Annotated in this window: 49 protein-coding genes (1 of these 49 only partly in view); 25 read left to right on the top strand and 24 right to left on the bottom strand. The window is 61.5% G+C overall.

What is annotated here, in order from left to right:
• Positions 1 to 262 precede the first annotated feature (262 nt).
• From N8H71_RS21275 to choX, 5 genes are all read right to left on the bottom strand, one after another.
• The gene (locus tag N8H71_RS21275) at positions 263 to 1,426 is read right to left on the bottom strand and encodes a gamma-butyrobetaine dioxygenase (protein ID WP_262195571.1); all 1,164 of its coding nucleotides are present in this window, start codon (positions 1,424 to 1,426) and stop codon (positions 263 to 265) included.
• 24 nt (positions 1,427 to 1,450) lie between these two features.
• A complete protein-coding gene (locus tag N8H71_RS21270) occupies positions 1,451 to 1,927 on the bottom strand; it encodes a thioesterase family protein (RefSeq protein ID WP_262195570.1) in 477 nt (158 codons plus the stop codon).
• 129 nt (positions 1,928 to 2,056) lie between these two features.
• Complete coding sequence (locus N8H71_RS21265; protein ID WP_007959763.1) at positions 2,057 to 3,022, bottom strand: L-carnitine dehydrogenase; 966 nt, start codon at positions 3,020 to 3,022, stop codon at positions 2,057 to 2,059.
• A gap of 141 nt (positions 3,023 to 3,163) precedes the next feature.
• Positions 3,164 to 4,051 (bottom strand): 3-keto-5-aminohexanoate cleavage protein, encoded by an 888-nt coding sequence (locus tag N8H71_RS21260; RefSeq protein WP_262195569.1) that lies wholly within the window; start codon positions 4,049 to 4,051, stop codon positions 3,164 to 3,166.
• 75 nt (positions 4,052 to 4,126) lie between these two features.
• The gene (gene choX / locus N8H71_RS21255; protein ID WP_007959767.1) at positions 4,127 to 5,071 is read right to left on the bottom strand and encodes a choline ABC transporter substrate-binding protein; all 945 of its coding nucleotides are present in this window, start codon (positions 5,069 to 5,071) and stop codon (positions 4,127 to 4,129) included.
• 192 nt (positions 5,072 to 5,263) lie between these two features.
• Between choX and N8H71_RS21250 the strand changes: the two genes are divergently transcribed.
• Positions 5,264 to 6,208, top strand: a complete 945-nt coding sequence (locus N8H71_RS21250; RefSeq protein ID WP_085688589.1) for a GlxA family transcriptional regulator — start codon at positions 5,264 to 5,266, stop codon at positions 6,206 to 6,208.
• A gap of 140 nt (positions 6,209 to 6,348) precedes the next feature.
• On the opposite strand, the gene N8H71_RS21245 is transcribed toward N8H71_RS21250, so the two are convergent.
• From N8H71_RS21245 to N8H71_RS21230, 4 genes are all read right to left on the bottom strand, one after another.
• Positions 6,349 to 6,765: a DUF3010 family protein gene (locus N8H71_RS21245; protein ID WP_262195568.1), complete on the bottom strand. Its 417-nt coding sequence runs from the start codon at positions 6,763 to 6,765 to the stop codon at positions 6,349 to 6,351.
• A gap of 32 nt (positions 6,766 to 6,797) precedes the next feature.
• Entirely contained in the window at positions 6,798 to 7,121 is a 324-nt protein-coding gene (locus N8H71_RS21240) for a helix-turn-helix domain-containing protein (RefSeq protein ID WP_262195567.1), read from the bottom strand.
• Complete coding sequence (locus N8H71_RS21235) at positions 7,105 to 7,359, bottom strand: type II toxin-antitoxin system RelE family toxin (protein WP_262195566.1); 255 nt, start codon at positions 7,357 to 7,359, stop codon at positions 7,105 to 7,107. The genes N8H71_RS21240 and N8H71_RS21235 overlap by 17 nt, the downstream gene beginning before the upstream one ends.
• A 212-nt stretch (positions 7,360 to 7,571) precedes the next feature.
• Positions 7,572 to 7,973, bottom strand: a complete 402-nt coding sequence (locus N8H71_RS21230; RefSeq protein ID WP_262195565.1) for a lysozyme inhibitor LprI family protein — start codon at positions 7,971 to 7,973, stop codon at positions 7,572 to 7,574.
• Between the two features lie 234 nt (positions 7,974 to 8,207).
• Here N8H71_RS21230 and N8H71_RS21225 point away from each other — a divergent pair, with 234 nt between their 5' ends.
• From N8H71_RS21225 to N8H71_RS21185, 9 genes are all read left to right on the top strand, one after another.
• On the top strand, positions 8,208 to 9,185 hold the full coding sequence (locus N8H71_RS21225; protein WP_262195564.1) for a dipeptidase: 978 nt from the start codon (positions 8,208 to 8,210) through the stop codon (positions 9,183 to 9,185).
• A gap of 77 nt (positions 9,186 to 9,262) precedes the next feature.
• Entirely contained in the window at positions 9,263 to 9,793 is a 531-nt protein-coding gene (locus N8H71_RS21220; RefSeq protein WP_007959778.1) for a DUF5943 domain-containing protein, read from the top strand.
• A 15-nt stretch (positions 9,794 to 9,808) separates the two neighbouring features.
• Positions 9,809 to 11,869, top strand: coding sequence for a dimethylglycine demethylation protein DgcA (dgcA, locus tag N8H71_RS21215; protein ID WP_085688582.1), 2,061 nt, complete (start codon positions 9,809 to 9,811; stop codon positions 11,867 to 11,869).
• Positions 11,870 to 12,024: 155 nt separating this feature from the next.
• Positions 12,025 to 13,974 carry a dimethylglycine demethylation protein DgcB gene (gene dgcB / locus N8H71_RS21210; RefSeq protein WP_085697778.1) on the top strand — a complete coding sequence of 650 codons (1,950 nt, stop codon included), beginning with the start codon at positions 12,025 to 12,027 and terminating at the stop codon, positions 13,972 to 13,974.
• Entirely contained in the window at positions 13,974 to 15,194 is a 1,221-nt protein-coding gene (locus N8H71_RS21205) for an electron transfer flavoprotein subunit alpha/FixB family protein (protein ID WP_262195563.1), read from the top strand. The genes dgcB and N8H71_RS21205 overlap by 1 nt, the downstream gene beginning before the upstream one ends.
• A 9-nt stretch (positions 15,195 to 15,203) precedes the next feature.
• Positions 15,204 to 15,974 (top strand): electron transfer flavoprotein subunit beta, encoded by a 771-nt coding sequence (locus N8H71_RS21200; RefSeq protein WP_102716762.1) that lies wholly within the window; start codon positions 15,204 to 15,206, stop codon positions 15,972 to 15,974.
• 1,089 nt (positions 15,975 to 17,063) lie between these two features.
• Positions 17,064 to 20,516, top strand: coding sequence for a GMC oxidoreductase (locus N8H71_RS21195; protein ID WP_262195562.1), 3,453 nt, complete (start codon positions 17,064 to 17,066; stop codon positions 20,514 to 20,516).
• Positions 20,517 to 20,680: 164 nt separating this feature from the next.
• Complete coding sequence (locus N8H71_RS21190) at positions 20,681 to 22,549, top strand: hypothetical protein (RefSeq protein ID WP_262195561.1); 1,869 nt, start codon at positions 20,681 to 20,683, stop codon at positions 22,547 to 22,549.
• Between the two features lie 25 nt (positions 22,550 to 22,574).
• A complete protein-coding gene (locus tag N8H71_RS21185; RefSeq protein WP_207984170.1) occupies positions 22,575 to 23,819 on the top strand; it encodes a metallophosphoesterase family protein in 1,245 nt (414 codons plus the stop codon).
• A gap of 110 nt (positions 23,820 to 23,929) precedes the next feature.
• Here the strand turns inward: N8H71_RS21185 and gbcA are convergent, their stop codons facing one another.
• Positions 23,930 to 25,222 carry a glycine-betaine demethylase subunit GbcA gene (gene gbcA, locus N8H71_RS21180; protein WP_179693452.1) on the bottom strand — a complete coding sequence of 431 codons (1,293 nt, stop codon included), beginning with the start codon at positions 25,220 to 25,222 and terminating at the stop codon, positions 23,930 to 23,932.
• 281 nt (positions 25,223 to 25,503) lie between these two features.
• On the opposite strand from gbcA, the gene gbcB reads away from it, so the two are divergent.
• Positions 25,504 to 26,604, top strand: coding sequence for a glycine-betaine demethylase subunit GbcB (gene gbcB / locus N8H71_RS21175; RefSeq protein WP_007959796.1), 1,101 nt, complete (start codon positions 25,504 to 25,506; stop codon positions 26,602 to 26,604).
• 119 nt (positions 26,605 to 26,723) lie between these two features.
• Here the strand turns inward: gbcB and N8H71_RS21170 are convergent, their stop codons facing one another.
• Entirely contained in the window at positions 26,724 to 27,548 is an 825-nt protein-coding gene (locus N8H71_RS21170) for an SDR family oxidoreductase (protein WP_262195560.1), read from the bottom strand.
• 212 nt (positions 27,549 to 27,760) lie between these two features.
• Positions 27,761 to 28,801, bottom strand: a complete 1,041-nt coding sequence (locus N8H71_RS21165) for a low specificity L-threonine aldolase (protein ID WP_114885981.1) — start codon at positions 28,799 to 28,801, stop codon at positions 27,761 to 27,763.
• 128 nt (positions 28,802 to 28,929) lie between these two features.
• On the opposite strand from N8H71_RS21165, the gene N8H71_RS21160 reads away from it, so the two are divergent.
• The 8 genes from N8H71_RS21160 (at position 28,930) to fdhA (ending at position 38,981) form a co-directional block, all read left to right on the top strand.
• Positions 28,930 to 29,640, top strand: coding sequence for a conjugal transfer protein TraX (locus N8H71_RS21160; RefSeq protein ID WP_262195559.1), 711 nt, complete (start codon positions 28,930 to 28,932; stop codon positions 29,638 to 29,640).
• 282 nt (positions 29,641 to 29,922) lie between these two features.
• Entirely contained in the window at positions 29,923 to 31,176 is a 1,254-nt protein-coding gene (gene glyA, locus N8H71_RS21155; RefSeq protein ID WP_007959804.1) for a serine hydroxymethyltransferase, read from the top strand.
• 20 nt (positions 31,177 to 31,196) lie between these two features.
• On the top strand, positions 31,197 to 32,447 hold the full coding sequence (locus N8H71_RS21150; protein WP_003206307.1) for a sarcosine oxidase subunit beta: 1,251 nt from the start codon (positions 31,197 to 31,199) through the stop codon (positions 32,445 to 32,447).
• 14 nt (positions 32,448 to 32,461) lie between these two features.
• Positions 32,462 to 32,791 (top strand): sarcosine oxidase subunit delta, encoded by a 330-nt coding sequence (locus N8H71_RS21145; protein ID WP_262195558.1) that lies wholly within the window; start codon positions 32,462 to 32,464, stop codon positions 32,789 to 32,791.
• On the top strand, positions 32,788 to 35,805 hold the full coding sequence (locus N8H71_RS21140) for a sarcosine oxidase subunit alpha (protein ID WP_085608922.1): 3,018 nt from the start codon (positions 32,788 to 32,790) through the stop codon (positions 35,803 to 35,805). Before N8H71_RS21145 ends, N8H71_RS21140 begins: the two co-directional genes overlap by 4 nt.
• A 144-nt stretch (positions 35,806 to 35,949) precedes the next feature.
• On the top strand, positions 35,950 to 36,582 hold the full coding sequence (locus tag N8H71_RS21135) for a sarcosine oxidase subunit gamma (protein WP_262195557.1): 633 nt from the start codon (positions 35,950 to 35,952) through the stop codon (positions 36,580 to 36,582).
• A 139-nt stretch (positions 36,583 to 36,721) separates the two neighbouring features.
• A complete protein-coding gene (purU, locus tag N8H71_RS21130; protein WP_007959808.1) occupies positions 36,722 to 37,579 on the top strand; it encodes a formyltetrahydrofolate deformylase in 858 nt (285 codons plus the stop codon).
• A gap of 202 nt (positions 37,580 to 37,781) precedes the next feature.
• Complete coding sequence (fdhA, locus tag N8H71_RS21125) at positions 37,782 to 38,981, top strand: formaldehyde dehydrogenase, glutathione-independent (protein ID WP_011336270.1); 1,200 nt, start codon at positions 37,782 to 37,784, stop codon at positions 38,979 to 38,981.
• Positions 38,982 to 39,059: 78 nt separating this feature from the next.
• Here the strand turns inward: fdhA and N8H71_RS21120 are convergent, their stop codons facing one another.
• Complete coding sequence (locus tag N8H71_RS21120) at positions 39,060 to 39,452, bottom strand: hypothetical protein (RefSeq protein ID WP_262195556.1); 393 nt, start codon at positions 39,450 to 39,452, stop codon at positions 39,060 to 39,062.
• A gap of 264 nt (positions 39,453 to 39,716) precedes the next feature.
• Here N8H71_RS21120 and N8H71_RS21115 point away from each other — a divergent pair, with 264 nt between their 5' ends.
• Positions 39,717 to 40,274, top strand: a complete 558-nt coding sequence (locus N8H71_RS21115) for a DUF2780 domain-containing protein (RefSeq protein WP_262195555.1) — start codon at positions 39,717 to 39,719, stop codon at positions 40,272 to 40,274.
• 1 nt (position 40,275) lies between these two features.
• On the opposite strand, the gene N8H71_RS21110 is transcribed toward N8H71_RS21115, so the two are convergent.
• A complete protein-coding gene (locus N8H71_RS21110) occupies positions 40,276 to 41,163 on the bottom strand; it encodes an acyltransferase (protein WP_085746626.1) in 888 nt (295 codons plus the stop codon).
• Positions 41,164 to 41,337: 174 nt separating this feature from the next.
• Here N8H71_RS21110 and N8H71_RS21105 point away from each other — a divergent pair, with 174 nt between their 5' ends.
• From N8H71_RS21105 to creC, 3 genes are all read left to right on the top strand, one after another.
• Positions 41,338 to 41,841 carry an ATP-dependent zinc protease family protein gene (locus N8H71_RS21105; RefSeq protein ID WP_007959815.1) on the top strand — a complete coding sequence of 168 codons (504 nt, stop codon included), beginning with the start codon at positions 41,338 to 41,340 and terminating at the stop codon, positions 41,839 to 41,841.
• Positions 41,842 to 42,073: 232 nt separating this feature from the next.
• Positions 42,074 to 42,754 (top strand): two-component system response regulator CreB, encoded by a 681-nt coding sequence (gene creB, locus N8H71_RS21100; RefSeq protein ID WP_085746625.1) that lies wholly within the window; start codon positions 42,074 to 42,076, stop codon positions 42,752 to 42,754.
• Positions 42,754 to 44,172: a two-component system sensor histidine kinase CreC gene (creC, locus tag N8H71_RS21095; RefSeq protein ID WP_262195554.1), complete on the top strand. Its 1,419-nt coding sequence runs from the start codon at positions 42,754 to 42,756 to the stop codon at positions 44,170 to 44,172. The genes creB and creC overlap by 1 nt, the downstream gene beginning before the upstream one ends.
• Before the next feature lie 23 nt (positions 44,173 to 44,195).
• Here the strand turns inward: creC and N8H71_RS21090 are convergent, their stop codons facing one another.
• Complete coding sequence (locus N8H71_RS21090) at positions 44,196 to 45,206, bottom strand: acyltransferase family protein (RefSeq protein ID WP_262195553.1); 1,011 nt, start codon at positions 45,204 to 45,206, stop codon at positions 44,196 to 44,198.
• A gap of 165 nt (positions 45,207 to 45,371) precedes the next feature.
• Between N8H71_RS21090 and creD the strand changes: the two genes are divergently transcribed.
• Positions 45,372 to 46,742, top strand: coding sequence for a cell envelope integrity protein CreD (gene creD, locus N8H71_RS21085; protein ID WP_262195552.1), 1,371 nt, complete (start codon positions 45,372 to 45,374; stop codon positions 46,740 to 46,742).
• Positions 46,743 to 46,944: 202 nt separating this feature from the next.
• Here creD and N8H71_RS21080 read toward each other — a convergent pair whose 3' ends face one another.
• The 8 genes from N8H71_RS21080 to N8H71_RS21045 all read right to left on the bottom strand — a co-directional run bounded on the left by N8H71_RS21080 (position 46,945) and on the right by N8H71_RS21045 (position 55,992).
• Positions 46,945 to 47,574: a glutathione S-transferase gene (locus tag N8H71_RS21080; protein WP_262195551.1), complete on the bottom strand. Its 630-nt coding sequence runs from the start codon at positions 47,572 to 47,574 to the stop codon at positions 46,945 to 46,947.
• Positions 47,575 to 47,734: 160 nt separating this feature from the next.
• Positions 47,735 to 47,914: a hypothetical protein gene (locus N8H71_RS21075; RefSeq protein WP_262195549.1), complete on the bottom strand. Its 180-nt coding sequence runs from the start codon at positions 47,912 to 47,914 to the stop codon at positions 47,735 to 47,737.
• Complete coding sequence (locus N8H71_RS21070) at positions 47,911 to 49,041, bottom strand: PepSY-associated TM helix domain-containing protein (RefSeq protein WP_262195548.1); 1,131 nt, start codon at positions 49,039 to 49,041, stop codon at positions 47,911 to 47,913. The genes N8H71_RS21075 and N8H71_RS21070 overlap by 4 nt, the downstream gene beginning before the upstream one ends.
• A 74-nt stretch (positions 49,042 to 49,115) precedes the next feature.
• Positions 49,116 to 51,554: a TonB-dependent siderophore receptor gene (locus N8H71_RS21065; protein WP_262195547.1), complete on the bottom strand. Its 2,439-nt coding sequence runs from the start codon at positions 51,552 to 51,554 to the stop codon at positions 49,116 to 49,118.
• A 197-nt stretch (positions 51,555 to 51,751) separates the two neighbouring features.
• The gene (locus N8H71_RS21060; protein ID WP_262195545.1) at positions 51,752 to 52,723 is read right to left on the bottom strand and encodes a FecR domain-containing protein; all 972 of its coding nucleotides are present in this window, start codon (positions 52,721 to 52,723) and stop codon (positions 51,752 to 51,754) included.
• The gene (locus tag N8H71_RS21055) at positions 52,720 to 53,238 is read right to left on the bottom strand and encodes an RNA polymerase sigma factor (RefSeq protein WP_045121909.1); all 519 of its coding nucleotides are present in this window, start codon (positions 53,236 to 53,238) and stop codon (positions 52,720 to 52,722) included. The genes N8H71_RS21060 and N8H71_RS21055 overlap by 4 nt, the downstream gene beginning before the upstream one ends.
• A 109-nt stretch (positions 53,239 to 53,347) precedes the next feature.
• Entirely contained in the window at positions 53,348 to 54,055 is a 708-nt protein-coding gene (locus N8H71_RS21050; protein WP_262195543.1) for a 3'-5' exonuclease, read from the bottom strand.
• The gene (locus N8H71_RS21045; protein WP_262195542.1) at positions 54,052 to 55,992 is read right to left on the bottom strand and encodes a putative nucleotidyltransferase substrate binding domain-containing protein; all 1,941 of its coding nucleotides are present in this window, start codon (positions 55,990 to 55,992) and stop codon (positions 54,052 to 54,054) included. The genes N8H71_RS21050 and N8H71_RS21045 overlap by 4 nt, the downstream gene beginning before the upstream one ends.
• Positions 55,993 to 56,245: 253 nt before the next feature.
• On the opposite strand from N8H71_RS21045, the gene N8H71_RS21040 reads away from it, so the two are divergent.
• Positions 56,246 to 56,704 (top strand): response regulator, encoded by a 459-nt coding sequence (locus tag N8H71_RS21040; protein ID WP_262195540.1) that lies wholly within the window; start codon positions 56,246 to 56,248, stop codon positions 56,702 to 56,704.
• Between the two features lie 70 nt (positions 56,705 to 56,774).
• On the opposite strand, the gene N8H71_RS21035 is transcribed toward N8H71_RS21040, so the two are convergent.
• Positions 56,775 to 57,671: the end of a malate synthase G gene (locus tag N8H71_RS21035; protein ID WP_262195539.1), read on the bottom strand. Its footprint extends 1,281 nt past the window's final position; only the last 897 of its 2,178 coding nucleotides appear in the window; the start codon falls outside the window, past its right edge — the gene reads right to left on this strand; it ends in the stop codon at positions 56,775 to 56,777.

Genomic DNA, 57,671 nt, shown 5'->3' with positions numbered 1-57,671 from the left:
TATGAGCATGTCGTTTTCGGCTAACTTGCCGGCCAGGGGAGTGGGCACACTGGCTTCAGCTCGCTTCACGAAGGTTTGGTCACCCTCGCCACGGCAGCTCCTCAACAGTACCCTCGCCCCGATCCTGTCACGGCTTGTATCGGGGCTTTTTTTGCCTGTTTGCCAGGTAAATCGAGGTGCATTCATCGCCAGCAGGCTGGCTCCCACGTTGAAATGCGCTCTTTGTGGGAGCCAGCCTGCTGGCGATAAACGATGATGCGGTCTAGCGCTGCAACACCAGAATTCGCGACAGCAATTCGTCCCGGTCGATATAGCAGCCCTGAAAATGCCGGGCCCCGGTGGACGGGTCGAATGCATTGCGCGCATGCAGGGTGCGGCGGTTGTCGAAGCACCACAGCTCGCCCGGATTGAGCCGCTGCATCAGCCGGAAACGCGGCTCGCGGGTCATGGCGATGAAGCGTCGGTAAGCGCGATACAGCAGCGGCATCTGTTCCACGGACGTGTCGAACGCGCCGCGCAGAAAGTTGGCCATGCGGATTTCTGCGACACGGCCCAACGCATCCAGGGCGATGACCGGCGCCAGGCAGCGATAGTCGCTGTGGCGGTCCTTGTTGCGAAACTCCACCGGGATCTCGCATAGCGCCTGGAATGACGCGGGGTATTCCTGACGCAACGCTTCGGCAATCGCAAAACCGTCGACGAAAATGCTTTCGCCACCCTCGGCGTCGTTCACCAGGCAATGCAGAAATTGCAGCCCGGGTTGCAGCTCGCGGGTCGGCAGGTCCGTGTGCAACGGCAGGTTGAAAGCGGTGTAGGCATTGCTGTCGGCGTCTGCCTTGGATTGCACGTTGAAAAGCACGCCGAAGTTGCTCTCGCGGATGAACGAAATTCGCTGGGCGATCAGCTTCAGCGAGCCGGGCTCGGTGGGTACGCCGCGCACCTGGGTCAGGCCGATATCGCGTACCGCCAGCAACCATTGCAGCAGTGCGGCGTTGTCGTTCATCAGGGCTGAATAGTCGAACACTGGCAACTGCAAATCGCTGCGCCACAAAAAGGGTTTCGGCTTGGCAGCGAGGCGTTCGGAGCGGGATTCGTCGTCGTAGGCGTGGGCCCGCAGCCAGCCTGCATCGAAGCGGCTGAGGTGGCCGTCCTGCCAGTCGATGCGCAGGCAGCCATCGGTGTCGATATGCGCGGCGGAGGGCGACAGATCCTGCGCCGCATCGACGATCTCGAACACCTGCTCGCGGGTGACGCTGTAGACGCAGTGCGGACACGGGCAGTTGTCCCGCAACCACACATGGTGAAACGGGCTGACACGCCCGTCGGCCCATTCGATCAGGACGCGATCCGCCAGGTTCTGCACGCCGTTCAGCGCGCTGATCAACGGATAAGTACGGAAATCGGCAACTGCGGCGGCGGTGTGCATGGCGGCTCCTTGCGATGGATGAATTTACCGGGCTGGGGGCAGGGCGATGACCCGGCCGATGTAAGCAGGCGCGGGCAGATCGGCCTGCTCGGCAACAATGGCTTGCAGGCGGCCCAGGGTGTCCGGGGTAAACGGCGCGGAGCGCGGCCCGGCGAGGTCGACGTGCAGCAGCATCTGTTCGTTGCCGGCCAGTTCCTTGTCACCGCCGGCCAGATGCAGGCTGTGATAGAGGTGCAGGCGTTTCTGGTCATGGCCGATGATCTGCGTGCGCACTTCGACTTCGGCGTCGAGTTTTACCTCGTGCAGGTAGTTGAGGTGCAGTTCGAGGGTGAACAGCGAGTGGCCGCTGGCTTCGCGGTTGTTGCTGTCCATGCCGAGGTGATCCATCAGGGCGTCGGTGGCGTAGCTGAAGATCAGCAGGTAGAAGGCGTCGCGCAGGTGGCCGTTGTAGTCGACCCAGTCGGGGATGATTCTGGTTTGGTAGGTGGTGAGGGTGGGCATGGTATCTGTTCCGACATTGATGTTGTCTGGGCTGCCGTCTTCGCGAGCAAGCTCGCTCCCACAGTTGAAATGCAGTCCCCTGTGGGAGCGAGCTTGCTCGCGAAGAGGCCGGAATTGCTGGCGCGAGGATTACTCGCTGAAACTCATCCCATGCTTCTCTTTGGTGGTCTTCACCGCCTCAAGCACCGCCAGCAAGCAATCATCACGATAGCGCTCCAGCGCCGAAATACTGTGCCGGCCCAGTTGATCGCTGGTGCCGTCCACCACATCGTCGATCAACTTGTCGGTCAGTTCCGGTGCCGGCAGGTACGTCCACGGCAACTGCAACGCCGGGCCGAACTGCGACATGAAGTGGCGCATGCCGGCATCGCCACCGGCCAGGGTGTAAGTCAAGAACGTGCCCATGAACGACCAGCGCAGCCCCGCGCCAAAGCGGATCGCATCGTCGATTTCACCGGTGGTCGCCACGCCGTCGTTGACCAGATGCAGCGCCTCACGCCACAGCGCTTCGAGCAGGCGGTCGGCGATGAATCCCGGCACTTCCTTGCGCACATGCAGCGGGCGCATGCCGAGGGATTCGTAGACTTTCATCGCTGCTTGAACCGCTTCCGGCGCGGTGTTTTTGCCGCCGACCACTTCCACCAATGGCAGCAGGTAAACCGGGTTGAACGGGTGACCGACCACGCAGCGTTCCGGGTGGGTCGAGCTCTCGTAGAACTCGCTCGGCAACAGACCCGAGGTGCTGGAACCGATCAACGCATTCGGCTTGGCCGCTGCACTGATTTTGCTGTGCAGCTCCAGTTTCAGTTCGAGGCGTTCCGGGGCGCTTTCCTGGATGAAATCCGCATCGCGCACGCACTCTTCAATGGTCGCCACAAAGCGCAGGCGATCCTGCGAGGCGCCCGGCGCCAGACCGTTTTTCTCCAGCGCGCCCCAGGCATTGGCCACGCGTTTGCGCAGCGCCGCTTCGGCACCCGGCGCCGGATCCCAGGCCACCACGTCGAGGCCGTGGGCGAGGGCACGGGCGACCCAGCCGCTGCCGATGACGCCGCTGCCCAGTGCTGCGAAGGTTTTGATTTCGGTGATAAAGCTCATGGTGATTTCCTAGGAAAATTCGGTGATTCCCTGTGGGAGCGAGCTTGCTCGCGAATGCGGCGGCACTGCTGATGAAGATGCTTCGGATGTACCGGCCTCTTCGCGAGCAGGCTCGCTCCCACAGGGTTTGATGTGTGGCCGTCAGCCGCGCTGGGTCAGGCCCATTTTCTTGCGACCTTCAGCCGGGGTCAGCACGCGGGCGCCGAGGCGGCTGAGGATTTCGGTGGCGCGTTCGACCAGTTGGCCGTTGGTCGCCAGCACGCCTTTGTCCAGCCACAGGTTGTCTTCCAGGCCGACCCGTACGTTGCCGCCGAGCAGCACCGCTTGTGCGGCCATCGGCATTTGCATCCGGCCGATGCCGAACCCGGCCCACACCGCGTCGGCGGGCAGGTTGTCGACCATGGCTTTCATGGTGGTGGTGTCGGCCGGCGCGCCCCACGGGATGCCCAGGCACAGCTGGAACAGCGGATTGTCGAGCAGGCCTTCCTTGATCATCTGTTTGGCGAACCACAGGTGACCGGTGTCGAAAATCTCCATCTCCGCTTTCACGCCCAGCTCGGTGATGCGCTTGGCGCCGGCGCGCAACTGTGCCGGGGTGGAAACATAAATGGTGTCGCCGTCGCCGAAGTTCAGGGTGCCGCAATCCAGCGTGCAGATTTCCGGCAGCAGTTCTTCGACGTGGGCCAGGCGTGTCAGCGGGCCGACCAGATCGGTGTTGGGGCCGAACTCCATCGGGTTCTCACCCGGGCCGATTTCCAGGTCGCCGCCCATGCCGGCAGTGAGGTTGACGATGATGTCGACGTCGGCTTCGCGGATGCGCTCCATGACTTCGCGGTACAGCGCCACGTCACGGCTGAACTTGCCGGTCTGCGGGTCACGAACGTGGCAGTGCACGACCGTGGCGCCGGCCTTGGCCGCTTCTACTGCGGCAGCGGCGATCTGTTTAGGAGTGACCGGCACGTGAGGGCTCTTGGCGGTCGTGTCGCCAGCACCGGTGAGTGCGCAGGTGATGATGACGTCGTGGTTCATGGTGCGTTTTCCTTCAGGCGTGATGGGTCTGTTCGCAGCCCGTGGCGGGCTGCGAAGTGGTTCGTTCGTTGCGGTTTATTTGCTGGTGAGCTGGAGGTTTTCAGCCGCCGGTTTGCCATCGAAAGTGGTGACGCCTTCGAGCCAGCGCTGTTTGTCCTGCGGGTGATCCTTGAGCCATTGTTTGGCCGATTCGAAAGCATCCTTGTGATCGAGCAGCGGCTGCATCATCCGGCTCTCGTCTTCGGCGGTGAACGTCAGGTTGCTCAGCAGGCGGCTGACGTTCGGGCATTGTTCGGCGTATTTCGGCGCGGTGACGGTCCACACGGTGGCCATGCCTTCGTTCGGGCCGAGGGCGTCGTCGCTGCCGGTCAGATAGGTCATCTGTACGTTGACGTTCATCGGGTGCGGCGCCCAGCCGAAGAACACCACGGCTTCCTTGCGGCGCACGGCGCGATCGACGGCGGCGAGCATGCCGGCCTCGCTCGACTCCACGAGCTGGAACTTGCCGAGGCCGAACTGGTTCTTGGCGATCATCGCCTTGATCTGGGTGTTGGCGCCCGAGCCTGGCTCGATGCCGTAGATCTTGCCACCCAGTTCTTTCTCGAACTTGGCGATGTCGGCGAAGGTTTTCAAACCCTTGTCCGCCAGATAGGTCGGCACGGCGAGAGTGGCGCGGGCGTCCTTGAGGCTTGGCGCTTCAAGCACCTTGACCTGATTGGCGTCGACAAACGGGGTGATGGTCTGAGTCATCAGCGGGTTCCAGTAGCCGAGGAACAGATCCAGGCGCTGGTCGCGGATGCCGGCGAAGACGATTTGCTGAGAGGCGCTGGTCTGTTTGGTGCTGTAGCCGAGGCCGTCGAGCAGAACCTGAGCCATCGCACTGGTGGCGATCACGTCGGTCCAGTTCACCACGCCCATGCGCACGTTCTGACACGATGCGGAATCGGCCGCCATGACACTGGCGCTTAAAAACGCGGTACCGCTGAGTGCGAGAACACAGCTGCTGATCAGTCGTTTCATGTCGGGTTCCTCGGCAGGTCGTTATTGTGGGTTCCGGTGTCTGTCGCGCCGGTGATGCCAAATTACGCAGCTGCACGCCCTTGAAAGCGCACTGCGGCGACCAGCTCTTGCACTGCAGCGACCTGTGCTCTTGAATGCCGCCGACAACTGGCGTATCAACGTTGCACGCTACCCGCTGACCGAGTGCGCGCCATGTCCCAGGATTTCTACTTTCTGTTGATGCCGGGTTTTTCCGCCATCGGTTTCATCTCCGCGATCGAACCGCTGCGGGTGGCCAACCGCTTTCGCGGCGAGCTGTACCGCTGGCACGTCTTGAGTGCCGATGGCGGGGCGGTGCTGGCGAGCAACGGGATGTCGGTCAACGCCGATGCGGCGCTGGAGCCGCTGAAGAAAGGTGCGACGTTGTTGGTGGTCGCCGGCTTCGAACCACTGAAGTTCGCCACCCCGGCGCTGGAGCACTGGCTGCGTCGACTGGACAACGAAGGCGTGACCCTCGGCGCCATCGACACCGGCAGCTTCGTCCTCGCCGAGGCGGGCCTGCTCGATGGCCATCGTCTGACCCTGCACTGGGAAGCCATCGACGCCTTCAAGGAATCTTATCCACAGCTCAGCGTCACCCAGGAGCTGTTCGAGATCGACCGCCGACGCATCACTTCTGCCGGCGGCACCGCGTCCATCGACCTGATGCTCGACCTGATCGCCCAGGCCCACGGCCCGCAACTGGCGATTCAGGTCAGCGAGCAGTTTGTATTGGGGCGGATTCGTCCACGCAAAGACCACCAGCGCATGGAAGTCGCCACGCGCTACGGCATCAGCAACAAGAAGCTGGTGCATGTGATCGGCGAAATGGAACAGCACAGCGAACCACCGCTGACCACCCTGGAACTGGCGGAGTCGATCAAGGTGACGCGGCGGCAACTGGAGCGGTTGTTCCGTCTGCACCTGAACGACACGCCGAGCAATTTCTATCTGCGCTTAAGACTGGAAAAGGCCCGGCAGCTGTTGCGCCAGACCGACATGAGCGTGCTGGAAGTCAGCATCGCCTGCGGGTTTGAATCACCGTCGTATTTCACCCGCAGCTACCGGGCGAAGTTTGCCCGGTGTCCGCGGGAAGATCGGCGTACTGCTCAGGCTTGATTTTGAGGCCAGAAAAAGAACCTGTGGGGGAGCGAGCTTGCTCGCGAATGCGGCGGGTCATACATCAAATATGTCGACTGATACTCCCTCTTCGCGAGCAAGCTCGCTCCCACAGTGGTTTGTGTTGGCTGGATAAATTCCTACTTCTTCAATAGCGCCGCGCAGGCGGTTTTGTAAGCCTCATGCTGATATTTGTTCAGCGTCCCCGGCAACTCAAAGTTGTGCTTCTTGGCCTGGGCATTGATCGTCTGCGGCGACAGCAGCGTCACCTCGCAACCGTCCAGCAACTGAAACACGCCCTCGATCTTGAACGTGGTCGGCCCGCCGGCAAACTCGCCCTTCTTGCTGCGCTTCTTGATCGCGATGCGATCAATGGAGTTCTCGCGCACGAACGACGCCACCTGAGCCGCGAACAGCTTCACGTTGGCCGCCTCGTCGTCATCATCCAGCGCGATTTTCTTGGTGCTCAGAGCGACATGGCTCAGCACCGAACCGTCGAGGGACGCCACGGCGATGATTGCTTCACTGCCTTTGATTTCGATACCGCAGATGTTCATGTGAATCCCTTGATTAGCTGAAGAGGTGCAGCTTACAGCTCAAGCTGGTTGGCGGTGATACCAAACGCCGCTGCAATCTTCTCGCGAGTAGCCTTGCGCGGCTTTGCAACGGTTTCCTGCTGGGCGAAGGCCGGCTGCGAAATGCCCATGCGTTTCGCCACTTCTTCCTGAGTCAGGTTGAGATGTTCGCGCCAGGCCCTGATCGGAGTTGCCCCGTCGACAATGCGACTGACCACCTCATGGGGAATCAGGTCAGGCGCCATTTTCTGCGCGACATATTGCGCGTACGGAATGACTACGAAAGCGGGTTTTCCCTCGGAATCATTGATGATTTGGATGTCAGTAAGTGCGTTCATCGCGTTTTTTTACCTCTTGGATACTGACCACTTTGATCGCGCCATCCCAGTCGAACATGACTCGGTAACTACCGACGCGCAGCCGATAGGCGTAGTCATGACCAACCAGTGCTTTCACATTGCCCACATCAGGCATATCAGCGAGCACCGTGATGGCATCTCTGACCTGACACTGATGAGCGGAATGCAATTTCAGGAGTTGCTTAACGGCCTTTCGAGTCCAGTGGATGCTGTTCATGGCAGAGTATAAGTCTTTTATAAGATTTGCGAATCTTTGCTTATATTCTTCAGGTGGCCAATAAACAAAACTTGACGCTATGTTTCATGGAAAGCCCCGAGAACAGAGGCTTCAGAGAGGATTTGTGGGGCAGATCTGAACGCTTTGTGGGAAAAGGTTCTTTTGCATCAGAAAGCTGAAAATACTTCCAGCTCTCTCCGGTGAATAAGCGATTACTCCTGCCCAATCGACTCCAAAAACTCCGACCGCTCGTCACTCATCCGCGCCACGCAGTCATTCTGCGCAATCTTGAACGCCTTGCTGCCGTCCGTCGCCGGGAAGGCTTCCACGGCGCAGTCGGCGTCGCGGGTTTTCAGCCATTGTTGCTGAGCGGCCTTGATTTTGGCGGTGATGTCGGCCAGTTGCGCCGAGTTCTTGCCGTAGGTGGTCTGCATGCGCTCGTTGAGGCTGGCGTAGTTGTCCTTGAGCAGGTCCTCGGCGGTGGTGCGGCTGTAGGTCGAGCATTCCAGGGTCTGGATGTCGTTTTCCACCGCGTCGCACGGGTTGTTGTCGGACTCTTCGGCGGCGTGTACGCCGGTCGCAATCAGGGCCAGGGCCAGGAAGATCGATTTCATTGATGTCGCCGCTCTAATCCAGTGGTGTTTCCGGGATGCGGCAGATTCTGGCTCAAGCTCGCGGGCTTGAACAGGTGGCCGGTCGGACCGGTTGGCGACCCTTTGTCGCGGATTGACGCTTTCGGCAATTCCCCTGTCGTTTTTGCACCCGGCTGGTCGCGCACCGAGGCATATGCTGGCCCCAAAGCGCCGGCAGACGATTCGGCGCATGAATCGCCAATAAGGGGACGCCTGATGAGCCCAGCCGAATTACACGCCGACAGCATCGTTATCGACGGTCTGATCATTGCCAAATGGAACCGCGAGCTGTTCGAAGACATGCGCAAGGGCGGTCTGACGGCGGCCAACTGCACCGTGTCGGTGTGGGAGGGCTTTCAGGCCACGGTCAACAACATCGCCGCCAGCCAGAAACTGATTCGTGAAAACAGCGATCTGGTGATCCCCGTCCGCACCACCACCGACATCCGCAAGGCCAAGGAGCAGGGCAAGACCGGCATCCTCTTCGGCTTCCAGAACGCCCATGCGTTCGAAGACCAGATCGGCTATGTCGAGGTGTTCAAGCAGCTCGGCGTCGGCATCGTGCAGATGTGCTACAACACCCAGAACCTGGTGGGCACCGGTTGCTACGAACGTGACGGCGGCCTGTCGGGTTTCGGTCGCGAAATCGTCGCCGAGATGAACCGTGTCGGCGTCATGTGCGACCTGTCCCACGTCGGTTCCAAGACCTCCGAGGAAGTTATCCTCGAATCGAAAAAACCGGTCTGCTATTCCCACTGCCTGCCGTCGGGGCTGAAAGAGCACCCGCGCAACAAGTCCGATGAAGAGCTGAAATTCATCGCCGACCACGGCGGTTTCGTCGGCGTGACCATGTTCGCGCCGTTCCTCGCCAAGGGCATCGATTCGACCATCGACGACTACGCCGAAGCCATCGAATACACCATGAACATCGTCGGCGAAGACGCCATCGGCATCGGCACCGACTTCACCCAGGGTCACGGTCAGGACTTCTTCGAATACCTGACCCACGACAAGGGCTATGCCCGCCGTCTGACCAACTTCGGCAAGATCATCAACCCGCTGGGCATCCGCACCGTCGGCGAGTTCCCGAACCTGACCGAAACCCTGCTCAAGCGCGGCCACTCCGAACGAGTCGTGCGCAAGATCATGGGTGAAAACTGGGTGAACGTCCTGAAAGACGTCTGGGGCGAGTAAGCCGCCGCTTCCCGAATACTTTCCCCCGGCCGTCCGCGTCGGGGGCAACACCAAAATTTTTCTGGAGTTAAGTTTCCATGGCCAAGATCGCCCCGCAATTGCCAATCGAAGTCGACAGCGAGACCGGTGTCTGGACCTCCGACGCTCTGCCGATGCTGTACGTGCCACGGCATTTCTTCGTCAACAACCACATGGGCATCGAGGAAGTGCTGGGCGCCGACGCCTATGCCGAAATCCTCTACAAGGCCGGCTATAAATCCGCCTGGCACTGGTGTGAAAAAGAAGCCGAGTGCCACGGCCTGGAAGGCGTCGCGGTGTTCGAGCACTACATGAAGCGCCTGTCGCAGCGCGGCTGGGGCCTGTTCAAGATCCAGGACATCGACCTCGACAAAGGCACCTGCAGCGTCAAGCTCGAGCACTCGGCGTTCGTCTACGTCTACGGCAAGGTCGGGCGCAAAGTCGATTACATGTTCACCGGCTGGTTTGCCGGTGCCATGGACCAGATCCTCGCCGCTCGCGGCAGCAAGATCCGCACCGTGGCCGAGCAGGTTTACGGTGGCTCCGAAGAAGGCCACGACGACGGCCTGTTCACCGTCAAGCCGTTGTAAGTCGAGGAACCCGCCATGGCTTTCGAAGCAATGTTCCAGCCAATTCAAATTGGCAAACTGACCATCCGCAACCGCGTGCTAAGCACCGCGCACGCCGAGGTCTACGCGACCGACGGCGGCATGACCACCGAACGGTACGTCAAATATTACGAAGAGAAAGCCAAGGGCGGCATCGGCCTGGCGATCTGTGGCGGTTCGTCCGTGGTGGCGATCGACAGCCCGCAGCAATGGTGGAGTTCGGTGAACCTGTCCACCGACCGGATCATCCCGCACTTCCAGAACCTCGCCGACGCCATGCACAAGCACGGCGCCAAGATCATGATCCAGATTACCCACATGGGCCGTCGCTCCCGTTGGGACGGTTTCCACTGGCCGACCCTGATGTCGCCGTCGGGCATCCGTGAACCGGTGCACCGCGCTACCTGTAAAACGATTGAGCCGGAAGAAATCTGGCGGGTGATCGGCAACTATGCGCAAGCCGCGCGCCGCGCCAAGGCCGGTGGCCTGGACGGCGTCGAACTGTCGGCCGTGCACCAGCACATGATCGACCAGTTCTGGAGCCCGCGCGTCAACAAGCGGACCGACGAATGGGGCGGCACCTTTGAAGGCCGGATGAAGTTCGGTCTGGAAGTTCTGAAAGCCGTGCGCGCCGAAGTAGGTGACGACTTCTGCGTCGGCATGCGCATCTGCGGTGACGAATTCCACCCGGACGGTCTGTCCCACGAAGACATGAAGCAGATCGCCAAGTATTACGACGACACCGGCATGCTCGATTTCATCGGCGTCGTCGGCTCGGGTTGCGACACCCACAACACCCTGGCCAACGTGATTCCGAACATGAGTTATCCGCCGGAGCCGTTCCTGCACCTGGCGGCCGGGATCAAGGAAGTGGTCAAGGTTCCGGTGCTGCACGCACAGAACATCAAGGACCCGAACCAGGCCACGCGGATTCTGGAAGGCGGTTACGTCGACATGGTCGGCATGACCCGCGCCCACATCGCTGACCCGCACCTGATCGCCAAGATCAAGATGGGCCAGGTCGACCAGATCAAACAGTGCGTCGGCGCCAACTACTGCATCGACCGCCAGTATCAGGGGCTGGACGTGCTGTGCATCCAGAACGCCGCGACCTCCCGTGAATACATGGGCGTGCCGCACATCATCGAGAAATCCACCGGGCCGAAACGCAAGGTGGTAATCGTCGGTGCCGGCCCGGCGGGGATGGAAGCTGCCCGTGTGGCAGCCGAACGTGGCCACGACGTGACCCTGTTCGAGAAGAAAGAATTTATTGGCGGGCAGATCACCACGGCTTCGAAAGCACCGCAGCGTGACCAGATTGCCGGCATCACCCGCTGGTTCCAGCTGGAACTGGCGCGGTTGAAAGTCGACTTGCGCCTGGGCACTGCAGCGGACGCCGACACCATCATGGACCTGCGTCCGGACATCGTGGTGCTGGCCGTTGGCGGTCATCCGTACCTGGAGCAGAACGAGCACTGGGGTGCCGCCGAAGGGCTGGTGGTCAGCAGCTGGGACGTGCTCGACGGCAAGGTTGCGCCGGGCAAGAACGTGCTGGTCTACGACACCATTTGCGAGTTCACCGGGATGTCGGTGGCCGACTTCCTCGCCGACAAGGGCAGCCAGGTCGAGATTGTCACCGACGACATCAAACCGGGCGTGGCCATCGGCGGTACGTCGTTCCCGACCTACTACCGCAGCATGTACCCGAAAGAAGTGATCATGACCGGCGACATGATGCTGGAGAAGGTCTACCGCGAAGGCGACAAACTCGTCGCCGTGCTGGAGAACGAATACACCGGCGCCAAAGAGGAGCGGGTGGTGGATCAGGTGGTCGTCGAGAACGGCGTGCGCCCGGACGAAGAAATCTACTACGCCCTCAAGGACGGCTCGCGCAACAAGGGCCAGATCGATGTCGAGGCGCTGTTCGCGATCCAGCCGCAACCTTCGCTGAGCAGCAATGGCGACGGTTACCTGCTGTTCCGCATCGGTGACTGCGTGGCGCAGCGTAATACCCACGCTGCGATCTATGACGCCCTGCGGTTGTGCAAAGACTTCTAAAGGTTTGCACATGACCCTGTGGGAGCGGGCTTGCCCGCGAATGCATTCTGTCAGTCACTGCTGCATCGACTGACCCGGCGCTTTCGCGAGCAAGCTCGCTCCCACAGGAACACGCCGAACGTGTTTCTCCAGGCTGTACTGGTGGGAGCTTCACCATGTTGAACACCCTTCTTCCAATCCTGTTGTTCGCAGCCCTGGCCCTCGCGGTGCTGGGTGCGTTGCGGCGGGTGGCCATGTGGCGTCGGGGCCGGGCCTCGAAGGTCGATCTGATCGGCGGCCTGTTCGCCATGCCCAAGCGTTACATGGTCGATCTGCACCACGTGGTGGCGCGGGACAAATACATCGCCAACACCCACGTCGCCACGGCGGGCGGTGCGGTGGCGTCGATCGTGCTGGCGATTCTGGTGCACGGTTTCGGCCTGCATAACCGCATTCTTGGCTACGCGTTGCTGCTGATGACGGCGGTGATGTTCGTCGGGGCGATCTTCGTTTATCGACGTCGCCTCAACCCGCCGTCGCGGCTGTCGAAAGGCCCGTGGATGCGCTTGCCGAAAAGCCTGCTGGCGTTCTCGGCCTCGTTCTTCCTGGTGACCTTGCCGGTGGCCGGAATCCTGCCGGAGAACTTCGGCGGCTGGGTGCTGGCGGCGATTCTCGGGGTTGGTGTGCTGTGGGGCGTATCGGAACTGTTCTTCGGCATGACCTGGGGCGGCCCGATGAAACACGCCTTCGCCGGTGCGTTGCACCTGGCCTGGCACCGTCGCGCCGAACGTTTTGGTGGTGGTCGTTCCACCGGTTTGAAACCGCTGGATCTGAATGATCCGACGGCGCCGCTGGGCGTGGAAAAACCCAAGGATTTCACCTGGAACCAGTTGCTCGGTTTCGACGCCTGCGTGCAGTGCGGCAAGTGCGAAGCCGCGTGCCCGGCGTTCGCCGCCGGCCAGCCGCTGAACCCGAAAAAACTGATTCAGGACATGGTCGTCGGCCTCGCCGGCGGCACCGATGCGCAATTCGCCGGTAGCCCATATCCGGGCAAACCGGTGGGCGAACACAGCGGCAATCCGCATCAACCGATCGTCAATGGTCTGGTGGATGCCGAAACCCTTTGGTCGTGCACCACGTGCCGCGCCTGCGTCGAGGAATGCCCGATGATGATCGAGCACGTCGATGCCATCGTCGACATGCGCCGTCATCTGACCCTGGAAAAAGGCGCGACCCCGAACAAGGGCGCCGAAGTCCTGGAAAACCTGATTGCCACCGACAACCCCGGCGGTTTCGCCCCGGGCGGGCGGATGAACTGGGCGGCGGACCTGAACCTCAATCTGCTCAGCGAGAAGAAGTCCACCGACGTGCTGTTCTGGGTCGGCGACGGCGCCTTCGACATGCGCAACCAGCGCACTCTGCGCGCCTTCGTCAAAGTGCTGAAAGCGGCCAAGGTCGACTTTGCGGTGCTCGGTCTGGAAGAACGCGACAGCGGCGACGTGGCCCGCCGTCTTGGCGACGAAGCGACTTTCCAACTGCTCGCCAAACGCAATATCCAGACCCTGGCCAAATACAGCTTCAACCGCATCGTCACCTGTGATCCGCACAGCTTCCACGTGCTGAAAAACGAGTACGGCGCGTTCGACGGCAACTACCTTGTGCAGCATCACAGCACTTATCTGGCGGAAATCATCCAGGCCGGCGCGCTGAACCTCGGTCAGCACAAAGGCAACAGCGTGACCTATCACGATCCGTGCTACCTCGGTCGCTACAACGGCGAGTACGAGGCGCCGCGCGAAGTGCTGCGTGCCCTTGGCATCGAGATCAAGGAAATGCAACGTTCCGGCTTCCGTTCACGCTGCTGCGGCGGCGGTGGCGGGGCGCCGATCACCGATATTCCGGGCAAGCAGCGGATCCCCGACATGCGCATGGAAGACATCCGCGAGACCGGCGCCGAGCTGGTGGCCGTGGGCTGTCCACAGTGCACGGCGATGCTCGAAGGCGTGGTCGAACCGCGTCCGCTGATCAAGGACATCGCCGAACTGGTGGCCGACGCGCTGCTCGAAGACGCCGCGCCGAACAAGCCTGCCACTCCGGCCAAACGTGAACCTGCGGAGGCCCACTGATGAGCGACATTATCCGCCGCGACCCCCGCGCTGAATGGATCGCACGCAACCGACTGCACCCGCTGCACGCGGCCATGCAACCGGCGCAACACAGCTGGATGGGCCCGAACGGGATCATCCGCAAGAACCTGCATGGCATCGGCTTCATCGGGCCGAACGGCATCAAGCGCATTGACCGCAGCGGCGCCCAGCAGGGCGGGGCGGTCAAACGCTCGGCAGCGGTCGAAGTGCAATTGCCGCTGCATCAGGTGCCGGCCCCTGCGTTCTACATCAGCGTGGTGCCGGACATGGTCGGCGGCCGTTTGAGCAGCCACGACCGTGATTTGCTCGGCCTGGCCCATCAACTGGCCGGCAGCGACGGTGCGGTGCTGGCCGTGGTGTTTGGTGAGCACAAGGAAATCGCTTTCGCCACGGCGGGCGTTGATCGCTTGCTGGTGCTGGAGGGCGAAGAATTCAGCGGTTATGCACCGGAGCAACGTATCCAGGGCCTGCGGGCTGTGGATAACCAGTTCAACCCGCGTCACTGGCTGCTGCCGGACAGCCGCAGCGGTGGCGGCGAACTCGGTCGGCGCTTTGCTGCCGCACTGGGCGAGCGCCCGGCGACACGGGTGTGGCAGGTCAAGGATCAGGAATGCATCGGTCGCGCCGGTGCGGGGTTGCAGGATCTTGCCCGCCCGGTGGCGCGTCTGATTCTGGCGTCCGCCGAATGTGCCGAGCCGGTCAGCGAAACCCGTCATGAAGCGCTGGCGGTGGAGTTATCCACACCTGTCGCGCGCAGCCTGTCGCGGATCGAGGATCTGGGCGCGGTGGCGGTGGACCCGGCGGCGATTCCGATGGCCGAAGCCGAGTTCATCTTCTCCGGCGGCAACGGGGTCAAGGACTGGGAGCTTTTCCACAGGACTGCCGCGGCACTCGGCGCCACCGAAGGCGCTTCGCGGGTGGCGGTGGACGACGGCTTCATGGCCCGCGACCGTCAGGTCGGCGCGTCTGGCACCTGGGTTACCGCGCGGGTTTACGTGGCCGTGGGGATTTCCGGGGCGATCCAGCACCTGCAAGGTATCGGTGCCTGCGACAAGGTGGTGGCGATCAACCTCGATCCGGGCTGCGACATGATCAAGCGTGCCGACCTGTCGGTGATCGGCGAAAGCGCAGAAATTCTCCAGGCCTTGATCGCGGCGGTAGAGGCCTACCGCAACGAAGCCAAGCGCGATGCGGCTTAAGGAACGGATATGAGCACAAAGATCATCAGTCTGGTTTCAATCGGCGCCCACCCGACCTCCGGCCGCCCGCGCCGCGCCGATCAGGACGCCCGCGCGGTGGAGCTCGGCCTGCAACTGGCGGGGGATAACCTGCAAGTGCTGCACGCCGGCGACATCGCCGAACCGGCGCTGCGCGCCTATCTGGGCATGGGGCTTGCGCAGATGCATGTGCTGGAACAACCGGCTGGCGCCGATGCCTTGCCGGCGCTGACCGAGTATCTGCGTGATGCTGGTGCACAGGTCGTGTTGACCGGCAGCCAGGCGGAAACCGGCGAAGGCTCGGGGATGCTGCCGTTCCTGCTGGCTGAAGGGCTGGGCTGGCCGCTGGTGGTTGGATTGGCGCAGGTCGAATCGATCAACGACGGCTCGGCGCTGGTGCTGCAAGCCTTGCCCCGTGGCCAGCGCCGCCGGTTGAAGGTGCGCCTGCCGTTTCTCGCGACTGTGGATAACGCGGCGCCCAAGCCTCGGCAAAGTGCTTACGGCCCGGCGCGGCGGGGTGTTTTGCAAGCGGAAGATGTGGAAGTGGTGGATGACGAATTGCTTGCGGTGGCGACACTGCAACCGGCCAAGCCTCGGCCGAAACGATTGAAGGTGATCAAAGCCAAGAGCGGGGCGGACCGGATGAAGGCGGCGACGGCAAAGGCCAGTGGGGGAGGGGGCCAGGTGCTGAAAGGCGTGACGGCGCAGGCCGGTGCTGAAGCCATTCTCAAGCTGCTGATCGAAGAAGGTGTTGTCCGTTAATACACCGAACCGAAAATCCCCCTGTGGGAGCGAGCCTGCTCGCGATAGCGGACTGCCCGTTGACAGACGTGTCGGCTGACCCAACGCCATCGCGAACAGGCTCGCTCCCACATTTGAAGCTTGAGGTATGTTTACCCACAATCCCTGTTGGCGGATCTGTGGATAACGTGTTCGCCCCTCCCTGAACCCCACGCCAATCAAGCCCTCCAGCCCCCAGATCAAAAAACAACCAGCCTAACTCGCGGTTTTTTCTTGGTTTTTCCCCAGAACAACATCCAGACTTGCCCCCAATCTCTGTTGGCGCTTCTGTGGATAAGATGTTCGCTACCCTCTAAGAGCCATATAAACCGTGGCTTACAACGTTCTGATCAAAAAACGCTCAATCCAGCCTTTTAACCCGCCAATCCCCACGCCAACCCCGAATTATCAACGCCTTCAGCGCTTTTCCACAGCACTCTTCAAGTTACCCCCGAACTCTGTTGGCGCTTCTGTGGATAACATGTTCGCCATCCTCTGCAAGCCATGTAATCCAAGCTCTGTGGCGATCTGATCAAAAAACAGCCAATCGCTAACGGAAACCCTTCTTCTGGATAAGTCACGGTTTTTCTTCACAAAACCCCGATTATTTTTCCAGGTCATCCACAGTTGTCCCCATTAGCTGTGGGTGGCTATGTGGATAACTTGTTCGCCAAACCCGGCAACCCCCGGCGGGCTTAGTCCAAACGGCAATTGATCAGATTTCATACAGTTCTAAGAACCTGCCTTGACTTCGATCCGGCGCCTGTCTTCACTGCAATGGCACAAGGACAGCCGTCACTTATCCACATCTGGTTCAGGGAGAACGCGTGATGGATACCCAGCCACACCGCTTGGCCCTCAATCCCTGCACCCTCCGCGCTCTGCCGGCACCTTCGCCGCGAAAGCGTACGTTGCGTCGTGCCGCCAATCAGCATGCCCGCCTGTAGCGCCTGATTTCTGCCCCAAACCGCTGTACTGCCGTCGGGATGTCCCGGAGGCCAGGTGCCCGTTCGCCCATTGATTGCAGGCAACCGCAGAGTTGCCCCATCTGCCTGAGAGAGGAACCACCTCATGACACGGATCGCAACGCCCATCAGCGAAATCAAGGAACATTACGACGTGATCGTCATCGGCTCCGGGTACGGCGGCGGCATTGCCGCGTCGCGCCTGTCCCGGGCCGGTAGAAAGGTCTGTCTGCTGGAGCGCGGTCGGGAGATCCAGCCCGGCGAATACCCCAACACCATGATCGCCGCGACCGAGGAATTGCAGGTACACGATCCGGACGGCCACATTGGCTCGCGCACCGGGTTGTTCGACCTGCATGTCAACGCGCAGCAGAACGTGGTGGTCGGTTGCGGCCTCGGCGGCACGTCGCTGATCAATGCCAACGTTTCCCTGGAGCCGACCGTTGATGTGTTCCAGGATCCGCGCTGGCCATTGGCGGTGCGCGAAGACCACGATGGCTTGCTCCAGTTGGGTTACCAAAAGGCCCGGGAGATGCTCAAACCCAATCCCTACCCGAGCACCTCGCCGAACCTGCCGAAACTCGATGCCAACAAAAAATCCGCAGACTTCCTCAAGCAAGGCGCGCACTTCTACAAGCCGCCGATCAACGTGACCTTCGACAAACTGCCCAACAACCTCAACCACGTCGGCGTCGAGCAACTGCCGTGCAACCACTGCGGCGACTGCGTTTCGGGCTGTAACAACAAGGCCAAGAACACCACGCTGATGAACTACCTGCCTGACGCCACCAATCACGGCGCGGAGATTTTCTGCCAGGCCCAGGTGCGGCATCTGGAGCGCGACGGCAACGGCTGGATCGTGCACTTCCAGTATCTCGACAGCGGTCGCGAGAAATTCGACGCGCCGACCTTGTTCGTGAAGGCCGACATCGTCGTGGTCTCCGCCGGCACCCTCGGTTCCACCGAGATTCTGCTGCGCTCGCGGGACAAAGGCCTGGTGATGTCCGGCCAGCTCGGCGAGAACATGAGCGGCAACGGCGACATCCTCGGCTTCGGCCATAACTGCGAGCAGACCATCAACGGCATCGGCTTCGGCGCGCATTCGGCCAAGGAAATGCAACCGGTCGGCCCGTGCATCACCTCGATCATCGACATGCGCACCGAGGGTGACCGCAGCAGTCGCATGGTCATCGAGGAAGGTTCGATTCCCGGCGCGCTCGGCCGGCCGATGGTGCCGGCGATGGCCGGGTTCGCCGAGATGATCGGCAAGCCCACCGACGACAGCTTCAGCGGCAAGGTGAAGTACAAGGAGCGCGAAGCCGAAAGCTTCCTGCGCGGCCCTTATCACGGCGCGGTGCACAACATGCAGACCTACCTGATCATGAGCCACGACAGCGGCCAGGGACGCATGGTCCTCGACAGCAAGGATCAACTGCGCATCGACTGGCCGGGTGTCGGCGAGCAGGAAAACTTCAAGATCGGCAACGAACGGCTGTACCAGAGCACCAAGGCCCTGGGCGGGATCTGGGTCGAGAATCCGATCTGGACCAAGCTGCTCAAGCACAGCATCGTCTCGGTGCATCCGCTCGGCGGTTGTGTGATGGGTGAAGACGCCGCGCAAGGCGTGGTCAACCACAAGGGCCAGGTGTTCAGCGGTGCCAGTGGCACCGATGTCTACGCCAACCTGTACGTGACCGACGGCGCGGTGATCCCGACGTCACTGGCAGTCAATCCGCTGCTGACCATCTCCGCCGTGAGCGAGCGGAACATGGGCCTGCTGGCCGCCGATCGTGGCTGGACGATCGACTACACGCTGCCATCGGCGCCGCGCAAACAGACCGCGCCGCCGACCCTCGGCGTGCAGTTCACCGAAACCATGAAGGGCTACTTCTCTCGCGCTTTCACCGCCGCGCAAAGCACCGACCTGAAGGTTTATGAGGCAGCAGCCAAACGCGGCGAGGCGGACAACTCGCCGATCGACTTCACCCTGACCATCACCGCCAACGACCTGAACCGGATGATCAAGGAGCCGGAACACGCCGCGACCATCGTCGGCACGGTGATCGCCCCGGCGCTGTCGCCGGAACCGCTGACCGCCAGTAACGGCGTGTTCAATCTGTTCGAACAATTCGAGCAGCAGGTCGATACGCGCCACATGAAATACGACATGAAACTGACAGCCGAGGACGGCCACGATTATTTCTTCAGCGCCTTCAAAACCGTGCCGGAAGACAACGGCGTGCTGAATATCTGGCACGACACCAGCACCCTCTACGTGACCCTGTATCGCGGCCCTGACAAGACCGGCGAGGTGATTGGCTCTGGTGTGATGCACATCAAACCGACCGATTTCGCCAAGCAGATGACCACCATGAAAGTCCTCAATGCGCGCAACGAGCGTGAGCGCATCGAAGGGCTGGCGCGGTTCGGCAAGTTCTTCGCCGGGATTCTCTGGGAGAGTTATGGCGGGGTGTTTGCCGGGGACAAATACTTCAACCCCGACGCGCCGCCACGACTGAAACGGCCACTGGATGCGCCGACGCCGGCCGTGCATTTCTTCTCCACTGAAGACGGCGTCCAACTGCGCCTGACCCGCTATCAGGCCGGCAGCAAAGGCCCGGTGATGCTGGTGCATGGTTTGGGTGTGGGCTCGAATATCTTCTCGACCGATACGATCCAGACCAACTTGCTGGAGTTTCTCTGCAAGCACGACTACGACGTGTGGCTGCTGGATTTCCGGGTGAGCATCCTGTTGCCGGCGAGCAAGAAGGAGTGGAACGGCGACCAGATTGCCCAGTACGACTTCAAGGCCGCCATCGCACAGATCCAGCAGGAAACCCAAGCCAAGAACGTGCAATGCGTGGTGCATTGCTACGGCGCCACGACCTTCTTCATGTCGCTGCTCGCCGGTTTGCAGGGCGTGCGTTCGGTGGTCTGCTCGCAGATTGCCGCCGACACGGTGGTCGCGACGGCAACGGGGTTGAAGGCCGGTCTGCACTTGCCGGGGATGCTCGATGCGATCGGAATCAAATCCATGACCGCCTATGCCGACAGTAAGGAGAACTGGTTCAACCGGCTCTACGACAAGGCGCTCAACGGCTATGCGCGGATCGAAGCCCAGGGCTATTGCACCAACCCGGTGTGCCACCGCATCACCTTCATGTACGCCTCGCTGTACCGCCACGACACCCTCAACGAGACCCTGCACGACAACCTGCACGAGCTGTTCGGTGAGTCGAACATCGAGACCTTCGAGCATCTGGCGCTGATCGTGCGCAAAGGGCATCTGGTGGATTTCAAAGGGCACGACGTGTACATGCCGCACTTCGACCGGCTGACCATGCCGATCTGCTTCATCAGCGGCGCCGACAACCAGTGTTATCTGCCGGAAAGCACGCTCAGGACCTATCAGCGGGTTTGCGAGAAGCACGGGCCGGAACGCTACAGCCGGCATGTGGTGCCGGGTTACGGCCACATCGATTGCATGTTCGGCAAGAACGCGGTGGTCGATGTGTATCCGATCATCCTTGAACACCTGGAGAAAACAGCCCTCGGTTGATCTCAGACCGAGTCGACTGCCATCGCGAGCAAGCTCGCTCCCACAGGGGACTGTGTCGAGCACAAATCCTGAGCATGGCTGCGCTCTCTGTGGGAGCGAGCTTGCTCGCGATGGCGACAGGTCAGGCGCTACACCTCTCCGGTCTGCACAAGGAAATGGATGACATGGACAGCTACATCCGCTGGTTTCAACGCTTCATCTGGCTCGGCATTGCGATGAACATGGTGTTCGCGATCCCGGCGCTGTTTGCGCCGGGGTTGCTGACATCGGTGGTCGGCCTGCCGCCGCAACTCTCCGACCCGTGGCTGGAAAACGCCGGGATGCTGCTGGTCGGCATCAGCGTGTTCTACATGCCGTCGGGTTTCAACGCGCCGCGCTACGTGGTGCATTCCTGGCTGTGCGTGCTGACGCGGTTGATCGCGGTGGCGTTCTGGATCTATCTGATCAACACCAGCAGCCAGGGCTCGGTATTCGTGCCGATGCTGATGGGCGACCTGAGCTTTTTCCTGATCCTCGGCATCCTGCTGTACCTCGGCACCACCCCTGAAAACCGACCCTTGGCGCTGCTCTGTGACGGCTGGCGCGAGTGGCGGGCGGCGTGGGCGCGGCAGTGGCAGAGTCACGCGTTCAAGGTCGGCACGCTGGTCGTGGTCGCGCTGCTGGCGTTCATCGGTTATCAGACCTGGTATCAGATGCTGCGCGTGGTGCCGGAGCAGGATTACGCCTCCGACGAAGATCACTACAAATACGCCGCCATCGGTCTCGGTATTGAGGCGCGGATTCCGTATTACCTGTTCTCGGTGCTGCCACAGATGTGCCCGGAAAAACTGCCGAAACCCGGCGGCTGGGAAGTCTTCGGTTTCCTGTTCGAGAACGGCAAGGACCTGCCGATCGGCATGGCCAAGCGGCAGATCGGTTACCCGACCGTCGAGCCGAACTGCGCGCTGTGCCACACCGGTTCCTACCGGGCGAATGCCAGCGACGTCGCGGTGAATGTGCCGAGCGCACCGGCCAATACCCTGCAACTGCAGGCTTTCCAGTGGTTCGCCTACGATTGCGCCAGCGACCCCAAATTCACCACCGACGCGGTGATGGCGGCGATCAACAGCAAGTTCCAGCTCGGCTTCTTCGAGAAGATCTACAACCGTTACCTGATCATTCCGATGGCCAAGACCGCGCTGCTCAAACAGAAGCAGGCGTACGCCTGGCAGAAGCTGCGCCCGCAACAGGGGCCGGGGCGCACCGACACCTTCAACCCGACGAAAATGGTGGTGTTCGGCTTCCCGGATGACTCGACCATCGGCACCGTCGACCTGCCGCAAGTGTGGAACCAGAAACCCAGGGAATCGATGTACCTGCACTGGGACGGCAATAACAACAAGATCCACGAGCGCAACTACGCCGCCGCGATGGCCGTGGGCGCGACGCCGGAATCGGTGCTGCCGCCGAGTTTCAACCGGGTGACCAACTGGCTGCTCGGGCACAAGGCGCCGGCGTGGCCGTGGGCACTGGATCAGGCCAAGGTTGCTCAGGGCAAACCGGTGTGGGAAGCCAATTGCGCCAGTTGTCATGATTTTGGGCGTACCGACACCGGGCAAGTCACCACCAACATCGACCAGCTCGGCACTGATCCGCACCGGCTGAACTCGTTCACCACCGGGCTGGTGGCGGCGTTCCACACCTTCAAGAAACCGCCGTTCGATTTCGGCGCCTATCGCAAGACCCAGAGCTACAGCAACACGCCCACCGACGGCATCTGGCTGCGCGCGCCGTACCTGCACAACGGCTCGGTACCGACCCTGTGGGACTTGCTGCAACCGCCGGAAAAACGTCCGCAGGTGTTCATCACCGGCTCCGATGTCTACGACCCGGTCAACGTCGGCTTCGTGACCAGTGGCGCCCAGGCCAAGGCCTCGGCGGACTTCACGTACGACACGCGTCTGGAAGGCAACCACAACAGCGGTCACCTGTACGGCACGACGCTGTCGGACGACGACAAGCGTGCGCTGATCGAATTCATGAAAACCCTGTGAACCCTTACGGATAGAGGATTACGTCATGTCAGCGGTCGGTCATCTGAAACACGAATACGACAAGGTCAAGGTGCGCCTGCACGGCTTGTTCACACGCATCGAAATGGCCTGGATGAAGCTCATCAGCGAACTCGAACCCAAGGAATTCGAGGCCATCATCAAGTTGCTCCAGCGCGGTCACGATCAGGCGCAATACGTGCTCAAGCACGGCGAGCTGCCGGACGACGAACCGGCGGTGCCGTGGGAGTTGTCCCACGGCCTGTCGATCCTGCGCATCGGTAATGCGACGCCGCTGCCGCAATCGCCCGATCAACTGCAGACCAAGGTGCTCAAGGACGGCACGCTGCTCGGCTGTCGCAAGTGGGAGCTGCTGGATCTGCTGTGGAGCGAGGCGCTGCTCAAGTGGATCGAGAACCTGCGCCATCACGCGACCTTCGGCACCGATCCGGCGCTGGTGAAAATGGAGCGCGAAGTGACGCTGGCGATTGCCGGCGACTGGGGCACCGGGCCATTCAACAGCCATGCGCCGGCGGTGTCGGTGGCCAACCAGATGCAACTGGCCAATGCCGATTTCACCATTCACCTGGGGGATGTTTATTACGCGGGCACCCACTCCCAGGAAGACACCGACATGGCCGGCTGGCCGATGGGTACCCACGGCTCGTTCACCCTCAATTCCAACCACGAGATGTACAGCGGCGCCCACGGTTATTTCAAGGAACTGGCCGCGCGCTTTCCGGGGCAACAGGGCACCAGCTACTTCGCCCTGATCAACGACGACTGGCTGATTGTCGGGCTGGACACGGCGTACGCCTCGGACGTCATGAACCTGTACATGGACGGCACGCTGAACAAGCCGCAGATCGAGTGGATGAAGGGCCTGCCCAAACGCAAGAAACTCATGGTGCTCAGCCACCATCAGGGTTTCGACATCACCGGGCACAACAAGACCGCGCTGTATCAACCGGTGTGCGATGCACTGGGGCGTGAGCCGGATTATTGGTATTGGGGGCATCTGCATAACGGCATCGTCTACGCGACTCAGGGCGGACTGCATGCACGATGCGCCGGCCACGGGGCGATTCCCTACGGCACCACCAGCGAGCTGAACGGGCATTCGCGGGTGCTGTTTTCGGAGACGAAGGATGCGAACGATCCGGACTATCCGCTGCGGGTGTTGAATGGCTACGCGAAGATCAGGTTGGTGGGGGAGGAGATTTTCGAGGAGTTTATCGGGGAGGATGGCAGCGTGAGGTGGTCATCGAAGTGATGTGATGACTGGCCCGGCCCTTTCGTCGGATCGCCGCCCGGACCAAGCTCGCTCCCACAGTGGAACGCGTTTCCCTGTGGGAGCGAGCTTGCTCGCGAAGCTTTTTGATTTTAGCCCTGAACTGGAACACCCTTGAGGTAAGGCGCAGGCTCGGCCCCGAGGTTGCTCAGCATCCGCTCGCTGTACCAGTCCACGAAGTTGACCACACCGAATTCATAAGTCTTCGAGTACGGGCCCGGCTGGTAAGCCGTGGAGTTGATCCCGCGCTGGTTTTCTTCAGCCAGACGACGGTCCTGATCGTTGGTCGCGTCCCACACTTTGCGCATGCGTTCGACGTCGTAGTCCACGCCTTCGACCGCATCCTTGTGCACCAGCCACTTGGTGGTGACCATGGTTTCCTGGGCGCTGATCGGCCACACGGTGAACACGATGATGTGGTCGCCCATGCAGTGGTTCCACGAGTGCGGCAGGTGCAGGATGCGCATCGAGCCCAGATCCGGGTTCTTGATCCGGCCCATCAGTTTGGCGCAGCCCTGTTTGCCGTCCATGGTCATCGACACGGTGCCCTTGAGCAGCGGCATGCGCACGATGCGGTTGCGCAGGCCGAAACTGGCGTGGGCGTAAGGGATCTTCTCGGCTTCCCAGGCAGCGGCGGAGGCGGCGACGTGGTCCTTGAACGCCTGATCGGCGCGCGGGTCGGTGACGTCGTCCCATTCCAGCAGGGTTTTCAGCAGTTCCGGGTGCGAACCGTTGCAGTGGTAGCACTCGCGGTTGTTTTCCAGCACCAGTTTCCAGTTGGCCTTTTCCATCAAGGTGGTGGTAATCGCCACCTTGGTGTTCTCCATGTCGTACGGTTCCATGTAGTGGTTCAGCGTCGACAGGAAGTCATCGATGGCCGGCGGGTTCTCCGCCAGGCTGATGAAGATGTAGCCGCCGGCAGTCTTCACGTTCACCGGTTTGAGGCCGTATTGCTTCATGTCGAAGTCGGCGCCCATCTCGGTACCGGCGAACAGCAGGCGACCGTCCAGCTCGTAGGTCCACTGGTGGTAGTGGCAGACCAGTTTGGCAACCTTGCCCTTGTCGCTGGTGCACAGGCGCGAGCCACGGTGGCGGCAGACGTTGTGGAACGCATGCACCACGCCTTCGGCGCCGCGAATGACGATGATCGGGTTCTTGCCGATCTGCAGGGTGATGTAGTTGCCCTTGGCCGGGATTTCGCAGGTCATGCCGGCGATCAACCACTCCTTCTGGAAGATCTCCTGCATGTCGATATCGAACAGGCGCTCGTCGCTGTAGAAAGGTTGCGGCAGGGAGTAGGTGCGCTCGCGTTCCTGCAGCATTTGTGCGGTGGCCTTGCGTGCGGGTTCCAGCGGGTCGCCCAGGCTGATTTTTGCGGTGTCCATCGATGTAATCCTCAAGGCCATCTGCGTGGCCGCGAAAGTGGCTGATCAGGGTTGCTACGCAAGGTGTAAAGAATCTGTTTGTGTTGGGGGCGAGTGTGGGGCCGCCGCTGCCCGGAACCTTATCCATGGGCGACATGGTGCAATCTGTTCCCGACGCGCAACCCCCGGTGGTTGGGGGCTGGTCGCGATAAGTATGTGAATGTCGCGGATAGGTAAACGGGCGCTTCACGCTATACGCAGAATCGCCACATGAAGGCCGACAGTCGGCCGTGGAGAACAGCATGTCGAACAGCTTCCTGAATCCGGTCACCACCCAGACCTGGGCCAATGGCCGACACATCGTCCGTTGCGTCAAAGTCATCCAGGAAACCTGGGATGTGCGCACCTTCTGTTTCATGGCCGACCAGCCGATTCTGTTCTTCTTCAAGCCCGGGCAATTCGTGACCCTGGAGCTGGAGATCGAAGGCCAGCCGATCATGCGTTCGTACACCATCTCCAGCTCGCCATCGGTGCCGTACAGTTTTTCGGTGACCATCAAGCGCGTGCCGGGGGGCAAGGTGTCCAACTGGCTGCACGACACGCTGCATGAAGGCCAGGAGCTGGCGGTGCACGGGCCGGTCGGACTGTTCAACGCCATCGACTTCCCGAGCCCGAAAGTGCTGTACCTGAGCGGCGGCGTCGGCATCACGCCGTGCATGTCCATGGCGCGCTGGTTCTACGACACCAACGGCAACGTCGACATGACGTTCATCCACAGCGCTCGCTCGCCGAAAGACATCATTTACCACCGCGAGCTGGAACACATGGCGTCGCGGATCGACAACTTCAGTCTGCACCTGATCTGCGAGAAACACGGGCTGGGCGAGCCGTGGGCCGGCTATCGCGGCTACCTCAACCACAAGATGCTGGAACTGATGGTGCCGGACTTCCTCGAGCGCGAAGTCTTCTGCTGTGGCCCGACGCCGTACATGACCGCAGTCAAGCGCCTGCTGGAAAACGCCGGCTACGACATGAAGCGCTATCACGAGGAATCCTTCGGCGCCACGCCACCGGAAGCCCGCGCCGATGCAGTCGAGCAGGCGGAGCAGGCAGCAGAGGCACCGGAAGTCCCGGCGGCGGATCTGCACCTGGTGGAATTCACCTCTTCGGACAAGAGCATCCGCGTTGCGCCGGGCGAGACCGTGCATGCGGCGGCGGCCAAGGTCGGCCTGATGATCCCGAAAGCCTGCGGCATGGGGATCTGCGGGACGTGCAAGGTGCTCAAGCTGGGCGGCGAGGTGGAAATGGATCACAACGGCGGGATCACCGAGGACGACGAGGCGGAGGGGTACATTCTTTCTTGCTGCAGTGTGCCGAAGGGGGATGTTCGTATCGAGTATTGATCCGAATGGGATAAGCCTGAGGGAGCGAGCCTGCTCGCGATGACGTCGGAACATTCAATATTGATATTGACTGATTCACCGCAATCGCGAGCAGGCTCGCTCCCACAATGGCTTGTCGTTCAGTCGACGAATAAGTCTGTCATCAACTTCGCATCACTTCCTGGCTCAAAGCGGTAATGATCGAACTCGGTCAAGCCGCTCTCCCGCAAAATCTCCTCATCAATCAACAGCCGCCCGGTAATTCTCCGTCCGCTGCTGCCCAGAATCACATGTGCCGCATCCGCCATGATCGCGGGCGTGCGCGCATGCTTGAACGACTCCCGGTTGCCTAGCTGAAACTCGATCGCCGCCGTGGCAATCATGGTCTGCGGCCACAGCGAATTGACGCTGATCCCATAGTTGGCGAACTCCTCGCTCATCCCGACAGTCAGCATGCTCATGCCGTACTTGGTCACGGTGTAGGGGCTGTATTGCGCGAACCATTTGCTGGCCAGGTTCAGCGGCGGTGACAGGTTGAGAATGTGCCCGGCGGATTTTTTCAGATAGGGCAGGGCCGCCTGGCTGCAGAGCAACACCGCGCGGGTGTTGATCTGGTGCATCAGGTCGAAACGCTTGAGTTCGATGTGTTGCACACCGGTCAGCTTGATCGCCCCGGCGTTGTTCACCAGCGCATCAATCCCGCCGAAATGTTCATTGGCCTGGGCCAGCGCCTGACGCACCGCGTCTTCATCACGCACATCCAGTTGCAACGCCAAAGCCTTGCCCCCCGCCGCTTCGACTTCAGCGGCGACGCTGTGGATGGTGCCGGGCAACTTGGCGTGCGGTTCGGCGCTCTTGGCCGCGATCACGATATTGGCCCCGTCCTGTGCAGCCCGCAGCGCAATCTCGCGCCCGATGCCACGGCTGGCGCCAGTGATGAACAAGGTTTTGCCTTTTAGCGACATGCGCAAGCTCCTGCTTATTGTTATGTGAGCGATGGCTCGACAAACAATGTAGACCAAGTCTTCAGGCGCAGACGGTGAGGGCGATCAGGCGGGCTTTTGTAAGAGCGAGCCTGCTCGCGATGGCGCAATGTCAGCTTGCATCCAGGTTGGATGTGCTGGCCTCATCGCGAGCAGTCTCGCTCCCTCAGGGGGGGGCTGTGTAAGCCGGGACTTTAGTGGGACATGACTTCGCGGATGTCGCGTGCCAGTTCGCGGACGCGTTCTTCTTCGGTGTCCCACGAGCACATGAAGCGGGCGCCGCCCTTGCCGATGAAGGTATAGAAGCGCCAGCCGCGCGCGGTCAGGGCGGCGATGGCCGGTTCCGAGAGTTGCAGGAATACGCCGTTGGCCTGGACCGGGAACATCAGTTCCACGCCCGGAATGTCGCTGACCAGTTCGGCCAGCAGTTGTGCGCAGTGGTTGGCGTGGCGGGCGTATTTGAGCCAGGCGTCGTTTTCCAGGATGCCGACCCACGGGGCCGACAGGAAACGCATCTTCGAGGCCAGTTGCCCGGCCTGCTTGCAGCGGTAGTCGAAGTCTTCGGCCAGTTTGTGGTTGAAGAACAGGATCGCCTCACCCACCGCCATGCCGTTTTTCGTGCCGCCGAAGCACAGCACGTCGACGCCGGCCTTCCAGGTCAGGTCTGCCGGCGAGCAGCCGAGGAACGCGCAGGCGTTGGAGAAACGCGCGCCGTCCATGTGCAGGTTCAGGCCCAGTTCCTTGCAGGTGTCGCTGATGGCGCGGACTTCTTCCGGGGTGTAGACGCTGCCCACTTCAGTGGCCTGGGTCAGGGTCACGACGCGCGGTTTCGGGTAGTGGATGTCCTGGCGCTTGAGCGCGACTTCGCGGATCGAGGCCGGGGTGATCTTGCCGTTTTCAGTCCCGGCGATCAGCAGTTTCGAACCGTTGGAGAAGAATTCCGGTGCGCCGCATTCGTCGGTTTCGACGTGGGCGGTTTCCGAGCAGATCACGCTGTGGTAACTCTGGCACAGCGACGACAGCGCGAGGGAGTTGGCGGCGGTGCCGTTGAAGGCGAAGAACACTTCGCAGTCGGTCTCGAACAGCTTGCGGAAATAATCGGAGGCGCGTGCTGTCCACTCATCGTCGCCATAGGCGCGCTGGTGGCCGTGGTTGGCCTGTTCCATGGCAGCCCAGGCTTCGGGGCAGATACCGGAGTAGTTGTCGCTGGCGAATTGTTGGCTCTTGTCGGTCATGGCCGGCTTCCGTGATCGAGGCGCTTGTGGCGCTTCGTGGGGTCAATGATGGTGCGCACTGTACCGAAGATCATCCGGGGAGCACACGGGATGTCGCTGTCAGAACTTTACAAGGATGCGAGCCGATTATGCACCTGAGCCAGCGCGACGGCGCACTCGATCTGCTCAAGTGGCTCGCGCTGCTGAGCATGCTGCTCGATCACCTGCGATATGTCGGGATCAGTGCCGATTGGCTGTATGTGCCGGGACGACTGGCGTTCCCGTGGTTCTGCCTGGCGATGGCGGCGAACCTGGCGCGGGACGGCGCGCGCAAGACCGAATGGCGCTATCTGGGCTGGTTGTTGCTGTTCAGCGCTGTGAGTGAAATTCCCTACCGCTTGTACATTCCCGAGCCCGACACTTTGAACGTGATGCCCACGCTGGCGTTGGGCCTGCTGGTGGCGCGGGGCTGGCAGGATCGGGCGCTTATTCCGCGATTGTTGGCTGTCGGCGCATTGCTGGTGGCGGCTATTTTCCCGGAGCGACTGATGTTCGGCTTGTTCGGCGTCCTGCTGCCACTGGCGACGTTGCTGGTATTTCGTCGACCCTGGTTTTTCAGCCTGCTGCCGGGCCTGCTGTGTCTGGCCGCGAATCAATGGCGGGTGCTCTACGAATCTGCGCAGTTCGGCAATCTGGTCGCCATCCTCGGGATTGCGACATGCCTGATGGCGCCAGTGCTCGGAATGTTCCTGTTGCGACACGCGCGACATCTTCAGCCGCCCCCGATGAGGCGCTGGGCGTATGCCCTTTATCCCGTACATTTCATGCTGTTGCTCGCAATACGCACGGCTTGCCTATAACCCTGTGGGAGCGGGCTTGCCCGCGAATGCGCCGGGTCAGACAGTAATGATGTCGACTGACACTCCCTCTTCGCGGGCAAGCCCGCTCCCACAGGGTTCTCCAGTGTTTTCGAGATGGAGTCTGGCGAGGGCATTTCACGCCATGTCGTAAACGCACCTTTGCGTGGCGCCCGTAGGCATTTGACCTCCCTGCGCCGGCCATACCATCGCATCAAAGGGCATTGGCTGAACGCCGTGCCTTACCGAGACGAATGGCGCACAGATGCCGCTGGGAGAGACGCGATGTTCAGCAAGCAAGACCAGATCCAGGGTTACGACGATGCACTGCTGGCGGCGATGAATGCCGAGGAGCAACGTCAGGAAGATCACATCGAGCTAATCGCGTCGGAGAACTACACCAGCAAACGCGTGATGGAAGCGCAAGGCAGCGGCCTGACCAACAAATACGCCGAAGGCTATCCGGGCAAGCGCTATTACGGTGGCTGCGAGCACGTCGACAAGGTCGAAGCCCTGGCCATCGAACGCGCCAAGCAATTGTTCGGCGCCGACTACGCCAACGTCCAGCCGCACTCCGGTTCCTCGGCCAACAGCGCCGTGTACCTGGCCCTGCTGCAAGCGGGCGACACCATCCTCGGCATGAGCCTGGCCCACGGCGGTCACCTGACCCACGGCGCCAAGGTCTCGTCTTCGGGCAAGCTGTACAACGCCGTGCAGTACGGCATCGATACCAAGACCGGTCTGATCGATTACGACGAAGTCGAGCGTCTGGCCGTCGAGTGCAAACCGAAAATGATCGTCGCCGGTTTCTCGGCCTACTCGAAAACCCTCGACTTCCCGCGCTTCCGTCAGATCGCCGACAAGGTTGGTGCGCTGCTGTTCGTCGACATGGCCCACGTCGCCGGTCTGGTGGCTGCCGGTCTGTACCCGAACCCGCTGCCGTACGCCGATGTGGTCACCACCACCACCCACAAGACCCTGCGCGGTCCGCGTGGCGGCCTGATCCTGGCCAAGTCCAACGAAGAAATCGAGAAGAAGCTCAACGCCGCCGTATTCCCCGGTGCCCAGGGTGGCCCGCTGATGCACGTCATCGCTGGCAAGGCCGTGTGCTTCAAGGAAGCGCTGGAGCCTGGCTTCAAGGCCTATCAGCAACAAGTGATCGACAACGCCCAGGCGATGGCGAGCGTATTTATCAAACGTGGCTACGATGTAGTGTCCGGCGGCACCGACAACCACCTGTTCCTGGTCAGCCTGATCCGTCAGGGCCTCACCGGTAAGGACGCAGACGCCGCCCTCGGTCGCGCGCACATCACCGTCAACAAGAACGCCGTACCGAACGACCCGCAGTCGCCGTTCGTGACCTCCGGCCTGCGCATCGGCACCCCGGCGGTGACCACTCGCGGCTTCAAGGTGACCCAGTGCGTGACGCTGGCCGGCTGGATCTGCGACATCCTCGACAACCTCGGCGATGCCGATGTCGAGGCCAACGTCGCCCAGCAGGTTTCGGCCCTGTGCGCTGACTTCCCGGTTTATCGCTGAGCGTTCTGGAGTACATGACTATGCAACGCTATTCGGGCTTCGGCCTCTTCAAACACTCCCTCAGCCACCACGAAAACTGGCAGCGCATGTGGCGCACGCCGACCCCGAAAAAGGTCTACGACGTGGTCATCGTCGGCGGCGGCGGGCACGGTCTGGCGACGGCCTACTATCTGGCCAAAGAGCACGGCATCACCAACGTGGCCGTGGTCGAGAAAGGCTGGCTGGGCGGCGGTAACACCGCGCGCAACACCACCATCGTCCGTTCCAACTACCTGTGGGACGAGTCGGCGCACTTGTACGAACACGCGATGAAACTGTGGGAAGGCCTGTCTCAGGACCTGAACTACAACGTGATGTTCTCCCAGCGCGGCGTCTACAACCTGTGCCACACCCTGCAGGACATCCGTGATTCCGAGCGTCGGGTCAGCGCCAACCGCCTCAACGGCGTCGACGGTGAACTGCTCAACGCCAAGCAAGTCGCGGACGAGATCCCGTACCTCGACTGCTCGAAAAACACCCGCTACCCGGTAATGGGCGCAACCGTCCAGCGTCGCGGCGGCGTGGCCCGTCACGATGCCGTGGCGTGGGGCTTTGCCCGTGCCGCCGACGCCCTGGGCGTGGACTTGATCCAGCAGACCGAAGTGATCGGTTTCCGCAAGGAAAACGGCGTGTGCATCGGTGTTGAAACCAACAAGGGCTTTATCGGCGCCAAGCGCGTCGGCGTGGTCACCGCCGGTAACTCCGGGCACATGGCCAAGCTGGCCGGTTTCCGTCTGCCGATCGAATCCCACCCGCTGCAAGCGCTGGTGTCCGAGCCGATCAAGCCGATTATCGACAGCGTGATCATGTCCAACGCCGTGCACGGTTACATCAGCCAGTCCGACAAGGGCGACCTGGTGATCGGCGCCGGTATCGACGGCTACAACGGCTACGGTCAGCGCGGTTCGTACCCGGTGATCGAGCACACCATCCAGGCCATCGTCGAGATGTTCCCGGTGCTGTCGCGGGTGCGCATGAACCGTCAGTGGGGCGGCATCGTCGACACCACGCCGGACGCCTGCCCGATCATTTCGAAAACCCCGGTGCCGAACATGTTCTTCAACTGCGGTTGGGGCACCGGCGGCTTCAAGGCCACACCTGGCTCGGGCAACGTGTTTGCCGCAAGCCTGGCCAAGGGTGAAATGCACCCGCTGGCCGCACCGTTTTCCATCGACCGTTTCCACAACGGCGCACTGATCGACGAACACGGCGCTGCTGCCGTCGCCCACTAACAGGAGAAATCCCTATGTTGCACATCTTCTGTCCTCACTGCGGCGAACTGCGCTCCGAAGAGGAATTCCACGCATCCGGTCAGGCGCACATCCCGCGTCCTCTGGACCCTGCAAGCTGCACCGACGAGGAGTGGGGCAACTATATGTTCTTCCGCGACAACCCGCGCGGACTGCACCACGAGTTGTGGGATCACGTCGCCGGTTGCCGCCAGTACTTCAATGTCACCCGCGACACCGTGACCTACGAGATTCTCGAAACCTACAAGATCGGCACCAAGCCACAATTCACCGACAAGGCTGACACTGCGAAAACAGCCACGACGGCGCTGGGAGAGAAGGTATGAGCCAGACCAATCGCCTGTCCAACGGTGGACGGATCGACCGCAACAAAGTGCTGAGCTTCACCTTCAACGGCCAGACCTACAAAGGTTTTGAAGGCGACTCGCTGGCCGCAGCCCTGCTGGCCAACGGTGTCGACATCATTGGCCGCAGCTTCAAGTATTCGCGTCCGCGCGGCATCTTTGCCGCCGGTGCCGAAGAGCCGAACGCGGTGCTGCAGATCGGTGCGACCGAAGCCACTCAGATCCCTAACGTGCGCGCCACGCAACAGGCGTTGTACCAGGGCCTGGTCGCCACCAGCACCAACGGCTGGCCGAGCGTCAACAACGACATGATGGGGATTCTCGGCAAGGTCGGCGGCAAGCTGATGCCGCCGGGCTTCTACTACAAAACCTTCATGTATCCGCAATCGTTCTGGATGACTTACGAGAAATACATTCGTAAGGCCGCCGGCCTCGGCCGCTCGCCGACCGAGAACGATCCGGACACCTACGACTACATGAACCAGCACTGCGACGTGCTGATCGTCGGCGCCGGCCCTGCCGGTCTGGCCGCTGCCCTGGCCGCTGCACGCAGCGGTGCCCGAGTGATCATCGCCGATGAACAGGAAGAGTTCGGCGGCAGCCTGCTCGACTCCCGCGAAAGCCTCGACGGCAAGCCTGCGGTGGAATGGGTTGCCAGTGTCGTTGCCGAATTGAAGAACACCCCGGACGTGCTGCTGTTGCCGCGCGCCACGGTCAACGGTTACCACGACCACAACTTCCTGACCATTCACGAACGCCTCACCGATCACCTCGGCGACCGCGCTCCGATCGGCCAGGTGCGTCAGCGCATTCACCGCGTCCGCGCCAAGCGTGTGGTGCTGGCGACCGGCGCTCACGAGCGTCCGCTGGTCTACGGCAACAACGACGTGCCGGGCAACATGCTCGCCGGTGCCGTCTCGACTTACGTGCGCCGTTACGGCGTGGCACCGGGCAAGAAACTGGTGCTGTCGACCAACAACGATCACGCCTACCGCGTGGCGCTGGACTGGCTCGACGCCAGCCTGCAAGTGGTCGCCATTGCCGACGCCCGCAGCAATCCGCGTGGCGCGCTGGTGGAAGAAGCGCGCGCCAAAGGCATTCGCATCCTCACCGGCAGCGCCGTGATCGAGGCCCGTGGCAGCAAGCACGTGACCGCTGCCCGCGTGGCGGCGATCGATGTCAAAGGGCACAAGGTCACCAGCCCGGGCGAATGGCTCGACTGCGACCTGATCGCCAGCTCCGGCGGTTACAGCCCGGTGGTTCACCTGGCGTCGCACCTCGGCGGCAAGCCGATCTGGCGCGAAGACATCCTCGGTTTCGTGCCGGGCGAAGCACCGCAGAAACGCGTGTGCGTCGGTGGCATCAACGGCGTCTACGGTCTCGGCGACTCCCTGGCCGACGGTTTTGAAGGTGGCGTGCGCGCTGCGTCCGAAGCGGGGTTTCAGAGCGTCGAAGCGGTCCTGCCGAAAGCCCTGAGCCGTCTGGAAGAACCGACGCTGGCGCTGTTCCAGGTGCCGCATGAAAAAGCCACCGCACGGGCGCCGAAGCAATTCGTCGACCTGCAGAACGACGTGACCGCCGCCGCCATCGAACTGGCGACCCGCGAAGGTTTCGAGTCGGTCGAGCACGTCAAACGCTACACCGCGCTGGGCTTCGGCACCGATCAGGGCAAGCTCGGCAACGTCAACGGCCTGGCGATTGCCGCCCGTTCGCTGAACGTGACCATCCCGCAGATGGGCACCACGATGTTCCGTCCGAACTACACGCCGGTCACTTTCGGCGCGGTAGCTGGCCGTCACTGCGGGCACATCTTCGAACCTGTGCGTTACACCGCACTGCATCAATGGCACCTGAAAAACGGCGCCGAGTTCGAAGACGTCGGTCAGTGGAAACGTCCGTGGTATTTCCCGAAAAACGGCGAAGACATGCATGCCGCCGTCAAACGCGAATGCAAGGCTGTGCGCGACAGCGTCGGTCTGCTGGACGCCTCGACCCTGGGCAAGATCGACATCCAGGGCCCGGACGCCCGCGAGTTCCTCAACCGCGTGTACACCAACGCCTGGACCAAGCTCGACGTGGGCAAGGCCCGTTACGGCCTGATGTGCAAGGAAGACGGCATGGTCTTCGACGACGGTGTGACGGCGTGTCTGGCCGACAACCATTTCGTCATGACCACCACCACCGGCGGCGCGGCTCGCGTACTGCAATGGCTGGAGCTGTACCACCAGACCGAATGGCCAGAGATGAAGGTCTACTTCACCTCCGTCACCGACCACTGGGCGACGATGACCCTGTCCGGCCCGAACAGCCGCAAGCTGCTCAGTGCCGTGACCGACATCGACCTGGCCAACGAAGCGTTCCCGTTCATGACCTGGAAAGAAGGTCTGGTCGGCGGTGTGCCGGCGCGGGTGTTCCGTATCTCGTTCACCGGTGAGCTGTCGTACGAAGTCAACGTCCAGGCCGACTATGCGATGGGCGTGCTGGAAAAAATCGTCGAGGCGGGCAAGCAATACAACCTGACCCCGTATGGCACCGAAACCATGCACGTTCTGCGGGCCGAGAAGGGCTTCATCATCGTCGGTCAGGACACCGACGGCTCGATGACCCCGGACGACCTGAACATGGGCTGGTGCGTCGGTCGCACCAAACCGTTCTCGTGGATCGGCCAGCGCGGCATGAACCGTGAAGACTGCGTGCGTGACCAGCGTAAACAGCTGGTCGGCCTGAAGCCGATCGATCCGAATGTCTGGCTGCCGGAGGGCGCGCAACTGGTGTTCAACACCAAGCAGTCGATTCCGATGACCATGGTCGGCCACGTGACCTCCAGCTACGCGCACAACTCCCTCGGCTATTCGTTTGCCATGGGCGTGGTGAAGGGCGGTCTGAAGCGTCTGGGCGAGCGGGTGTTCGCACCGCTGGCGGATGGCAGCGTGATCGAGGCGGAAATAGTTTCTTCGGTGTTCTTCGATCCGAAAGGCGATCGCCAGAACATTTGATGACTTCGGGAACTGTGGGCGGCCTGCCAATCGCGAGCAGGCTCGCTCCCACAGGGGAACGCGGTCAAATGTGGGAGCGAGCCTGCTCGCGATGGCGATAGTTGAGCCACCACCGGTACCAACAGAATTCAGGAAGGGTGCTTTATGACCACAGCCAACGTTTACCAACAACGCCCGACCACCGGGGCCAAGGCCGAGTCGTCGCTGCATCACGCCGACCTCGCCAGCCTGGTCGGCAAGGGCCGCAAGACCGCCGGCGTGACCGTGCGCGAGAAGAAACTCCTCGGCCATCTGACCATCCGTGGCGATGGTCACGATGCCGCGTTCGCCGCCGGCGTGCACAAAGCGCTGGGCATTGAGTTGCCGGGTGCCCTGAGTGTGATCGTCAAAGGTGAAACCAGCCTGCAATGGATGGGCCCGGACGAGTGGCTGCTGATCGTGCCGAGCGGTGAAGAGTTCGCAGCCGAGCAGAAACTGCGCGAAGCGCTGGGCGATCTGCACATCGCGATCGTCAACGTCAGCGGCGGCCAGCAGGTACTCGAATTGAGCGGCCCGAACGTGCGTCAGGTGCTGATGAAATCCACCAGCTACGACGTGCACCCGAACAACTTCCCGGTCGGCAAGGCTGTCGGCACGGTGTTCGCCAAGTCGCAGCTGATGATCCGCCACACCGCCGAAGACACCTGGGAACTGCTGATCCGTCGCAGCTTCTCGGATTACTGGTGGTTGTGGTTGCAGGATGCTTCGGCTGAGTACGGGTTGAGCGTCCAGGCGTAATGATCGTTCCCACGTCGAACCGTCTGCGTGGGAATGCATCCCGGGACGCTCCGCGTCCCAAGAGCGGACGCAGAGCGTCCATGGCGGCGTTCCCACGCAGAGCTTGGGAACGATCAGAGGCCTGACCCAGGAGAAAACAATGAGCCGCGCCCCGGATACATGGATTCTGACCGCCGACTGCCCCAGCGTTCTCGGCACCGTAGACGCGGTGACGCGTTTTCTGTTCGAGCAGGGTTGCTACGTGACCGAGCACCACTCGTTCGATGACCGGCTCTCGGGCCGGTTCTTCATTCGTGTGGAATTCCGTCAGCCCGACGGTTTTGACGAGCAATCCTTCCGCGCCGGCCTCGCCGAGCGTGGTCAGGCGTTCGGTATGATCTTCGAGCTGACCGCGCCGAACTACCGGCCGAAAGTGGTGATCATGGTCTCCAAGGCCGATCACTGCCTCAACGACTTGCTCTACCGCCAGCGCATCGGCCAGTTGTCGATGGACGTGGCGGCGGTGGTGTCGAACCACCCGGACCTCAAGCCGCTGGCCGACTGGCACCAGATTCCCTACTACCATTTCCCCCTCGACCCGAACGACAAACCGGCCCAGGAGCGGCAGGTGTGGCAGGTGATCGAGGAAGCCGGCGCCGAACTGGTGATCCTCGCCCGCTACATGCAGGTGCTGTCGCCGGAGCTGTGCCGCAAGCTCGATGGCAAGGCGATCAACATTCACCACTCGCTGCTGCCGGGCTTCAAGGGCGCCAAGCCGTATCACCAGGCCTACAACAAGGGCGTGAAACTGGTGGGGGCGACCGCGCACTACATCAACAACGACCTGGACGAGGGGCCGATCATCGCCCAGGGCGTCGAGGCGGTGGATCACAGTCATTACCCGGAAGACCTGATTGCCAAGGGCCGCGACATCGAAGGCCTGACCCTGGCCCGGGCTGTCGGGTATCACATTGAGCGGAGGGTGTTTTTGAACGCCAATCGCACCGTCGTTCTTTAGATTGCTATCGCGAGCAAGCTCGCTCCCACAGGGTTTTGTGTTGATCACAGATCTCAGTGACACCAGAAATCAACTGTGGGAGCCAGCCTGCTGGCGATGAGGCCATAACAGGCAACACAAGAATCAGCATCTGTACCCGAGCACTTAACGCGCTGCCTGCCTGGGCGGCGCGGTTCCATAAAAACAACAGCGAGGTGAAAGCATGTCTGGCAATCGTGGTGTGGTGTATCTCGGCGCTGGCAAGGTCGAAGTACAGAAAATCGACTATCCGAAAATGCAGGATCCGCGCGGCAGGAAGATCGAGCACGGTGTCATCCTGCGTGTGGTTTCAACCAACATTTGCGGCTCCGACCAGCACATGGTGCGCGGCCGTACCACTGCCCAGGTCGGTCTGGTGCTGGGGCACGAGATCACCGGTGAAGTGATCGAGAAGGGCAGCGACGTCGAAAGCCTGAAAATCGGCGACCTGGTGTCCGTTCCGTTCAACGTGGCTTGCGGGCGCTGCCGTTCCTGCAAGGAGCAACACACCGGCGTCTGCCTGACCGTCAACCCGGCCCGCGCCGGCGGTGCCTACGGTTACGTCGACATGGGCGACTGGACCGGTGGCCAGGCCGAATACGTGCTGGTGCCTTACGCCGACTTCAACCTGCTGAAACTGCCGGACCGCGACAAGGCCATGGAGAAAATCCGGGACCTGACCTGCCTCTCCGACATTCTGCCGACCGGTTACCACGGCGCCGTCACCGCTGGCGTTGGTCCGGGCAGCACCGTTTACATTGCCGGCGCCGGTCCGGTCGGTCTGGCTGCAGCCGCCTCCGCCCGTTTGCTCGGCGCTGCGGTGGTGATCGTCGGCGACGTCAACACCATCCGCCTGGCCCACGCCAAGGCTCAGGGTTTCGAAATCGTCGACCTGTCGAAAGACACCCCGCTGCATGAACAGATCGCCGCGCTGCTGGGCGAGCCTGAAGTGGATTGCGCGGTGGACTGCGTTGGCTTCGAAGCCCGTGGCCATGGTCACGACGGCGTCAAATCCGAAGCCCCGGCCACCGTACTCAACTCGCTGATGGGCGTAGTGCGCGTAGCCGGCAAGATCGGTATCCCGGGCCTGTACGTGACCGAAGATCCGGGTGCCGTGGACGCTGCCGCGAAAATGGGCAGCCTGAGCATCCGTTTCGGCCTCGGCTGGGCCAAATCCCACAGCTTCCACACCGGCCAGACCCCGGTGATGAAGTACAACCGCCAACTGATGCAGGCGATCATGTGGGACCGCATCAACATCGCCGAAGTGGTGGGCGTGCAGGTCATCAGCCTCGACCAGGCGCCGGAAGGTTACGGCGAGTTCGATGCAGGCGTGCCGAAGAAGTTTGTGATTGATCCGCACAAGTTGTTCAGTGCGGCGTAAGTTGCGCAAATGAAAAAGGGCAACCCACGGGTTGCCCTTTTTCGTTGAACGCACTTCAGAAGACAAATTATCTTCGCATCATTTGAACGCGCATTTCGTCACGTCACCATCCTTGGTCGAACAATCATCGCCCTGCCAGTTTGAACCGGAAGGCTGGATGGGGTTGCCGGTTTTCACGACCAGCGATGCACCGAGCAATGAAGGTTTCTTTCCATCTTCGTATTGGCAGATGGCTCTGGCTGCAGGTTGGTCCTTTTCCTTGAGACGAACTGCAGTAAATATCAGATTCTGGACTTCGGACTGGCTGGCACTTTCAGGATCAACGTCTACCGGGAACTTGCCCTCCGGTGTTGTTGCTACAAAGCTGCCATCGGGTTGTTTTGTAATTGAGGTCGCTTTCGGGCAGTCGGCATAGGCGACACTCGCCAGGGCGATGCTGATCAGCGCAGCAGCGAAAGTTTGTTTCAACATTGTTCGTACTCCATTACAGGTCTGGAGCAGCAATGTTCTCTGTACCTGTCGTTCGCGACTACTGTCATAAGTTACAGTCTTTAAGCACGGTTTGAAGTAGCGATCCTGGTATTTAGAAACGAGTGATATAAGAAATAAAGTTTTTCCGGATTTGTTAGAGGAAAATGACCGCCTCAGGCCGGAACATGCAGACACTCGCCCGGTCAAAACGCCAGTTTGATCGCCAGTATCCGGGCGATCTTCACGCCACAAGAGGATGTCTGAATGAAGATTTCACGCGGTTTTGCCCTGGTATCGCTCCTGACCCTGGCGGCAGGGCCGGTGTTTGCCGGTTTCAGTTTGAATGACGTGGCCGGTGCGGTATCGGGCATGCAGGGCGGGGACAAGGCTGCCGCTGCGGCGCCGACATCGGAAACCGCCGGTCTGCTGAGTGCCTTGAGCGCGCTGAATGTCACGCCGCAGCAAGCGGTCGGCGGCACCAGCGCCATGTTGGGCCTGGCGAAGAACCAACTGAGCAACACGGATTATTCCGAACTGGCCAAGGAAGTGCCGGGCATCGACAAGTTGTCGGGCGGTAGCGGCAATCTGGCTGCGTTGAGCGGTTTGCTCGGCTCGTCGGGCAAGTCCGCCGGGCTGGACAATGCGCTGGGCAACGTCAAGGACACCAATGACCTGAACAACGCCTTCGGTGCGCTGGGCATGGACAGCGGGATGGTCGGCCAGTTTGCCCCGATCCTGCTGCAATACCTCGGACAGCAGGGTGTCGGCGGCTCGTTGCTGCAAAGCCTGGGCAGCATCTGGGGCACCGGCACCAACGGTTGACTCAGCGGCGCTCGCCTTTGAGTTCGGCGATGCGCTGATCCTTGAGGGTCCAGAGCTGGTTGACCCAGTTCTGGACCTTCTCGCGAAACACCGGATCGTTTTCGTAATCGCCCTGCCACAGGGCCGGATCTAGCTCGCGGGTCTGGATGTCGATGATCACGCGCGGCACGTTGCCGCTGATCAGGTCCCAGAACCCCGGAATTTTCTGCTGTGGATAAACCACGGTCACATCGAGAATCGCGTCCAGTTGTTCGCCCATCGCCGCCAGTACGAACGCCACGCCGCCCGCCTTGGGCTTGAGCAGGTGGCTGAACGGTGATTGCTGCTGAGTGCTTTTGGCGGCGGTGTAACGCGTGCCTTCCAGATAGTTCACCACCGTCACCGGCTGGCGCTTGAACAGTTCGCAGGCGGCCTTGGTGATTTCCAGATCCTTGCCGGCCAGTTCCGGGTTCTTCGCCAGGAACGCCTTGGTGTAACGCTTCATGAACGGGTAATCCAGTGCCCACCAGGCCAGGCCCAGAAAGGGCACCCAGATCAGCTCTTTCTTGAGGAAGAACTTGAAGAACGGCGTGCGTCGGTTGAGGGTCTGGATCAGCGCCGGGATATCGACCCAGGACTGATGGTTGCTGATCACCAGGTAGGAGGTGTCGCTGCGCAGGTCTTCGCCGCCGCGAATGTCCCATTGCGTCGGGATGCACAGGCGAAAGATCAGCTTGTCGATTTCCGCCCAGGTTTCGGCGATCCACATCACCGCCCACGAGGCGTAGTCGCGAAAGCGCCCCGGCAGGATCAGCTTGAGCAGGGCGAACACCATCAGCGGGCCAAAGAGCACGAGGGTGTTGGACAACAGCAGCAGGGTGACGAGACAGCCGGTGAGCAGGCGGCGCATAAGCAACTCTTGGAAAACGGATGGGCGCGCCATGATAAGTGGCTTCGGCCGGCAGGCCAAATCGGTGCTGACGAATGTTTCACCTTTGGCACGTTAGCCTTGCGGGAACGTTCATGCGAACAACGGTCTAAAATCTCGCGTCTCACGCCCCCATTTCCCAAGGAAGCCCCTTACGTGAAATCCCTCCTTGCACTGCTTTCCCTCGTCGCCCTGCCGGTGCTTGCCGCCGAACCGACCCTGTACGGTCGTTACGAATACATCGCGCTGCCGGAAATCGGTGGCGAAGTGCTCAAGGCCAAGATGGACACCGGCGCGCTGACCGCCTCGCTGTCGGCCAAGGACATCGAGACGTTCAAGCGCGACGGTGAAGACTGGGTACGTTTCCGCCTGGCCACCAAGGACGCCAGCAACAAGGTGTATGAGCACAAGGTTGCGCGGATCAGCAAGATCAAGAGCCGCTCGGATGAAGAAGACGAGGGTGAAAGCACCGAAGTGGCCAAGCGCCCGGTGGTCGATCTGGAGCTGTGCCTGGGCGACGTCAAGCGTACCGTGGAGGTCAACCTGACTGACCGCAGCAACTTCAACTACCCGTTGCTGATCGGCGCCAAGGCCCTGCGCGAGTTCGGCGCGGCGGTGAACCCGGCGCGACGCTTCACGGCGGACAAGCCGGACTGCTGATCGAGCGTCGTGTCTCGCAAATGCTGTTCCTTTTTGACGGTGTCTGTTGCCGTCATGCTGCGTTGCCGCTCCTCGCCATAGCGGGCTATGACTCGTCGCGGCGCCTTGCCTGACGACAACAGCCACTCGTCAAAAAAGGAACGCATTTGTGAGACGCGACGCTGGTGGTCTCATTGACGTAACGCCGGGCTTGGGGCACCGTTCGCGCACTTAACCCACAGGCTCGGACGCCATGCCTCATATCCTGATTGTCGAAGACGAAGCGGCGATTGCCGACACGCTGATTTTTGCCTTGCAGGGCGAGGGCTTCACCACGACCTGGCTGAGCCTGGGCGCGGCGGCGCTGGAGCATCAGCGCCAGAACCCGGCGGATCTGATCATCCTCGACATCGGCCTGCCGGACATCAGCGGCTTTGAAACCTGCAAGCAGCTGCGTCGTTTCAGTGAAGTGCCGGTGTTGTTCCTCAGCGCCCGCAACGCCGAAATTGACCGGGTGGTGGGCCTGGAAATCGGTGCCGACGATTACGTCGTCAAACCGTTTTCACCGCGAGAAGTGGCGGCACGGGTCCGGGCGATTCTCAAACGCATGGCGCCACGTCCGGTCATCGAGGCGTCATCGGCGCTGTTTCGCGTCGATCCCGAACGCGTACAGATCAGCTATCGCGGCCAGCCCCTGAGCCTGACCCGCCACGAATTCCGTCTGCTGCAATGCCTGCTCGAACAACCCGAGCGGGTGTTCAGCCGCGAGCAATTGCTCGATGCGCTGGGCGTGGCGGCGGATGCCGGTTACGAGCGCAGCATCGACAGCCATATCAAAAGCGTGCGCGCCAAATTGCGTCTGGTGCGCGCCGAGGCCGAGCCGATCCAGACCCATCGCGGCCTCGGTTACAGCTACAGCCCGGGGCACAGCTGATGTCGCTGGGGCTGCGGATTTTCCTGGTGTACGTGCTGTTCATCGGCCTGACCGGGTATTTCGTGCTCAACACCGTTATGGAAGAAATCCGCCCCGGCGTGCGTCAGTCCACCGAAGAAACCCTGGTCGATACCGCCAACCTGATGGCGGAAATCCTGCGGGACGATTTCAAGGCCGGCACCCTCAACCAGAATCGCTGGCCCGAATTGCTCCGCGCCTATGGTGAGCGCCAGCCGAAAGCGACGATCTGGGGACTGGCGAAAAATCAGGTCAATCACCGTATCTACGTCACCGACGCCAAGGGCATTGTGGTGCTGGACTCCAGTGGTGTCGCGGTCGGCCAGGACTACTCGCGCTGGAACGACGTCTACCTGACCCTGCGCGGCGAATACGGCGCACGCTCCAGTCGCAGTGACCCGAATGATCCGAACTCCTCGGTCATGCACGTGGGCGCGCCGATCCGCGACAACGGCGCGATCATCGGCGTGGTCACCGTGGCCAAACCCAACAGTTCACTGCAACCCTATGTCGATCGCACCGAACGCCGTTTGCTCGGTTACGGCGCCGGATTGATCGGCCTCGGTCTGCTGTTGGGCGCTGTGCTGTCGTGGTGGCTGAGCCGCGCGTTGCACCGCTTGACCGTGTACGCCCAGGCCGTGAGCGAGGGCCGCCGGGTGGCGGTGCCGCACTATCGCGGTGGCGAGCTGGAGCAGTTGGCGGCTGCTGTGGAACAGATGCGCACCCAGCTCGAAGGCAAGGCCTACGTCGAGCGTTATGTGCACACCCTGACCCATGAATTGAAGAGTCCGCTGGCGGCAATTCGCGGTGCCGCCGAGTTGTTGCAGGGCGAGATGCCGCCGGATCAGCGATTGCGATTCGTCGGTAACATCGACAGCGAAAGTGCCCGGATGCAGCAGTTGATTGAGCGCCTGCTCGATCTGGCTCAGGTAGAACAGCGTCAGGGTCTTGAAGAGCGTGTCGCCGTGCCGCTCGCGGCGTTGGTCGATGAAGTCTTGCAGGCACAGACCGCACGGATTGAAGGGCGACAGCTAAGAATCGAACGGGCTATCCCCGCCGATCTGGCGTTGCTTGGTGAGCCGTTTCTGCTGCGCCAGGCCTTGGGCAACCTGCTGGAAAACGCACTGGACTTCACGCCCCCCAAGGGCTTGCTGCGATTTGACGCCGAGCGGGTCGGCGGCCAGATTGTTTTTTGCCTGTTCAACGAAGCCGCGCCCATCCCCGATTACGCACTGACGCGTCTGACCGAGCGCTTTTATTCGTTGCCGCGTCCTGACAGCGGGCGCAAAAGCACAGGGCTTGGGCTGAATTTCGTCGAGGAAGTGGTCAAGCTGCACGGTGGTTCTCTGCGTATCGAGAATCTGGCAGGGGGCGTGCAGGTGCAGTTGCACCTGCCGTGATCCTCCCGGTAAACCGTCGCCGCTCAGGACGGCGTTGCGGCCTCGTTGATGCGGGCCTTGTTTCGGCGATGCGCCCATTGCAGCGCCGGTCGCTCGACCCAATGCCAGGAGGCGATGGCCAGCACTATCACGATCAGCGCCGACAGCAGCATGGACGGTACGAACGTCAGCGATGTCTTGTTGATCACCAGTTGCTGTACAGGAAACGCATACAGGTAGATGCCATAGGACAGGTCGAATCGACCCCGGATGGTGTGATCGACGTAGAGCAGGCCCACACTCAGGGTGGCAAGGCAGATGCACAGGGTGACGACCACCCCGGCCATCGGTGTTCCGGTTGCCAGCAAAGCAGCTCCGACACAGGCCACCAGCATGATTGCCAATCGGCGCCTGTCGCTCAGTAGTGGCTTGTAGAAGGCCAGCAGCGATCCGGCAAAAAACGCGATCCCGGCACATCCATACACCGCCAGTTTCTGAGTCAGTGCGGTAGCAGGGCCGTTGCCCAGTACATAGGTCGCCACGCAGAACACCGCAAGCATCGCACCCGCTGCTGCCGCCCGTCGGTGCAGACTCAGCACCCCCGCCACCAGCAGATAAAAAGCGAATTCGATTTTCAGCGTCCAGAGACTGCCGTTGAAGGACTCACTGAAGATAAACCCGTCAGTGACTGGCTCGATGCTCGCCCGCCCGAACAGCGAGATGCGCAGGAAGTCGATCAGGACGGCGGGGGTTGTCACATAGCCCTCGGCAAACAGCGCGCCGGCTACAAACGTCATGAGGAATGCACAAGCGATCAGTGCTGGAAAGATCCGCGCAACACGTTTGCTCAGATAGTCAGTGAGGCCCTTGGCGTTGAGGAAACTGTGGGTAATCAGCAAGCCGGAAATCGAAAAGAAGGCGATGACCGCGATGCCGCCCAGCGAGTTGTAGCCAGCGATGCCCGGCTCCTGCAAACCGCTCAGGGCAAAGTGATGGCTGACCAGTACCAATAACGCGGCTACGTGCCTGATCAGATCGAATGAGTTGTTACGCAATCCAATAGTCCTTTGTTCCATTTGTCCGTCGGAGCCCGAAAAGTCGGGTGGTGGCTCCCGTGGAACAGCGTTTTACAGGTATTTCCACGTAAAGCCCACACAACCTCCATAACAAAACCATACAGCGTTTGCAGACTCGCTCCATTCCAACAAGGGAGCGTTCCGATGAACCGAAATCTGACATTCAAACTCGGGGCCATTGCCCTGCTGATCCTGGTGTTGCTGGTGCCGCTGTTGATGATCGACGGCATCATCGACGATCGCCAGCAACTGCGTGACGGGGTGCTGGAAGACATCGCCAGAAGCTCAAGCTACAGCCAGCAACTCAGCGGGCCGGTGATGGTTGTGCCGTATCGCAAAGTGGTGCGCACCTGGAAAACCAAAGAGAAGAGCGACGAGCGTTACCAGGAAATCGGTGAAGAACGCGGACGCCTGTATTTCCTGCCGGAGCGTTTTGAGCTCGACGGCCAAGTGCAGACCGAACTGCGCGCCCGGGGCATTTACGAGGCGCGACTGTTTCATGCCGAAAACCGTATCAGCGGGCATTTCTCGGTGCCGGCGCAGTTGGGGATCAAGGAAGACTTCGTCGATTACACCTTCGATGCGCCGTTCCTGGCGGTCGGCATCAGCGACATTCGCGGGATCGAAAACGCGCTGAAGCTGGAACTGGGCGCGCAACGCCTGGACTTCGTTCCGGGTACTCAGGTTGGCTGGCTGGGCGAGGGTGTGCGAGTGACGCTGCCGGCGCTGGACACCAGCAAGACCACGGAACTGGCCTTCGGCTTCGACCTGCGCCTGCAAGGCACCGGCTCGTTGCGGGTGCTGCCGGTGGGCAAGACCAGCCGTGTGAACCTCGCTGCCAACTGGCCGCACCCAAGCTTCATCGGCAACTTCCTGCCGGCCAAACGCGAGATCACCGATCAGGGTTTCACCGCCGACTGGCAGACCTCGTTTTTCTCCACCAATTTGCAAGAAGCGATGAGCCGTTGCGTGTCGGGTAATGATTGCGAGGCATTCAACGGGCGCAGTTTCGGCGTGAGCTTCATCGATCCGGTGGATCAGTATCTGAAGAGCGACCGGGCGATCAAATATGCGCTGCTGTTCATCGTTCTGACGTTCGCCGGTTTCTTCCTGTTCGAAGTGCTGAAAAGCCTGGCGGTGCACCCGGTGCAATACGCGCTGGTGGGCGTGGCGCTGGCGTTCTTTTATCTGTTGCTGCTGTCGTTGTCGGAGCACATCGGTTTTGCCCTGGCGTATCTGTTGTCGGCCAGTGGTTGTGTGCTGTTGATCGGGTTCTACGTCTGCCACGTACTGCGCAGCCTGCGTCATGGCTTGAGCTTTTCGGCGGGGCTGGCAGCGTTGTACGGCTTGCTCTATGGCTTGCTGAGCGCCGAGGATTACGCGCTGCTGATGGGCTCGCTGCTGCTGTTCGGTCTGCTCGGTGTGTTCATGGTGCTGACCCGCAATCTGGACTGGTACGGGATCGGGCAGAAAGCGGCCAAACCGCTGGAATTCGATATCGGAGCGGTGCAATGAGCCGGTTCGTGGGCTTGCGTGAGGAGCAGCGGGAGGCCGAGGTGTTGATGACGCTGATTATCGGGTTTCTGCCAGTTGAACCGCGCTGGTGCATTCGCGAGCAAGCTCGCTCCCACAGGAAGGGTGTTGCTTCAGATTGCTCCGTCGCATCCAGGACCAGTGTGGGAGCGAGCTTGCTCGCGAAGGGGCCGGGACAGCTGACCTAAGCTTTGGGCATGGTCGCAATCATCGACGGCCGCTGGCTCACTTCAAAAAACCAGTTGGCCAATTGCGGGTTGGCTTCACGCCAGCCCAGATCCGGGAAGCGCAGGTCCAGATAACCCAGCGCACAGGCCACGCTGATCGAAGCGACGTCGAAGTGGCAGGTCAGTTCGGCAATCGCGTCGCGCTCCAGCAGGGCGAGGGCGCGGCGGATCTTCTCGCGCTGGGCCTCGAGCCATTCGTCCCAGTGTTTTTCCGGGGCGCGCAGCACTTGCTCGTAACGCACCATGACCGAGGCGTCCATGATCCCGTCGGCCATCGAGGCCAGGGTCAGGCGCCGCCAGCGGGCCGAGCCGTCGCGGGGGATCAGCGGGTTGCCGACGTGCTGGTGATCGAGGTAATCGAGGATCACCCGGCTGTCATGGATGACATTGCCGTCGGCCAGGCGCAGGGCCGGGATTTTGCCCAGCGGGTTGTCTTCGTTGAGGGCCGCATCCGGGCTGACAGGGCTGAGCACGCAGTCCTGCAGCGCGACGCGATCCTGCTGGCCGGTCTCGTGCAGCAGCACCATGACTTTGCGCACGAACGGGGACAGTGTGTTGTGGTACAGGGTCATGCTGGGAGCGGACATCGGCAGGGTCTCGGTCAAGGGCAAGACGGGCAGCATAGCCTTTTAGCGCCTTGGCTCAAGCTCTTTGTGGGAGCGAGCCTGCTCGCGATAGTGTCTGCTCATTCACAATCCAAGTGACTGACATTCCGCTATCGCGAGCAAGCTCGCTCCCACAGGTTTTTCAGCTTCGCCACAGCAGGCCGCGCAGGGCAATGGCGGCCGGAATGCCCAGACCGACCCAGCTCAAACCATCCCAGATCCCGTCGCCCAGCAGCGCGGCGAACAGGCCCGCCGCACTCAGCAGCGCGATCACCAAAGGTGTGCTGAAGACCTTCCAGAAATTCGACTGACGCGGCTTCATGCAGAGGCCTCCGCCGCTTCCAGCACCGGTTTCGCGGCCTTGCGCCGCACCACCCACAGGTACACGCCGCTGGCGAGGACGATGATGGTCAGCACGTCCAGCGTGGCCCAGAGGATTTTCATCGGCATGCCGCCGTAGTCACCGAAGTGCAGCGGCTGCGACATGCCCATGGCGTCCATGTACCACGGTCGTTCTGCTACCGCCGTGACTTGCAGGGTGCTGGCGTCGATCAGTACCGGGGTCAGCAAGTGCGAGGTCAGGTGGGTGCCGCCCTTCATGAACACCGAGTAATGGTGCTCGCTGGAGAAGCGGGTGCCGGGGAAGGCGATGAAGTCCGGCTTCATGCCCGGTGTGACGTCAGAGGCGATTTCCAGCACCCGGGTGGCCGGGGCCAGTTGCGTCAGCGGCGGTGCATCGCGGTAGGGCGCGATCAGGGTCGTCAGGGCTTCGGCCCGCCACGCGGCGATCAGCAGATCGGCGCAGGCGCTGATCACGCCAGTCACGCCAACCACCAGTGCCCAGGTCAGGGTGACCACGCCGATCAGGTTATGCAGGTCGAGCCAGCGCAGTCGGGTGGATTTGTCTTGGCGCACCGTGCCGAACTTCAAGCGGCGCATGAACGGCAGGTACAACACCGTGCCGGACACGATCGCGACCACGAACAGCAAACCCATGAACGCCAGCAGCAACTTGCCCGGCAGGTCGGCGAACATGTCGACGTGCAGGCGCAGGATGAACAGCATCAGGCCGCCGTTGGCCGAAGGCATTTCCAGGGCTTCGCCAGTGCGCGCATCGAGCATGAAGGTGTGCGAGGAGTTGGGCTCGGTGCCGGCGGTCTTGGCCATGATCGTCAGCACGGCATTCGGCTCGTCGTCTTCGAAGCCGAAGTACTGCACGACTTCACCGGGCCGATGCTTTTCAGCGGCCTCGACCAGTTGCGCTAGGTTCAGATGCGGCGTGTCCGTCGGCATCACCCGCAACTCGGGCGCATCGCCCAGCAGGTGGTCGATCTCGTGATGGAAAATCAGCGGCAGGCCGGTCAGGGCCAACAGCAGCAAAAACACAGTGCAGATCAGGCTGGTCCAGGTGTGGACGAAGGACCAGCGGCGAATTGTTTTACTTTTCATTTCATGACCTTCAAAAACACCAAAGCCGTCCACGAGGGACGGCCTGGTCGCAGGGCCTGTTTCAGCTCAGGCGCTTACCATTTGTAGGTGGCGCTGGCGATGACGCTGCGCTGGTCGCCGTAGTAGCAGTAGAAACCGTCGCAGGTGGAAATGTAGTCCTTGTCGAACAGGTTGGTCGCGTTGAGTGCCAGCGACGCGCCTTTGAGGCTGTTGTCCAGACGGCCGAGGTCGTAATGCACGGCGGCGTCGAACACGGTGTAGGCATCCGCCTTGCCCAGCCAGGTGTTGGCCTTGTCGCCGTAGGTGTTGCCGGTGTAGCGCACGCCAGCGCCGATGCCGAAGCCGTCGAGCACGCCGGTGTGCCAGGTGTAGTCGGTCCACAGCGAGGCTTGCTGGTTCGGCATCAGTTGCAGACGGTTGCCCTTGTCGACACCTTTCTGCACTTCGGACTTGGCCAGGGTGTAGGCGGCGATGACCTTCAGGTTGTCGGTAACGTCGGAGACGGCTTCCAGCTCCAGGCCTTTGACTTTCACTTCGCCGGTCTGGCTAGTGACTGTCACGTTGTTGACGATGGTGTTGACCGAGACGTTCTTCTGGGTGAGGTCATACACGGCAGCGGTCAGCATGGTTTTGCTGCCCGGTGGCTGGTACTTGATGCCCAGTTCCCATTGCTTGCCCTCGGTCGGTTTGAACGAGTCGGTGGCAGTGGCATCGGCGCCGCTGGTTGGCTGGAAGGATTCGGCGTACGACAGGTACGGCACGAAGCCCGAGTCGAACACGTAGCTGATCGCCGCGTTACCGCTGAACGCCTTGTCACGCTGGGTGTTGGTGGCGTCGCCCTTGTTGAAGAACTTGGTGCTGGTGTGTACCCAATCTTCGCGACCACCCAAGGTCAGACGCCATTGGTCCAGGGCCATCTGGTCCTGCACGTAGAGGCCGCTCTGGTAGGTTTTCTGGTTGTAGTCATAGAACGCCGAGGAACGCGGTGGACGAGTGATCGGCTGGCCGTAGATCGGGTTGTTGACGTTGATCGATGGTGCGGAGCCGAAGATCGAAGTGTAGTTGTCGTTACTGCGCTGGTGATCGAGACCGAGCAACAGGGTGTGACGGATATCGCCGGTGGCGAAGTCGGCCTGGAAGTTGTTGTCCACGGCGAACTGGCTGATGTCCTCGTCGACGTTGGTGGTGCCGCGGCCGACATTGCCCTGATCGTCGACGGTGAAACCGGCGAAGGATGGGTTGTAGCTGTTGACGGTCACCGTCTGGAACGACAGGTCGGACTTGGTGTAACGCAGATTCTGTTTGAACTGCCACACGTCGTTGATGCGATGTTCGAAGGCATAGCCGAGCGCGTAGTAGGTACGGTCGTAGAAGTCGTAGTCAGGATCGCCCAGGTTCTTGTGATGGGAAATCTTGCCGAACGGCATGTCGATCTTGGTGCCCTGGATCGGGTAGAACTGGCTGGTGACACCGGTATCGTCGCGGGTGAACTGTGAGAGCAGGGTCAGCTTGGTGTCGTCATCGATGTTCCAGGTCAGGCTCGGCGCGATGTTGTAGCGCTTGTTTTCGATGTGGTCGATCTGCGTGTCGCTGTCACGTACCACGCCGCTGATGCCATACAGGAACTGACCCGCGTCATCGATCTTGCCGGTGCTGGCGAAGTTGATCTGGCGGTGATTGTCGCTGCCGTACTGCAACTGGATTTCGCTGCTTTGCACATCGCTTGGGCGACGGCTGACCATGTCCAGCAGGCCGCCCGGCGGGGTCTGGCCGTACACCGAAGAAGCCGGGCCGCGCAGCAGAGCGAGGCGGTCGAGGTTCCAGGTTTCCGGTTTCGGGTTGGCGTAGATACCGCGTGGCAACGGCAGGCCGTCGAGGAATTGGGTCGGTTCGAAACCGCGCACGCGCAGCCAGTCGATCCGGGTGTCGCTGCCGTAGCTGCTGGCGGTGATGCCCGGCATGTAGCGCACGGCGTCATCGAGGCTGTGCACGCCACGGTCTTCCATTTGCTGGCGAGTGGCGACCGAAATCGAGCGCGGCGCTTCGACCAGCGCGGTGTCGGTCTTGGTGCCGGCGGCGGTGCGGGTGGCGGTGTAGCCTTCGACCGGGCCCCAGGCGCTTTCATAGTTTTCTACGCCGATCACCGAGGTTTCCGGCAGGGCCACCACGCCTTCCGGCACGGCGACCAGGGTGTAAGTGCCGGCGCTGCTCTGTTCCAGTTGCAGACCGGTGCCACGCAGGGCCGCGCGTAGGGCGCCGGCCGCGTCATATTGGCCGTTGACCGGCGCCGAGGTCTTGCCCGCCGCCAGCGACGGGTTCAGCGACAGCGTGAGGCCGCCCTGGCTGGCGATCTGGTTCAGGGTGGTCGACAACGGAGCCGCCGGCAGGTTGTAGGCGCGTACGCTCGACGCCTGTTCAGCGGCGATCAGTTGGCTGCTGGCCAGCGGGGTGCAGAGGGCAATGGCGACCGCCAGCAAACTGGGGCGCAACAAGGTGTCTAGCGAACGGGACATACGGCGGCTCCTGAATGGAAATATTTCTCAATTGCCTGTGTGCCGGACGAGATTCGAAAAGTGATAGGGCTGGATGAAAATAATTTCGATTAACGAACGACATCGCTGCGCAAGTCAGCAGAAAGTCCGTTTTCATGGGGTGTGAAGGTTCTGTCGCGACCTGCTCGCGACAGCTATTACTCAGGTAATGCGGAATGTCAGGGCTTCGGATCAGCCTTGGCCACGGTCACCCACCATGGCGTGTGCTGCTCGATCTGCACCGGCAGGGTCGGCAGCAGGGCGTTCAGCGCCTTGTCGGTGTCGTGCAGCGGGAAGCTGCCGGTGATACGCAGGTCGGCGACTTCCGGCGCAATGCCCAGATGGCCGCGACGATAACGACCGAGCTCATGCACCAGGTCTTCCAGGCGCGCGTTGTCCACCACCAGCATGCCGCGGGTCCAGGCATCGGCGCCGGGGTTGAGCGCCGCCACCGAATCCAGACCGTTGTGGCGGATCAGCACTTGCTGGCCTTCGCGCAGGATCTGTTCCTGCGGATCGGATTGCGGATGCGCCGCCACCGCCGACTGCAACACGCTCAGGCGCGTACCGGCATCTTCGCGCTTGACCAGGAACCGCGTGCCCAGGGCGCGCATGCTGCCCTCGGCGGTTTCGACGATGAACGGCCGCGCATCGCCGTGACCGGTTTCGACGAGGATTTCGCCTTCCTGCAACACGATCAGCCGCTGCTTTTCATCGAAGCGGACATCCACCGCGCTGTGGGTATTCAGATTGAGTACGGTGCCATCGGCCAGACGCACGGTGCGCTGTTCGCCAGTGGCGGTGCGTTGATCGGCGAGCCAGTAATCCAGCGGCAGATAACGTTCGCCGGCAAACAACGCCAGCCCGACCACCGCCACGACACTGGCCAGTCCGCTGCCCAGCTTGCGCACCCGGCGGCGGATGCCTTCGCGCGATTGCAGCAACGCGGTGCGTGCAGGGCCGTTAGCCACGCTGAAACGTTGGTCGAGCATGCCCAACTGGCGCCAGGCGCGAGCGTGTTCTTCGTTGGCCGCGTGCCATTTGGCGAATTCTTCGCGCTCCAGCGGCGTGCTGGAATCGAGGGTCAATTGCCAGGCAATCGCCGCGTCCAGCACATGGGCCGGGACCGGTCGGGAACTGGCCGGGCTCATGTCGGCTCACCGTACAACGCGACGTAGCACTGGCGGATGCCCTGGGCCAGATACTGGCGCACGCGCGGGACCGACACGCCGAGTTTGTCGGCGATCTCGGCGTGGGTCAGACCGTCGAGGCGGTTATAGAGGAAAGCGGCGCGGGCCTTGGTCGACAGCTTGCCGAGCATGCGGTCGATGGCTTTGAGGTCTTCGAGGATCAGTTGCTGTTCTTCGACGGAGGGCTGTTCGCCCTCGGGGATCAGCATCAGTTCGGTCAGATACGCCTGTTCCAGCGCCGCCCGGCGGAAGTAGTCGAACAACAAGCCTTTGGCGATAGCCACCAGAAACGCCCGGGGTTCGCGGGGCGTCAGCAGCTCATCGCGACCAAGCAGGCGGACGAAAGTGTCTTGGCTCAGGTCCTCGGCGCGTTGCGGGCAGGCGACGTTGCGGCGCAGCCAGGCCAGCAGCCAGCCGCGGTGGTCGCGATACAACGCACCGACGAGCTCACTGTGAGGGCTTTGGGCTGAAGACACGACGACACCGACTGGGAAGTGTTAACTAACGAGAATTGTTCGCGATTGTGGCAGAGGTGGGAATGGTTAGCAATTGGCCACCGGTCGGGTTGTCGGGCGACAACCCGGTTCAGAACGTATGCGTCTGCTGGCGGCGTTTCCACTGACTCAGGCGTTGCTGCAGATTCAGCGGGCTGTGGATCTGCTGCTGGCGTGCCCGGCTGAACAGAATCAGCGCCAGTTCCGCCGTGGCCAGAGCATCGGCGCTCGCATGGTGACGCTCGAACACTTCGAGCTTGAACCAGTCGATCCACTCGTCCAGCCCCGCCTCACGAATGTGCGCCTGCGGGCACAGTAGCGGGGCGATCTGCGCCACATCGAGAAATACCGTTTGTAGCTTGTGTCCCAGATGCTCCTTCAATGCACGGCCGAGCATGTGCTGGTCGAATGAGGCGTGAAACGCCAGCACCGGACTGTCGCCGATAAACTCCAGCAGCTCGACCAGGGCTTCGGTGGGTTCGCTGCCGGCGGCAATCGCGCTCGGTGCCAGACCGTGAATCAACACGCTCGGGCCGAGTTTCAGCTCACGGCATTGCAGGGTGCGTTCGAATTGCTGGCTGAAATCGATCGCACCGTCCTCGATCACCACCGCGCCGATCGACAGCACCCGGTCCTTGTTCAGGTTCAGTCCGGTGGTTTCCAGATCCAGCACCACCCAGCGCTGTTCGCGCAGGCTGCACTCATGCAGTTCGCCGATGGCCGGGAGTTTCGTCAGGCGCTGTTGCAGTTCGTCCGGCACAACGGGACTGGCCGGACGCAGCCACGAAAACAGGCTCATAGCTGATACCGCAAGGTCAGGCTGCTTTGCAGGCGCTGGGCCTGGCGCAGGGATTCACGCAGGATGCGCCGGTCCAGATGATTGAGGCTGTCGGGATCGACCCGGTTCGAGTACGGCAGGTTTTCCCGGGTCTGCAACTGATGCTGTTGCATGCGCGTCTGCTGGATAAAGTGATACGCCTCTTCGTACGCGGCGCCATCCAGCCGGTCGATGACCTCTTTATCCACAAGCTGGCGGAAGCGTTCGAGGGTGTTGTTGGCGTCGATTCCGTGGGCCAGCGCGAGCAGGCGGGCACCGTCGACAAACGGGGTCAGACCCTGGATTTTCAGGTCCAGCGTAGCCTTCTCGCCGTTCTTTTTCGTGAGCACGAACTCACGGAAACGTCCCACCGGCGGGCGGTTTCGCAACGCGTTCTCGGCCATCATTCGCTGGAACAGGCGGTTATCAGCGACCTGATCAAGAATCCCCCGACGCAATTGCTCGCAACCCTGTTCATCACCCCAGACCACGCGCAGGTCGAAATAGATGCTGGAGCCCAGCAGGTTCTCCGGCGTCGCCTCGCGAATGAACGCGGCAAAGCGTCGGGCCCATTCGGCGCGGGACAGGCACAGCTGCGGATTACCGGCCATGACGTTGCCCTTGCACAGGGTGAAGCCGCATTGCGCCAGACTGTTATTGATCTGCTGGGCGATGGGCAGCAGCTTGCCGCGAATCTCCGCCGCGTGGGCCGCATCCCGGGCGTCGAAAAGAATGCCGTTGTCCTGATCGGTGTGCAGCGTCTGCTCGCGCCGTCCTTCGCTGCCAAAGCACAGCCAACTGAACGGCACGCCGGGATCGCCTTTTTCGGCGAGGGTCAGCTCGATCACCCGGCACACGGTGTGATCGTTGAGCAGGGTGATGATGTGGGTGATCTGGGTCGAGGACGCGCCGTGGGCGAGCATGCGCTCCACCAGTTGGCCGATCTCGCCGCGCAGGGTCACCAGTTGTTCGACTCGCTGCGCACTGCGAATGGTGCGCGCCAGGTGCACCAGATCGACCCGTTGCAGCGAGAACAGATCTCGCTCGGAAACCACACCGCACAGGCGTCGATCCTTGACCAGACACACGTGGGCGATGTGCCGTTCGGTCATGGCAATCGCTGCGTCGAAGGCGCTGTGATCCGGCGACAGATAGAACGGCGAGTGCGTCATGTGACGCTCGATTGGTTCGCCGAAATCGCCAACGCCTTCAGCCACTACATGGCGCAGGTCGCGCAGAGTGAAAATCCCCAGCGGCGCTTTGTGTTCATCCACCGCGACGATGCTGCCGACCTGTTGTTCATGCATCAGCTTCACCGCTTCGCGCAGCGGGGTGGTCGGGCTGCAGGTCACCGGATGGCGCATGGCCAATTCGCCGAGGCGGGTGTTCAGCGAATATTGGGTACCGAGGGTTTCCACGGCTTTCTGCTGGACTTGCTGATTGACCTGATCGAGCAGGCTGCTGACCCCGCGCAAGGCGAAATCGCGAAACGTATTGGAGAGAGCGAACAGCTTGATGAACGCCAGTTTGTTCAGTTGCAGGCAGAAGGTGTCCTCGCCGGCCAGGTGTTCGGTGCGTGTCGCCCGTTCGCCGAGCAGCGCGGCGAGGGGGAAGCACTCGCCGGTGGTGATTTCAAATGTGGTTTCGGTGCCGCCCTTGGCCGTGTGCGGTCGCTCGCCGACCACCCGGCCCTGCTTGACGATGTAGAAGTGTTCGACGGGTCCGTCGGCGGGTTTGATGATGCTTTCGCCCTGACCGTAAAAGCGCAGTTGGCATTGCTCCACCAGATAGGCCAGGTGGGCGTGTTCCATCTGATTGAAAGGGGGGAAGCGCTGGAGGAATTGCAAAGTGCCCTGAATGTTCTGCAACACCGCGGTTTTCCCTGCCTGGGTGAAGGCGTCCGCTTTACTCATAACCATTACCGCAGTCTTTTTCGAATTGTTGTTGTCGGATCGTTGCAGCCATGGTCGACCCCATCGCGAAGGGTGCCCATTGGACGTAAGTCTAGGTTTTGCGTGCCGCTGAGTAATTTTCGGATATGCCCTACAAAAACAGTCGGAAATTCTTCGGTTCGCCCCTTGGAAAAATATCCGACGAAGTGCACATTGAAGCTCTGTCCCGCGATGTCTGACCTCTTGCCAGAGGATCGATTTAGAACACGTAGAGAACGCCATGTCCGACCACGATATTTTGAGCGACGCCGAACAGGAGGCGCTGCGGGAACTCATGCTTGAGCCCGAGTTGCCCCCTCAGCGAGTATTGATCGTCGACGACGACAGGGATGCTCGGGAGTTGTTGGCGGAAATTCTGGGTCTGGACGGTATTGATTGCGTGACGGCGGCCAGCGGTGAAGAAGCGCTCAGGATGCTGATGCCCGATACGGATAACAGACGACGGATCGGGTTGGTCATCACCGATTTACGCATGGGCAATATCGGCGGCCTGGACCTGATTCGTCAGATTCGCGAGTCGGTACGGGCGGCAATGCCGATCATCATTGTTTCGGGCGATGCGGACGTGAAGGACGCGATCGCGGCGATGCATTTGAGCGTGGTGGATTTTCTGCTCAAGCCGATTGATACCGCCACGTTGCTCGGTCTGGTCAAGCGTGAGCTCGGGATCGATTTTTAGTCCTCCCGGCGCAAACAAAAAAGCCCTGATCGAAAGATCAGGGCTTTTTCATGTCCGGCATCAGCGCAGGTTACAGGCCGTTGGCAGCCTTGAACTCGCGACGACGACGGTGCAGGACCGGCTCGGTGTAGCCGTTCGGCTGTTTGGTGCCCTCGATCACCAGTTCGACCGCCGCCTGGAAGGCGATATTGCTGTCGAAGTTCGGGGCCAGCGGACGGTACAGCGGGTCGTTGGCGTTCTGACGGTCTACCACCGGCGCCATGCGCTTGAGGCTTTCCATCACTTGCGCTTCGGTAACCACGCCGTGGCGCAGCCAGTTGGCGATGTGCTGGCTGGAGATACGCAGCGTCGCACGGTCTTCCATCAGGCCCACGTCGTTGATGTCCGGCACTTTCGAGCAACCCACGCCCTGATCAATCCAGCGCACCACGTAACCGAGAATGCCCTGGGCGTTGTTGTCCAGTTCGTTCTTGATCTGCTCCGGGGTCCAGTTCGGGTTGACCGCCAGCGGGATGGTCAGGATGTCATCGACCGAAGCGCGGGCACGTTTGGCCAGCTCGGCCTGACGGGCGAACACGTCGACCTTGTGGTAGTGCAGCGCGTGCAGTGCAGCGGCGGTCGGCGACGGAACCCAGGCAGTGTTGGCGCCGGCCAGCGGATGAGCGATTTTCTGTTCAAGCATCGCTGCCATCAGGTCGGGCATCGCCCACATGCCTTTACCGATTTGCGCACGACCTTGCAGGCCGGTGCTCAGACCGATATCAACGTTCCAGTTCTCGTAGGCGCCAATCCACTTCTCGGCCTTCATGTCAGCCTTGCGCACCATCGGGCCGGCTTCCATGGAGGTGTGGATTTCGTCGCCGGTGCGGTCGAGGAAACCGGTGTTGATGAACACCACGCGCTCGCTGGCGGCCTGGATGCAGGCCTTGAGGTTGACCGTGGTACGGCGCTCCTCGTCCATGATCCC

This window comes from Pseudomonas koreensis, from assembly GCF_025447595.1.
Classification (GTDB): domain Bacteria; phylum Pseudomonadota; class Gammaproteobacteria; order Pseudomonadales; family Pseudomonadaceae; genus Aquipseudomonas; species Aquipseudomonas koreensis_H.
This window is presented reverse-complemented; position numbering and strand designations above follow the sequence as displayed.

Bases quoted from the DNA above. Each gene is read 5' to 3' on its own strand.
- N8H71_RS21200 (WP_102716762.1), top strand. From the start codon at position 15,204: ATGAGCACAAAGATCATCAGTCTGGTTTCAATCGGCGCCCACCCGACC.
- N8H71_RS21205 (WP_262195563.1), top strand. From the start codon at position 13,974: ATGAGCGACATTATCCGCCGCGACCCCCGCGCTGAATGGATCGCACGC.
- N8H71_RS21185 (WP_207984170.1), top strand. From the start codon at position 22,575: ATGTCAGCGGTCGGTCATCTGAAACACGAATACGACAAGGTCAAGGTG.
- creC (WP_262195554.1), top strand. From the start codon at position 42,754: ATGTCGCTGGGGCTGCGGATTTTCCTGGTGTACGTGCTGTTCATCGGC.
- N8H71_RS21050 (WP_262195543.1), bottom strand. From the start codon at position 54,055: ATGAGCCTGTTTTCGTGGCTGCGTCCGGCCAGTCCCGTTGTGCCGGAC.
- N8H71_RS21245 (WP_262195568.1), bottom strand. From the start codon at position 6,765: ATGAACATCTGCGGTATCGAAATCAAAGGCAGTGAAGCAATCATCGCC.
- N8H71_RS21170 (WP_262195560.1), bottom strand. From the start codon at position 27,548: ATGTCGCTAAAAGGCAAAACCTTGTTCATCACTGGCGCCAGCCGTGGC.
- N8H71_RS21075 (WP_262195549.1), bottom strand. From the start codon at position 47,914: ATGAAGCCGCGTCAGTCGAATTTCTGGAAGGTCTTCAGCACACCTTTG.
- N8H71_RS21220 (WP_007959778.1), top strand. From the start codon at position 9,263: ATGGCCAAGATCGCCCCGCAATTGCCAATCGAAGTCGACAGCGAGACC.
- N8H71_RS21140 (WP_085608922.1), top strand. From the start codon at position 32,788: ATGAGCCAGACCAATCGCCTGTCCAACGGTGGACGGATCGACCGCAAC.
- N8H71_RS21165 (WP_114885981.1), bottom strand. From the start codon at position 28,801: ATGACCGACAAGAGCCAACAATTCGCCAGCGACAACTACTCCGGTATC.
- N8H71_RS21225 (WP_262195564.1), top strand. From the start codon at position 8,208: ATGAGCCCAGCCGAATTACACGCCGACAGCATCGTTATCGACGGTCTG.
- N8H71_RS21230 (WP_262195565.1), bottom strand. From the start codon at position 7,973: ATGAAATCGATCTTCCTGGCCCTGGCCCTGATTGCGACCGGCGTACAC.
- N8H71_RS21195 (WP_262195562.1), top strand. From the start codon at position 17,064: ATGACACGGATCGCAACGCCCATCAGCGAAATCAAGGAACATTACGAC.
- N8H71_RS21275 (WP_262195571.1), bottom strand. From the start codon at position 1,426: ATGCACACCGCCGCCGCAGTTGCCGATTTCCGTACTTATCCGTTGATC.
- N8H71_RS21045 (WP_262195542.1), bottom strand. From the start codon at position 55,992: ATGGTTATGAGTAAAGCGGACGCCTTCACCCAGGCAGGGAAAACCGCG.
- gbcA (WP_179693452.1), bottom strand. From the start codon at position 25,222: ATGGACACCGCAAAAATCAGCCTGGGCGACCCGCTGGAACCCGCACGC.
- N8H71_RS21240 (WP_262195567.1), bottom strand. From the start codon at position 7,121: ATGAACGCACTTACTGACATCCAAATCATCAATGATTCCGAGGGAAAA.
- N8H71_RS21120 (WP_262195556.1), bottom strand. From the start codon at position 39,452: ATGTTGAAACAAACTTTCGCTGCTGCGCTGATCAGCATCGCCCTGGCG.
- N8H71_RS21110 (WP_085746626.1), bottom strand. From the start codon at position 41,163: ATGCGCCGCCTGCTCACCGGCTGTCTCGTCACCCTGCTGCTGTTGTCC.
- N8H71_RS21260 (WP_262195569.1), bottom strand. From the start codon at position 4,051: ATGAACCACGACGTCATCATCACCTGCGCACTCACCGGTGCTGGCGAC.
- choX (WP_007959767.1), bottom strand. From the start codon at position 5,071: ATGAAACGACTGATCAGCAGCTGTGTTCTCGCACTCAGCGGTACCGCG.
- N8H71_RS21040 (WP_262195540.1), top strand. From the start codon at position 56,246: ATGTCCGACCACGATATTTTGAGCGACGCCGAACAGGAGGCGCTGCGG.
- creB (WP_085746625.1), top strand. From the start codon at position 42,074: ATGCCTCATATCCTGATTGTCGAAGACGAAGCGGCGATTGCCGACACG.
- N8H71_RS21270 (WP_262195570.1), bottom strand. From the start codon at position 1,927: ATGCCCACCCTCACCACCTACCAAACCAGAATCATCCCCGACTGGGTC.
- N8H71_RS21265 (WP_007959763.1), bottom strand. From the start codon at position 3,022: ATGAGCTTTATCACCGAAATCAAAACCTTCGCAGCACTGGGCAGCGGC.
- N8H71_RS21190 (WP_262195561.1), top strand. From the start codon at position 20,681: ATGGACAGCTACATCCGCTGGTTTCAACGCTTCATCTGGCTCGGCATT.
- N8H71_RS21145 (WP_262195558.1), top strand. From the start codon at position 32,462: ATGTTGCACATCTTCTGTCCTCACTGCGGCGAACTGCGCTCCGAAGAG.
- N8H71_RS21135 (WP_262195557.1), top strand. From the start codon at position 35,950: ATGACCACAGCCAACGTTTACCAACAACGCCCGACCACCGGGGCCAAG.
- N8H71_RS21160 (WP_262195559.1), top strand. From the start codon at position 28,930: ATGCACCTGAGCCAGCGCGACGGCGCACTCGATCTGCTCAAGTGGCTC.
- N8H71_RS21070 (WP_262195548.1), bottom strand. From the start codon at position 49,041: ATGAAAAGTAAAACAATTCGCCGCTGGTCCTTCGTCCACACCTGGACC.
- N8H71_RS21235 (WP_262195566.1), bottom strand. From the start codon at position 7,359: ATGAACAGCATCCACTGGACTCGAAAGGCCGTTAAGCAACTCCTGAAA.
- N8H71_RS21250 (WP_085688589.1), top strand. From the start codon at position 5,264: ATGTCCCAGGATTTCTACTTTCTGTTGATGCCGGGTTTTTCCGCCATC.
- creD (WP_262195552.1), top strand. From the start codon at position 45,372: ATGAACCGAAATCTGACATTCAAACTCGGGGCCATTGCCCTGCTGATC.
- N8H71_RS21065 (WP_262195547.1), bottom strand. From the start codon at position 51,554: ATGTCCCGTTCGCTAGACACCTTGTTGCGCCCCAGTTTGCTGGCGGTC.
- dgcB (WP_085697778.1), top strand. From the start codon at position 12,025: ATGTTGAACACCCTTCTTCCAATCCTGTTGTTCGCAGCCCTGGCCCTC.
- gbcB (WP_007959796.1), top strand. From the start codon at position 25,504: ATGTCGAACAGCTTCCTGAATCCGGTCACCACCCAGACCTGGGCCAAT.
- N8H71_RS21115 (WP_262195555.1), top strand. From the start codon at position 39,717: ATGAAGATTTCACGCGGTTTTGCCCTGGTATCGCTCCTGACCCTGGCG.
- dgcA (WP_085688582.1), top strand. From the start codon at position 9,809: ATGGCTTTCGAAGCAATGTTCCAGCCAATTCAAATTGGCAAACTGACC.
- N8H71_RS21150 (WP_003206307.1), top strand. From the start codon at position 31,197: ATGCAACGCTATTCGGGCTTCGGCCTCTTCAAACACTCCCTCAGCCAC.
- N8H71_RS21060 (WP_262195545.1), bottom strand. From the start codon at position 52,723: ATGAGCCCGGCCAGTTCCCGACCGGTCCCGGCCCATGTGCTGGACGCG.
- N8H71_RS21080 (WP_262195551.1), bottom strand. From the start codon at position 47,574: ATGTCCGCTCCCAGCATGACCCTGTACCACAACACACTGTCCCCGTTC.
- purU (WP_007959808.1), top strand. From the start codon at position 36,722: ATGAGCCGCGCCCCGGATACATGGATTCTGACCGCCGACTGCCCCAGC.
- glyA (WP_007959804.1), top strand. From the start codon at position 29,923: ATGTTCAGCAAGCAAGACCAGATCCAGGGTTACGACGATGCACTGCTG.
- fdhA (WP_011336270.1), top strand. From the start codon at position 37,782: ATGTCTGGCAATCGTGGTGTGGTGTATCTCGGCGCTGGCAAGGTCGAA.